Origin of the sequence: Polaribacter marinus (assembly GCF_022662535.1) — a bacterium.
In the GTDB taxonomy this organism is placed as follows: domain Bacteria; phylum Bacteroidota; class Bacteroidia; order Flavobacteriales; family Flavobacteriaceae; genus Polaribacter; species Polaribacter marinus.
The window spans coordinates 288,357-346,027 of record NZ_JAKQYM010000001.1 but is presented as its reverse complement, the minus strand read 5'-3'; the positions used below and the strand labels follow the sequence as shown (position 1 = coordinate 346,027).

At 29.5% G+C, this 57,671-nt stretch carries 52 protein-coding genes and 1 other RNA gene (2 of these 53 cut by a window edge); 18 read left to right on the top strand and 35 right to left on the bottom strand.

Annotation, left to right across the window (positions count from 1 at the left end; genetic code table 11):
- The 9 genes from MC378_RS01560 to aqpZ form a co-directional block, all read right to left on the bottom strand.
- Positions 1–396 carry the 5' portion of an SCO family protein gene (locus MC378_RS01560; protein WP_242176954.1) on the bottom strand. Its footprint begins 222 nt before the window's first position, so the window shows 396 of its 618 coding nt (coding positions 1–396); it begins with the start codon at positions 394–396; its stop codon lies off the left edge, out of view.
- Positions 397–424: 28 nt separating this feature from the next.
- Positions 425–1,036, bottom strand: a complete 612-nt coding sequence (locus tag MC378_RS01555; protein ID WP_242176953.1) for a toxin-antitoxin system YwqK family antitoxin — start codon at positions 1,034–1,036, stop codon at positions 425–427.
- The gene (locus MC378_RS01550) at positions 1,023–1,787 is read right to left on the bottom strand and encodes a YHYH protein (RefSeq protein ID WP_242176952.1); all 765 of its coding nucleotides are present in this window, start codon (positions 1,785–1,787) and stop codon (positions 1,023–1,025) included. Before MC378_RS01550 ends, MC378_RS01555 begins: the two co-directional genes overlap by 14 nt.
- A 273-nt stretch (positions 1,788–2,060) precedes the next feature.
- Positions 2,061–3,329 carry a CotH kinase family protein gene (locus tag MC378_RS01545; protein WP_242176951.1) on the bottom strand — a complete coding sequence of 423 codons (1,269 nt, stop codon included), beginning with the start codon at positions 3,327–3,329 and terminating at the stop codon, positions 2,061–2,063.
- A gap of 31 nt (positions 3,330–3,360) precedes the next feature.
- Complete coding sequence (locus tag MC378_RS01540; RefSeq protein ID WP_242176950.1) at positions 3,361–3,654, bottom strand: EF-hand domain-containing protein; 294 nt, start codon at positions 3,652–3,654, stop codon at positions 3,361–3,363.
- A gap of 128 nt (positions 3,655–3,782) precedes the next feature.
- Complete coding sequence (locus MC378_RS01535) at positions 3,783–4,268, bottom strand: hypothetical protein (protein ID WP_242176949.1); 486 nt, start codon at positions 4,266–4,268, stop codon at positions 3,783–3,785.
- A 5-nt stretch (positions 4,269–4,273) separates the two neighbouring features.
- Positions 4,274–4,588: a hypothetical protein gene (locus tag MC378_RS01530; RefSeq protein WP_242176948.1), complete on the bottom strand. Its 315-nt coding sequence runs from the start codon at positions 4,586–4,588 to the stop codon at positions 4,274–4,276.
- 63 nt (positions 4,589–4,651) lie between these two features.
- Entirely contained in the window at positions 4,652–5,230 is a 579-nt protein-coding gene (locus MC378_RS01525) for an RNA polymerase sigma factor (RefSeq protein ID WP_242176947.1), read from the bottom strand.
- 86 nt (positions 5,231–5,316) lie between these two features.
- Positions 5,317–6,003, bottom strand: a complete 687-nt coding sequence (gene aqpZ / locus MC378_RS01520; protein WP_242176946.1) for an aquaporin Z — start codon at positions 6,001–6,003, stop codon at positions 5,317–5,319.
- Between the two features lie 143 nt (positions 6,004–6,146).
- On the opposite strand from aqpZ, the gene MC378_RS01515 reads away from it, so the two are divergent.
- From MC378_RS01515 to MC378_RS01500, 4 genes are read left to right on the top strand one after another with little or no spacing between them, the layout of a single operon-like run.
- Complete coding sequence (locus MC378_RS01515) at positions 6,147–6,350, top strand: membrane or secreted protein (RefSeq protein ID WP_242176945.1); 204 nt, start codon at positions 6,147–6,149, stop codon at positions 6,348–6,350.
- A 16-nt stretch (positions 6,351–6,366) separates the two neighbouring features.
- Positions 6,367–7,470 carry a glycosyltransferase gene (locus MC378_RS01510; RefSeq protein ID WP_242176944.1) on the top strand — a complete coding sequence of 368 codons (1,104 nt, stop codon included), beginning with the start codon at positions 6,367–6,369 and terminating at the stop codon, positions 7,468–7,470.
- On the top strand, positions 7,443–8,024 hold the full coding sequence (locus MC378_RS01505; protein WP_242176943.1) for an RNA polymerase sigma factor: 582 nt from the start codon (positions 7,443–7,445) through the stop codon (positions 8,022–8,024). Before MC378_RS01510 ends, MC378_RS01505 begins: the two co-directional genes overlap by 28 nt.
- A 2-nt stretch (positions 8,025–8,026) precedes the next feature.
- Positions 8,027–9,247 carry an Nramp family divalent metal transporter gene (locus MC378_RS01500; RefSeq protein WP_242176942.1) on the top strand — a complete coding sequence of 407 codons (1,221 nt, stop codon included), beginning with the start codon at positions 8,027–8,029 and terminating at the stop codon, positions 9,245–9,247.
- Here MC378_RS01500 and MC378_RS01495 read toward each other — a convergent pair.
- Positions 9,242–10,381 (bottom strand): lactonase family protein, encoded by a 1,140-nt coding sequence (locus MC378_RS01495; RefSeq protein ID WP_242176941.1) that lies wholly within the window; start codon positions 10,379–10,381, stop codon positions 9,242–9,244. The genes MC378_RS01500 and MC378_RS01495 overlap by 6 nt on opposite strands.
- A gap of 102 nt (positions 10,382–10,483) precedes the next feature.
- Between MC378_RS01495 and lipA the strand changes: the two genes are divergently transcribed.
- Positions 10,484–11,353, top strand: a complete 870-nt coding sequence (lipA, locus tag MC378_RS01490; protein ID WP_242176940.1) for a lipoyl synthase — start codon at positions 10,484–10,486, stop codon at positions 11,351–11,353.
- A gap of 294 nt (positions 11,354–11,647) precedes the next feature.
- Here the strand turns inward: lipA and MC378_RS01485 are convergent, their stop codons facing one another.
- From MC378_RS01485 to MC378_RS01470, 4 genes are all read right to left on the bottom strand, one after another.
- A complete protein-coding gene (locus MC378_RS01485) occupies positions 11,648–12,931 on the bottom strand; it encodes a dipeptidase (RefSeq protein ID WP_242176939.1) in 1,284 nt (427 codons plus the stop codon).
- A 101-nt stretch (positions 12,932–13,032) separates the two neighbouring features.
- A complete protein-coding gene (locus MC378_RS01480) occupies positions 13,033–14,391 on the bottom strand; it encodes a pyridoxal-phosphate dependent enzyme (RefSeq protein ID WP_242176938.1) in 1,359 nt (452 codons plus the stop codon).
- Between the two features lie 275 nt (positions 14,392–14,666).
- The gene (locus MC378_RS01475; protein ID WP_242176937.1) at positions 14,667–15,902 is read right to left on the bottom strand and encodes an ABC transporter permease; all 1,236 of its coding nucleotides are present in this window, start codon (positions 15,900–15,902) and stop codon (positions 14,667–14,669) included.
- Between the two features lie 76 nt (positions 15,903–15,978).
- Complete coding sequence (locus tag MC378_RS01470) at positions 15,979–16,503, bottom strand: YkgJ family cysteine cluster protein (RefSeq protein WP_242176936.1); 525 nt, start codon at positions 16,501–16,503, stop codon at positions 15,979–15,981.
- A gap of 88 nt (positions 16,504–16,591) precedes the next feature.
- Between MC378_RS01470 and argS the strand changes: the two genes are divergently transcribed.
- The 4 genes from argS to MC378_RS01450 all read left to right on the top strand — a co-directional run bounded on the left by argS (position 16,592) and on the right by MC378_RS01450 (position 21,105).
- Complete coding sequence (gene argS / locus MC378_RS01465) at positions 16,592–18,367, top strand: arginine--tRNA ligase (protein ID WP_242176935.1); 1,776 nt, start codon at positions 16,592–16,594, stop codon at positions 18,365–18,367.
- A gap of 87 nt (positions 18,368–18,454) precedes the next feature.
- Complete coding sequence (gene lpdA, locus MC378_RS01460; protein ID WP_242176934.1) at positions 18,455–19,843, top strand: dihydrolipoyl dehydrogenase; 1,389 nt, start codon at positions 18,455–18,457, stop codon at positions 19,841–19,843.
- 134 nt (positions 19,844–19,977) lie between these two features.
- Positions 19,978–20,352, top strand: coding sequence for a LysM peptidoglycan-binding domain-containing protein (locus tag MC378_RS01455; protein ID WP_242176933.1), 375 nt, complete (start codon positions 19,978–19,980; stop codon positions 20,350–20,352).
- A 150-nt stretch (positions 20,353–20,502) separates the two neighbouring features.
- Positions 20,503–21,105 carry a hypothetical protein gene (locus MC378_RS01450; RefSeq protein WP_242176932.1) on the top strand — a complete coding sequence of 201 codons (603 nt, stop codon included), beginning with the start codon at positions 20,503–20,505 and terminating at the stop codon, positions 21,103–21,105.
- Here the strand turns inward: MC378_RS01450 and rlmF are convergent.
- From rlmF to bshC, 3 genes are all read right to left on the bottom strand, one after another.
- Positions 21,102–21,956 (bottom strand): 23S rRNA (adenine(1618)-N(6))-methyltransferase RlmF, encoded by an 855-nt coding sequence (rlmF, locus tag MC378_RS01445; RefSeq protein WP_242176931.1) that lies wholly within the window; start codon positions 21,954–21,956, stop codon positions 21,102–21,104. The genes MC378_RS01450 and rlmF overlap by 4 nt on opposite strands.
- Positions 21,957–22,242: 286 nt before the next feature.
- Positions 22,243–23,790, bottom strand: coding sequence for a LuxR C-terminal-related transcriptional regulator (locus MC378_RS01440; protein WP_242176930.1), 1,548 nt, complete (start codon positions 23,788–23,790; stop codon positions 22,243–22,245).
- Between the two features lie 33 nt (positions 23,791–23,823).
- Positions 23,824–25,416 (bottom strand): bacillithiol biosynthesis cysteine-adding enzyme BshC, encoded by a 1,593-nt coding sequence (gene bshC / locus MC378_RS01435; RefSeq protein WP_242176929.1) that lies wholly within the window; start codon positions 25,414–25,416, stop codon positions 23,824–23,826.
- A gap of 196 nt (positions 25,417–25,612) precedes the next feature.
- Here bshC and MC378_RS01430 point away from each other — a divergent pair, with 196 nt between their 5' ends.
- Positions 25,613–28,090: a M14 family metallopeptidase gene (locus MC378_RS01430; RefSeq protein ID WP_242176928.1), complete on the top strand. Its 2,478-nt coding sequence runs from the start codon at positions 25,613–25,615 to the stop codon at positions 28,088–28,090.
- 61 nt (positions 28,091–28,151) lie between these two features.
- Here MC378_RS01430 and MC378_RS01425 read toward each other — a convergent pair whose 3' ends face one another.
- Both MC378_RS01425 and MC378_RS01420 read right to left on the bottom strand, forming a co-directional pair.
- Entirely contained in the window at positions 28,152–28,313 is a 162-nt protein-coding gene (locus MC378_RS01425; protein ID WP_242176927.1) for a hypothetical protein, read from the bottom strand.
- A gap of 18 nt (positions 28,314–28,331) precedes the next feature.
- Positions 28,332–32,372 (bottom strand): T9SS type A sorting domain-containing protein, encoded by a 4,041-nt coding sequence (locus MC378_RS01420; RefSeq protein WP_242176926.1) that lies wholly within the window; start codon positions 32,370–32,372, stop codon positions 28,332–28,334.
- Between the two features lie 185 nt (positions 32,373–32,557).
- On the opposite strand from MC378_RS01420, the gene MC378_RS01415 reads away from it, so the two are divergent.
- Entirely contained in the window at positions 32,558–34,150 is a 1,593-nt protein-coding gene (locus MC378_RS01415) for a helix-turn-helix transcriptional regulator (RefSeq protein ID WP_242176925.1), read from the top strand.
- Positions 34,151–34,333: 183 nt separating this feature from the next.
- On the opposite strand, the gene rimO is transcribed toward MC378_RS01415, so the two are convergent.
- Positions 34,334–35,686 carry a 30S ribosomal protein S12 methylthiotransferase RimO gene (gene rimO, locus MC378_RS01410; protein WP_242176924.1) on the bottom strand — a complete coding sequence of 451 codons (1,353 nt, stop codon included), beginning with the start codon at positions 35,684–35,686 and terminating at the stop codon, positions 34,334–34,336.
- Positions 35,687–35,913: 227 nt separating this feature from the next.
- Between rimO and MC378_RS01405 the strand changes: the two genes are divergently transcribed.
- The gene (locus MC378_RS01405) at positions 35,914–37,005 is read left to right on the top strand and encodes a serine hydrolase domain-containing protein (protein ID WP_242176923.1); all 1,092 of its coding nucleotides are present in this window, start codon (positions 35,914–35,916) and stop codon (positions 37,003–37,005) included.
- Between the two features lie 145 nt (positions 37,006–37,150).
- On the top strand, positions 37,151–39,160 hold the full coding sequence (locus tag MC378_RS01400; RefSeq protein WP_242176922.1) for a YHYH protein: 2,010 nt from the start codon (positions 37,151–37,153) through the stop codon (positions 39,158–39,160).
- A gap of 114 nt (positions 39,161–39,274) precedes the next feature.
- Here MC378_RS01400 and ftsY read toward each other — a convergent pair whose 3' ends face one another.
- From ftsY to MC378_RS01360, 8 genes are all read right to left on the bottom strand, one after another.
- Positions 39,275–40,228, bottom strand: coding sequence for a signal recognition particle-docking protein FtsY (gene ftsY, locus MC378_RS01395; protein ID WP_242176921.1), 954 nt, complete (start codon positions 40,226–40,228; stop codon positions 39,275–39,277).
- A 243-nt stretch (positions 40,229–40,471) separates the two neighbouring features.
- Positions 40,472–40,624: a DUF4295 domain-containing protein gene (locus tag MC378_RS01390; RefSeq protein ID WP_242176920.1), complete on the bottom strand. Its 153-nt coding sequence runs from the start codon at positions 40,622–40,624 to the stop codon at positions 40,472–40,474.
- Between the two features lie 52 nt (positions 40,625–40,676).
- On the bottom strand, positions 40,677–40,859 hold the full coding sequence (gene rpmG, locus MC378_RS01385; RefSeq protein ID WP_026775116.1) for a 50S ribosomal protein L33: 183 nt from the start codon (positions 40,857–40,859) through the stop codon (positions 40,677–40,679).
- A 27-nt stretch (positions 40,860–40,886) separates the two neighbouring features.
- Positions 40,887–41,126 carry a 50S ribosomal protein L28 gene (gene rpmB, locus MC378_RS01380; protein ID WP_242176919.1) on the bottom strand — a complete coding sequence of 80 codons (240 nt, stop codon included), beginning with the start codon at positions 41,124–41,126 and terminating at the stop codon, positions 40,887–40,889.
- A gap of 87 nt (positions 41,127–41,213) precedes the next feature.
- Positions 41,214–42,455 (bottom strand): competence/damage-inducible protein A, encoded by a 1,242-nt coding sequence (locus MC378_RS01375; protein ID WP_242176918.1) that lies wholly within the window; start codon positions 42,453–42,455, stop codon positions 41,214–41,216.
- Positions 42,456–42,557: 102 nt separating this feature from the next.
- On the bottom strand, positions 42,558–43,166 hold the full coding sequence (locus MC378_RS01370; protein ID WP_242176917.1) for a fumarylacetoacetate hydrolase family protein: 609 nt from the start codon (positions 43,164–43,166) through the stop codon (positions 42,558–42,560).
- A gap of 72 nt (positions 43,167–43,238) precedes the next feature.
- The gene (gene purU / locus MC378_RS01365; protein WP_242176916.1) at positions 43,239–44,108 is read right to left on the bottom strand and encodes a formyltetrahydrofolate deformylase; all 870 of its coding nucleotides are present in this window, start codon (positions 44,106–44,108) and stop codon (positions 43,239–43,241) included.
- A gap of 126 nt (positions 44,109–44,234) precedes the next feature.
- Positions 44,235–45,074, bottom strand: a complete 840-nt coding sequence (locus MC378_RS01360; RefSeq protein ID WP_242176915.1) for a 1,4-dihydroxy-2-naphthoyl-CoA synthase — start codon at positions 45,072–45,074, stop codon at positions 44,235–44,237.
- Between the two features lie 69 nt (positions 45,075–45,143).
- On the opposite strand from MC378_RS01360, the gene MC378_RS01355 reads away from it, so the two are divergent.
- Complete coding sequence (locus MC378_RS01355) at positions 45,144–46,301, top strand: alpha/beta hydrolase-fold protein (protein WP_242176914.1); 1,158 nt, start codon at positions 45,144–45,146, stop codon at positions 46,299–46,301.
- 69 nt (positions 46,302–46,370) lie between these two features.
- On the opposite strand, the gene MC378_RS01350 is transcribed toward MC378_RS01355, so the two are convergent.
- The 5 genes from MC378_RS01350 to ffs all read right to left on the bottom strand — a co-directional run bounded on the left by MC378_RS01350 (position 46,371) and on the right by ffs (position 50,520).
- Complete coding sequence (locus MC378_RS01350; RefSeq protein WP_242176913.1) at positions 46,371–46,862, bottom strand: S1 RNA-binding domain-containing protein; 492 nt, start codon at positions 46,860–46,862, stop codon at positions 46,371–46,373.
- On the bottom strand, positions 46,862–48,538 hold the full coding sequence (menD, locus tag MC378_RS01345) for a 2-succinyl-5-enolpyruvyl-6-hydroxy-3-cyclohexene-1-carboxylic-acid synthase (RefSeq protein ID WP_242176912.1): 1,677 nt from the start codon (positions 48,536–48,538) through the stop codon (positions 46,862–46,864). Before menD ends, MC378_RS01350 begins: the two co-directional genes overlap by 1 nt.
- Positions 48,539–48,659: 121 nt before the next feature.
- A complete protein-coding gene (gene fsa / locus MC378_RS01340) occupies positions 48,660–49,313 on the bottom strand; it encodes a fructose-6-phosphate aldolase (protein WP_242176911.1) in 654 nt (217 codons plus the stop codon).
- Between the two features lie 218 nt (positions 49,314–49,531).
- Entirely contained in the window at positions 49,532–50,335 is an 804-nt protein-coding gene (locus tag MC378_RS01335; RefSeq protein ID WP_242176910.1) for an SDR family oxidoreductase, read from the bottom strand.
- A gap of 86 nt (positions 50,336–50,421) precedes the next feature.
- An RNA gene (ffs, locus tag MC378_RS01330) (signal recognition particle sRNA small type) lies at positions 50,422–50,520 on the bottom strand.
- A 177-nt stretch (positions 50,521–50,697) separates the two neighbouring features.
- On the opposite strand from ffs, the gene MC378_RS01325 reads away from it, so the two are divergent.
- From MC378_RS01325 to MC378_RS01310, 4 genes are all read left to right on the top strand, one after another.
- The gene (locus tag MC378_RS01325; RefSeq protein WP_242176909.1) at positions 50,698–51,219 is read left to right on the top strand and encodes a DUF4199 domain-containing protein; all 522 of its coding nucleotides are present in this window, start codon (positions 50,698–50,700) and stop codon (positions 51,217–51,219) included.
- Between the two features lie 77 nt (positions 51,220–51,296).
- Positions 51,297–52,253: a glycosyltransferase family 2 protein gene (locus tag MC378_RS01320; protein ID WP_242176908.1), complete on the top strand. Its 957-nt coding sequence runs from the start codon at positions 51,297–51,299 to the stop codon at positions 52,251–52,253.
- 46 nt (positions 52,254–52,299) lie between these two features.
- The gene (locus MC378_RS01315) at positions 52,300–54,015 is read left to right on the top strand and encodes a phospho-sugar mutase (protein WP_242176907.1); all 1,716 of its coding nucleotides are present in this window, start codon (positions 52,300–52,302) and stop codon (positions 54,013–54,015) included.
- Positions 54,015–55,844, top strand: a complete 1,830-nt coding sequence (locus MC378_RS01310; protein ID WP_242176906.1) for an ABC transporter ATP-binding protein — start codon at positions 54,015–54,017, stop codon at positions 55,842–55,844. Before MC378_RS01315 ends, MC378_RS01310 begins: the two co-directional genes overlap by 1 nt.
- Here MC378_RS01310 and MC378_RS01305 read toward each other — a convergent pair.
- Positions 55,836–57,257: a CCA tRNA nucleotidyltransferase gene (locus MC378_RS01305; RefSeq protein WP_242176905.1), complete on the bottom strand. Its 1,422-nt coding sequence runs from the start codon at positions 57,255–57,257 to the stop codon at positions 55,836–55,838. The genes MC378_RS01310 and MC378_RS01305 overlap by 9 nt on opposite strands.
- Positions 57,258–57,261: 4 nt before the next feature.
- Positions 57,262–57,671, bottom strand: the 3' portion of a protein-coding gene (locus tag MC378_RS01300; protein WP_242176904.1) for an L-threonylcarbamoyladenylate synthase. Its footprint extends 145 nt past the window's final position; 410 of the gene's 555 nt are visible here — the last part of the coding sequence; its start codon lies off the right edge, out of view — the gene reads right to left on this strand; it ends in the stop codon at positions 57,262–57,264.

Genomic DNA, 57,671 nt, shown 5'->3' with positions numbered 1-57,671 from the left:
ATGCCATTTTTTATCATCTATCTTTTTTTCTAAAGCATATTCTTTAAGTTTTACGACCGAATCTTTTTCTGGAGTCACAGAATGTGACAATAACAAAACGTCGTTATCATTTTTAAACTCTTCTTGAATTTTATACATATTGCTTGTCATCATCGGGCAAATACCTGGACAAGTTGTAAAAAAGAAATCAGCAACATAAATTTTATTCTCAAAGGTCTTCTGAGTTACTGTTTCCCCATTCTGATTTACAAGATTAAAATCTGGAATTCTATGAAAGCTAGTTAATTCTTTACTTGTAGGTGAAATCCATTTTGGTGTAAATGATGCTTCATTAAAATAAGGCAAAGCATCTACCCTGCTTGTTTCTTCTTTTTTTTGATTTGTTTTACAACACATCAAAAGAAAGATAAAAACATAAAAAATATTATTTACTTTCATATTGTACTTCTTCTTTATTTAATTTATAACATAGATTTGCTCGGTTCATTCCAAAAATTCTTCCATTTTTAGCTTCATAATTCACATAAATCTTACCATTTTCTAACCATGCTTGCTGCATTCCTTCTTCTTTCCCTTTGTTTAAATTTCTTTTCTTTGCTAATTGACCACTGGAGTACCATCGCTGTTGAACCCCATGTTTTACTCCATCTGTATAATTATATTCAGATGCAATTGCTCCACTTTTCCACCAAACTTTAACAATTCCATTTAACTTATTTTGTTGGTAATAAGATGTTTTTTGAAGAGTACCATCTTGAAACCATTTATTAGAAACTCCTTGTTTTTTTCCATTAAAAAAACCTGTTTTTTCTGCAATGCTTCCATCTGAAAAATAAACTACAGCAAAACCATTAAAAGGTTGTTTTTTATAAAACCATTGTCCTTTTTCAGGAATTAATTTAAGCTGATTTTTATCAACTAAAATGGTTTTAATTTTTTCTTCATTTATCACATTTAAATTAGCTTTAGTAGCTGCTTGTTTACAACTACTAAAACTAAAAAGAACAAGTATATAAAAAACCTTAATTAATTGCATTGGGTGTTCCTTTATATGGTCCTGCAAAAACAATATAACTCCCTGTCGTTGAATATAAATCATTAATAATATGATAATGATATTCTGCAGAATCTGTGTGCTGTGTAGTACTTGTATGTCCTCCAGAAGCATCTAAGTCCGTAGGGTAAGTTCCTGTTGAATTACATTTTCTTCCGTAGATAAAAAATCCATCAGAAATTATACCTACCAAATTTTCATCATCATTTGTCCAAGCTCTTGGTTCTAAATGATAATGATATTCTTGCGGTCCAATATGACCTCCTGTATAATCTAAACTTCCTGCTGCTTGATCTAAAGCTCCGTTTCCTTCTTGGTCATTAAAAATAGCTGCTCCACTTACAGCAATCCCAATAGCTCCTAAAGATGTGTTTGTAGTACTACTTGCCAAACTAGGATGTTGAGACACCGTTAAACTTGCAGCTGCATCATACCCCGGAATTAAACTTGGTGTCATTTCTGCTTCTGATGTTACGGTTGGTGCTACATATTTTGCATGTCCTGAACCCCAATATGGTGTTGTATGATTTGGGTTTCCTGTTGTTTCTATAACTACATTAGATCCCTGCAAATATATGTCTGTTTCTGCTGTGTCAAAATCTGCAAAAGCATTGTGTAAAGTCCCTGTTGTTTCTTCTAACTCTTCTTCAATATCTGATGATGAGCTACATGCTATTATTACAGTAAATAAAATAGCTAAAATGCTTAATGTTTTTATAAATTGATTTTTCATTTCTTTGTGTTTTTTGTTATTGTTTTTTATTTAGATGGCTTTATTAAAAAAAATCGCAATTTCTTACAAAGCATTTAAAATCAAACCACTTTAAATTTTGTTTTCACTTTGTTAATCTAAATAATCTTCTACAGCTACTTTTCTTGCCGCAACATGACTTTTTAATTGGCTTACTGCTGATTGAAATTCTGAACTATTATTTAAAAATGAATATCCCGGAATTTCTGATGTTGCATAAGATTCTATTAATGCCGCATAATTTGTATATAATGCTTATATTGTAGTTTCATTAAAAGCATCATCTATTACTTCTTGTACGTATGTATCATATTTTGCTTTGTATTCTTCATCCTGATATAAATAACCTATTATTGGCCATTGTGTGGCATTTAATCCCGAAAAATCTAAAGGTAAAGAACCTCCCATTTTCCCTGTTTGCAATGCTTCATTATTATCCCAAGGAATCCACGTTAATTTACTGGTATCCGGATTGTTATATAAAAAATAATTATGCGTCATTCTTCCGTATGTATCCCAATTTTGAACAACTGTATTTACTGCTAAATATTTTAAAAATACATCTGTATCAAAAACCGCCTCTAAGTTTGTTCTCCAAGTTGCAGGATCTGTAGTTCTTGTTGCATTATGTAGTATTGAATATAAATCAGACACATCAGAAAAGTCTGCTTCATCTTCATTGGTTTTCTTTACATACTCATCTTCATTATAAGTTCCACTTGCAAAAGAGGCTGCATCTCCATCGGGCTTGTATAAATTTCCATCATCATCAGAAAATTGAGTATCTATAACAGTATCATCAACTTCTTCAACTAATGTATATACCCCAAAATATTCGGGCCCATTTCCATGATCTACATATACTGTATAAAAAGCAGTATGTGAAGCTGCTAATCCAGCATTTCTAAAAACATCTGTAGCCACTTTTTCTCTTAACATCGATTTATCATCGTAATTATTTTTAAGACTTAATTTTTTAAATCCATAAAAACGTTGATTTTTTATTTGCGGATAATCATCTTCAAATTCATCAAAATCTAATTTAAAAGATAATTTTAAAATTCCTGCTTGCCAACTAGATTGTAAACTTGAATTTCCTTTAAAACGAATACCAACACGGTACCATTCTTTATTCTGATAAAACACTTCTGCAGGAACAAAAATTGGGTTTTCATCTACTTCTGTTGTTGCACCTCCTGTTCCAGGACCTCCTGGGCCTCCTGAAGTTCCGCCGAATGTTCCATAAAGGCTTTCCATATTGTTTAACATTGTTTGCCATCTTTCTGATGTTACAACAAGGTCTAATCTTTTTACGGTATTATCCTTGAATACCTCTTCAAAATTTGGATCCGCATCTTTACTATGAGTATCAACTGTCCAATCTGTGGCAGTAAATTCTGTATCATCAATAATTACATTTTGATCTTCTAATTCTTCTACAACATCGGCGATTTCATCGGTTGCGCAAGAATATAAAGTAAATACTATAAGTGTTGAAAATAGAATGGTTTTAAAATTCTTCATAAACTTCTATAATTAGTTCGTTTTTAATTTTTTAATTTCTAGGTCTTTCTCTTTTTTCGGGTTTAGGAGCATTTTTAATCTCTTTTTTAGAAATAAAACCATCGTTATTTGTATCTATTTTTTTAAAATCTTTTTTTAATGGACCTTTAGCTTCTTTTAAAGAAATTTTTCCATCTTTATCTGTATCTAAATCTTTAAGGATTTGTTTTATTGATGGTGGTCCTTCTGGTCTTTTTCCATTTCCTTCTTTTTGGGCAAATGATGATGTTGAAACGAATAAACCTAATGCTAGTACTGCTAAAATTTTGTTTGTTAATTTTTTCATTTTTTTATATGTTTTTGTTTATATAAATTTAGATGCTAGCATTTTTATAAACTTGCGCACGTTAACTTTACTTTAACAAAAAACCCTATTTCTTGATTGAAATAGGGTTTATAAAAACATGATAAATATTATCTAGGTGGAGGTGGCATCCCTTCGTTTCTTAGCCTAGGACCTCTTTCATTAACTGGAGGTCTTTCACTCCCTTTAAGAGCTTCATTAATGATATCATCAAATACTTTTACCTGTTTTTTTGTACATATTTTTCTTACCTTACTAAAGAATCTATACAGCTCTGTATCTTTTTTAGCCTGTAAAACGCTAATGGTACTTATAATTGAATCTGAATTAAAATTTTCTTTAGAAAAAGAATTAAATAAAACATCTTTATTTTTTCTAATTTGATTTTCAAAATTCATCATAAATTCTCTATGAGTTTTGTCTAACTCCCTAAATTGCTCTTTTTGATCATCATTAAATTGTAATCTCTCTATTAAAAAATTTCCTTCTTGACGATGTTGTGGTTTTTCATGAGGCTTAGTCAGCAACATAAAAATTAAAACTGCATTTAAAAAAATTAATAAGACTAATAAAATTGGAAGTAATTTTGATTTCATAACTTTTAATTTAAAATTGAACTACTGCTAGATTGTAAAGAGTATTCTTCCGCAAATATTTCTATATCTGAACTAACCGTTGTTTCTGATGAAGAAAATGCATAAAAAATGGCGCTAACATTTAGTAATAAAACAACACATAGTGTTACCAACTGTAATTGAGGAGTAAACCATGAAAAAACTACTTTCTTTACTTCTTTTTCTGCATTTAGTTTTTGCAAAACTTTATGCTTAAAAAAATGGTCTACCTCTACCTTCTCTATAGCATCTAATACCTTAAAGGTATTTTCTACTTTTTGATTTATTTTTTTATTCTCCATTTTTATTTCGTTTACAAAATAATTCCCTAAGTCTTTAGATGCCAATACTTTTAAAAACTTGCGTTAATTATTAGATTTATAAAAATTTTCTAATTTCTCTTGTAATTTTTTCTTTGCTCTAAACATTATAGACTCTACTGATGATAAACTTTTTCCTGTAATTTCTACAATTTCTTGATAACTCTTTCCATCGATTTTAGCCAAAGTAAAAATAACTCTTTGGCTTTCTGGCAAAGTGTTAATTGCTTTAAAAATTATTGCTGATTTTTCTTTATTCTCTAATAAAATTCCTGGGTGATTTACTTCTGTAAAATAATTTGTTTTGTCAAAAGGAATTTCATTTCCTAAGATAGTTTGCATAAAAGCAAATCTTTTTTTGGTGTTTTTTTTTCTAATAAATTCTAAACATTTATTGGTCGCAATTTTATAAATCCACGTAGATAATTTAGCATCTCCTTTAAACTTGTGTATTGACTTAAATACCTCTAAAAAAACTTCTTGTGCAACATCTTCTGCATCTTCTTTATTAGGAATAAAAGAAATACAGGTGGCAAACACTTTTTGTTGATAATCATCTAAAAGCTGACTAAAAGCACTTTGTTTGCCCAATTGTAATTCTATAATAAAATTTTCTTCGTTCAATGGATTTTTTTATCAAAAAGTAAACATACAAAAAAACCAGATAAACAATAAAGTTATCTGGTTTCTAATTAAGATTTGAAGCAAATTTATGCTTTATCAAACAATGCTTTATGTATTAAACCAGCAACTATTGCGCCTGCAATTGGAGCCGCACAAAACAACCAAGATTGTGTTAAATATTCTCCTCCTGCAAAAATTGCTTGACTCATAGAACGCGCAGGGTTTACAGAAGTATTAGTAATAGGAATGCTAATTAAGTGAATTAATGTTAAACCTAAACCAATAGCAATTGGCGCAAATCCTTTAGGAGCTCTTTCATTTGTACTTCCTAAAATAATCAATAAAAAGAACATTGTTAATAAAAATTCTGCCACAAAAGCAGACTGCATAGAATATTTATCGGGAGATAATTCTGCATAACCATTTGCAGCAAAACCGCCAATAGTTTCAAAACCTTCTTTACCTGAAACAATTAAATACAAAGCACTTGCAGCTAAAATAGCACCTATTAACTGCGATAAAATATAAGGCAATAATTCTTTTGCAGCAAACTTACCTCCTGCCCAAAGACCAAAAGAAACTGCAGGATTAAAATGTCCTCCAGAAATATGTCCAACAGCATATGCCATTGTTAAAACAGTTAAACCAAATGCAAGAGCTACTCCTACAAAACCAATTCCAAGTTCGGGAAAACCAGCAGCAAAAATTGCACTACCACATCCTCCAAAAACCAACCAGAAAGTTCCAAATAATTCAGCAAAATATTTTTTCATAATATAAAATTTATAATTAACAAAGTTTAGTTGATATCAGTATTACGACACTAATAAATAAAAAAAGTCACCCTATAAATATTTACTGTAGATTTTTTAATGAGAAAATAAGAATATGTATCTTTGCAATACAATTACTTTTTATGAAATTATTATTGCTTACTTTAGGTTTATTAGCACTTGCTATTGCAGGTATTACTATAAAAATTTGGGCTAAAAAAGATGGTAAATTTGCAGGAACTTGTGCAAGTCAAAACCCGATGTTAAATAAAACTGGAGAATCTTGTGGTTTTTGTGGAAAAACACCAGATCAATTTGACAATTGTTCGGAACCAGAACATAATTAATCTCTTTTTTAATTAAATGATTATACCTGTACTTTTCTACTTATTTGTAGCATTTACAGTTATTCAAATAATTTATTATTTAGCTTTCTCTACTTTTCTTTTAGACAATAAAAAAGAAAAAAAGAATTCTTCAGAAATTTCTATTTCTGTAATTATTTGTGCTAAAAATGAAGCAGAAAATTTACAAAAATTCCTTCCTTCAATTTTAGAGCAAGATTATGCTACTTACCAAGTTATTTTAATAAATGATGCTTCTTCAGATGAAACTTCTGAGGTTATGAAATTTTTTAAAGAAAAAAATTCTAATATTAAAATAATTGATGTAGAAAATATTGAAGCTTTTTGGGGAAACAAAAAATATGCCTTAACATTAGGCATTAAAGCAGCTAAATACGAACATTTATTATTTACAGATGCAGATTGTAAACCCGTTTCTAAAAATTGGATTCGTGAAATGTCTAAGAGTTTTACACATAAAAAAACTATTGTTCTAGGATATGGAAAGTATCAAAAAGAAAAAAAATTGGTCAACTTATTTATCCGTTTCGAAACCTTACTAACAGCAATACAATATTTTAGTTATGCAAAAATAGGCTCTCCTTACATGGGAGTAGGTCGTAATTTAGCCTATCATAGATCCGAGTTTTTTAATGTAAAAGGATTTATAAACCACATACAGGTTAGATCTGGTGATGACGATTTATTTATACAAGATGCATCCAATAAAGAAAACACAACATTTTGTACTTCAGAAGATAGTTTTACCATTTCTGAAGCTCCTAAGTCGTTTAAAGAGTGGTCTCGTCAAAAACGTAGACATATTTCTACAGCAAAACATTATAAAACCAAACATAAGTTCTTTTTAGGATTGTTCTTTATTTCTAAAGTATTTTTCTTTGTTTTGGCTCCCATACTTTTCTTTTTTTATCCTTGGAAAATTATTTTACCAATAGTACTTTCTTATTATTTAATTCAATTTATAGTCATTGGTTTTTCTGCTAGAAAACTAAAAGAATCACAAATTATTTATTTTTTGCCCTTTTTAGAAATTGGTTTATTGTTATTTCAATTTAGTATATTTATCAATAATTTATGGTCAAAACCCAATCATTGGAAATAAAGAATAAAAAACTAGAAATTAATATATCTAAAGCTAAAACTGGTAATCAATCTGCTTTTCGGTTTTTATTAGATACTTATTGGGCAGACGTTTTTAACTATCAATTAAAAAGAACCAAAAGTGAAAATGATGCAGAGGATATTACCATACAAACATTCTCTAAAGCATTCGATAAAATAAATACTTTTGATGAAAAATTTGTTTTTAAAACTTGGTTAATTACCATTTCTAAAAATGTTCATATTGATTTATTACGAAAAAAAAATATTTCTATTTCTATAGAAACTACTAAAGAACAAGAAGAAAAAGTATACCTAGTAATTGATGAAAGTCCCACTCCAGAAGACAAAATTATTAGAGAACAAAATTTAGCAAAATTGTTAAAAGATATAAAACAATTAAAACCTAAATATCAAGAAGTTATTCAGTTACGTTATTTTCAAGAATTATCTTACAAAGAAATTTCAGAACAAATTAAGGAACCAATGAACAACGTAAAAGTAAAACTTTTACGAGCAAGAAAGTTATTAGCAGAGATTATTAAGAAATCTTAAAAATGAAAAAATCATTCCTACAATCTTTAGGTCCAGGTTTATTATTTGCAGGAGCAGCAATTGGCGTTTCTCATTTAGTACAATCTACTAGAGCTGGTGCTGAATTTGGTTTTGGATTAATTTGGGCATTATTATTAGTGCATTTGTTTAAGTATCCCTTTTTTCAATTTGGCCCTCGTTATGCTGCTGCAACCGGTGAAACCTTATTAGACGGTTATAAAAAATTAGGGAAATGGGTTTTATTAAGCTATTACATTTTAAATTTTGCGACAATGTTTACCATACAAGCAGCCGTTACAATAGTTACCGCTGGATTGGCATCGCAACTTTTTGGGTTTACCAATGATTTGGTGCTATGGTCTACGATATTGATGTTTATTAGTCTCATTATTCTTGTCGTAGGAAAATACAAGTTGTTAGATAACTTAATGAAATACATAATTATTATCTTAACAATTAGTACAATAACAGCAGTATCTGTTGCCTTATTTAGTTCTAAAGAAGTATTTGATGTAATTCAAATTTTACCTTCAGGATCTGTAGAAATTACTTTTTTAATTGCTTTTTTAGGATGGATGCCTACCTCTTTAGATATTTCTATTTGGCATTCTATTTGGACTGTTGAAAAAAGTAAAAATACATTTGTAAAAATAAAACCAAAAGACGCAATCTTTGATTTTAACGTTGGCTATATTGGTACTTTAATTTTAGGAATTTGCTTTGTCCTTTTAGGAGCCTTAGTAATGTATAAATCTGGGGAAACTTTTTCAAGTAAAGGAAGTATTTTTGCTTCACAACTTATAAAATTATACACTAAAAATTTAGGCGAATTTTCTTATATTTTTATTGGAATTGCAGCTTTTACTACAATGTTTAGTACAACCATAACCACATTAGATGCTTCTCCTAGAGCTATGACAAAAACTACCAATTTATTGTTTAACAAAAAAACAAAATTTAATTATTGGTTTTGGATTATTTTCTTATTTATTGGCACCATTATCATCTTAAAGTACTTTATGAAAAACATGGGAATTCTAATAAAAACTGCAACTATTTTATCTTTTTTAACGGCACCTTTTTATGCCATTTTTAACTATATTTTAATTACAGGAAAACATACACCAAAAGAATATCAACCAAGCCTTCCTTTAAAAATATTAAGTATTGTTGGTATCTTGTTTTTAATAAGTTTTAGTATTTGGTTTTTAACGAGCCTATAAAAACTTTAAAAATACCGGAATAGAAATTTCAATTTCATGTTCTGTACTCTTTAATGTTCCCTTTTCCTTATCTCTTTTAAAAACTACAATATTGTTACTTTTTTGGTTTGCTACTACTAAAAATTTATTATCTTTTGATAGGGCAAAATTTCTCGGCCAATTTCCCCCCGTAGAAATATGATTGATTAAAGTTAGTTTCCCTTCATTAGTTACAGAGAACGTTGCTATAGAATTATGTCCTCGATTAGAAGCATATAAAAAGTTGCCATCTTTAGAAAGATGAATATCAGCAGAAAAACTCTTACCTATAAAATCTTTTGGTAAAGTGCTTATTTTTTGAATTCTATTAAAAACACCAGTTGCTTCGTTTATTTTAGAAACAATAATTGAATTTGAAAACTCATTAATAAGGTACGCTATTTTTTTTGTTGAATGAAAAACAAGATGTCTTGGCCCATCTCCACTATCTGTTTTTAATGCTGTTTTTTTATTCTCCAAAATACTATTGTGTATAGGATAACATAGAATTTCATCAATCCCTAAATCTACAGCATAGAGAAATTTGTTATTATAAAATGTGGTACAATGAGCATGCGGGTTTTCTTGATTAGGCAAAATTGTTCCCTTTCCTTCATGTTTTTTTGTTTGTATAGATGAATTAAAAACACCTTTATTACTAACATTATAAACAGATATATTTCCTGAAGAGTAATTCCCTACAGCCACTAAATTTTCATCCGAATTTAAAGATACATAACAAGGATGTTTCCCATTTGTAGGCAAAGTAGAAAGTTGAACTAACTCTGTTTTATCTTTATTCCATTTAAAACTTACAATAGTACCTGGATCATTCTCTTGAATCACATAAACAAATTCATTGTTTTTAGAAGTAGTTAAATAAGACGGATTTGATAATTCTGCAACAAGTACTTCCTTTTGGAATTCACCTGTGTTAGAGTTCATTTGCAATTTATAAACCCCTTTGCTTTTTTCTTTTGTATAAGTGCCTACTAAAATTTCCAAATCCTTTTTATTTTCATTAATTAAAACTTTATTTTTTGATTCTTTTTTACAACTTACAATGACTATAAACAATAGTAAAGTAATGATTTGTATCGTTTTAAAGCTCTTCATATTTTTATTTTATAAAACTCTAAAATACTAATTCATTTCTAAAAGGTTCTATTAAAATATTCTAAAGTTTTCTTTGTAAATTTGCAACTCAATTTTAAGTGAATGTCAGAAAATTCAGTAATACTTCCAGAAAGACCCAAAAAACCAAAATGGTTACGCGTAAAATTACCCGTTGGTAAGAAATACACGGAATTAAGAGGTTTAGTAGACAAGTATAAATTAAACACTATTTGTACAAGTGGAAGTTGCCCTAATATGGGGGAATGTTGGGGAGAAGGAACTGCAACGTTTATGATTCTAGGAAACATTTGCACACGTTCTTGTGGGTTTTGTGGTGTAAAAACAGGAAGACCAGAAACCGTAGAATGGGATGAACCCGAAAAAGTGGCTCGTTCTATTAAAATTATGAGTATTAAACACGCTGTAATTACTTCTGTAGATAGAGATGATTTAAAAGATGGAGGCTCTATAATTTGGGCAGAAACTGTTGATGCTATTCGTAGAGCAAACCCAACTACAACTTTAGAAACTTTAATTCCCGATTTTCAAGGAAACACAAAACAAATAGATAGAATTATAGAAGTACATCCAGAAGTTGTTTCTCACAATATGGAAACTGTGAGAAGATTAACTAGAGAGGTTAGAATTCAAGCAAAATACGATAGAAGCTTAGGTGTTTTAAAATACTTAAAAGAAAATGGAATGCGTACCAAAACTGGTTTAATGTTAGGTTTGGGTGAAACTGAAGAAGAGGTAATACAAACCATGAAAGATTTACGCGCAGTAAATTGCGATATTATTACTATTGGTCAGTATTTACAACCTTCTAAAAAACATTTACCTGTAAAAGAATTTATTACTCCAGATCAATTTAAGAAATACGAAACTTTAGGCTTAGAAATGGGGTTTATGTATGTAGAAAGTGGCGCTTTAGTTCGTTCTTCTTACAAAGCGCACAAACATGCAAAATAAACAGCTTTAGGGTGATAAGTTTTTAACTTTAAACAAGATTTATCAATAGTGAAAATCAATAAAAATTAACGATTCTTTAATTAGAATCGTTTTTTTGTTAAAAAAATATAAAAATCACATTCATTTAACATTTATATGAAGAATATTATACTTTGGCACAATACTTGTAAAAGTAAGATTGAAGACAACGTTGTAAACTGTTTTCATTGTGTAAATTATTTGAATTAGTTAGTTAAAAAAACCATCTCTATTGAGATGGTTTTTTCGTTTTATTCTAAAAAAATAGTTGAATCGTTATTCTTGAGATTGAATTTCTTTAGCAACTTTTTCAACTTCATCTAAAACACGTAATAAATTACCATTCCAAAGTTGGGCTATTTGTTTTTCTGTATAACCTCGTTTTACTAATTCTAAAGTAACGTTTAACGTTTCAGAAGCGTCATTCCAACCTTCTACACCTCCACCACCATCAAAATCTGAACTAATACCAACATGATCAATCCCCATTTTTTCTACTAAATAGTCTATGTGATCTACATAATCAGCAACATTTACTGGAGAAGTATTAGATGATTTCATTAATTTTTTTGCTTCTTTAGATAATCTTTTATAAGTAGCAATAAAATTTGTTTTTTTACTACTATTCATTTTTCTAATTTCTGCTCTAGAACTTAATTCTAATCTTTCTTTTTCTGCTAACTTTTTTATAATCTTATTTAGTTCTTCTTTATAAATTTTATCTTTTTCTGTGTTTACATAAGAACTAAAAGCAACCGTTTGCACAACTCCTCCATTTTTTTTCATCCATTCTAATTGCTCATCATCTAAATTTCTGCTATGATTACATAAAGCTCTTGCAGATGAATGTGATGCTATAATTGGCGCTTTAGATAATTCTATCATATCTTTCATAGATTTTTTTGAAGGATGAGAAACATCAATCATCATTCCCCATTTATTCATCTCTTTAATGACTTCTTTCCCTAAATCACTTACACCATTGTGCAACCAAATACTATCTTTTTCTCCTGTATTAGAATCACAAAACTGACTGTGACCATTATGAGAAAGACTCATATATCTTGCTCCTAAATCATAGAATTGTTTTACTCTAGAAATATCTGTTCCTAAAGGATAAGCATTTTCTACACCAATCATAGCTACTTTTTTTCCTGAAGCATAAATATCTCTGGCTTCTTTAGAAGTCACAGCCAACCCAATTCTATCTGGCGCAATTTCTTTTGTTAACTTATGAATAGCTTCAAACTTACTCATAGCATTTTTGTAAGCCTTCTTATAACCTTCTTCATTTAATTCTCCTTGCCCTGTATAAACAATAAAAAAAGCAACATCTAAACCGCCAGCTTCCATATTTGGTAGATTTACTTGATTCTCTAATTTTTGTGTATAATTGATAGAATCTGTAAAATTAGAAACGTTTATATCTACATGAGTATCAAGAGTCATAACACGTTTGTGAATTTCTTTAGCTTTGGCCAAATTGTCTTCCGGTTTTACTTCGGTTTTCTTACAAGAAGATACTACTAAAAGTAGCACTAAGATTTTTAGGTATTTCATTTTATAAAGTTTGATATTTTTATAAAGGTAGCAAAATTTGTAAAACTAAAAAACCACCTCAATTGAGATGGTTTCTATTATTGCATGTAAAAAAATTATTATTAAATAGCACTTATAATATCGTACTTTGTTATAATTTGATGGTTCCCATTTTCTAAATCAACCAAAACAGCTTGATTCTCTTTAGTTATCAATTTAGAAATATCTTCTAATTTTGCAGATTTTTTTACAACAGGATAAGGTTTTCCCATAATATCTTTAATGGGTTTATCTCCAATATTTTTATCTGCTATAAAATTATGCAATAACACAGATTCATCAATAGATCCTACAAAACCATTTACATCTTTTATAGGAATTTGCGATATTTTAAAATCACGCATTCTTTCAATGGCATGTGAAACTAATTCTTCTGTTTGTGCGGCAACCAAAGGGCTATCATTATGATTTTTAATTAAATCTTCTGCTGTTTTAATATCTTCTTCTAAAAAACCTCTATCACGCATCCAATCGTCATTAAACATTTTACCTACATATCTACTTCCATGATCATGAAATAATACAACAACAACATCTTCTTTTGTAAAATGCTCTTTTAATTGTAACATTCCTTTTACAGCAGATCCTGCAGAATTCCCAACAAAAATACCTTCTTCTTTGGCAATTTTTCTAGTATAAACGGCAGCATCTTTATCGGTTACTTTTGTAAATCCATCAATTAAAGAGAAATCTACATTTTTAGGTAAAATATCTTCTCCAATTCCTTCTGTGATATATGGATAAATTTCATTCTCATCAAAAATACCTGTTTCATGATATTTCTTAAATACAGAACCATAGGTATCTATTCCCCAAATTTTAATATTCGGATTTTGCTCTTTTAAGTATTTTGCAGTTCCAGAGATCGTTCCTCCGGTTCCTACACCAACTACAAAATGAGTAATTTTACCGTCTGTTTGTTCCCAAATCTCTGGCCCTGTTTGCTCATAATGTGTTAAAGCGTTACTTGGATTGTCATACTGATTTACATACCAAGAATTGGGTGTTTCTGCTCCCAAACGTTTAGAAACTGAATAATAAGATCTTGGATCTTCTGGCTCTACATTTGTTGGACACACAATTACTTCTGCACCTACAGCACGTAAAATATCCATTTTTTCTTTAGACTGTTTGTCTGATATTACAAAAATACACTTGTAGCCTTTTATAATTGCAGCTAAAGCCAATCCCATCCCTGTATTTCCAGATGTTCCCTCTATAATCGTTCCTCCAGGTTGTAAACGACCATCTGCTTCTGCATCTTCAATCATTTTTAAGGCCATTCTATCTTTTATAGAATTCCCAGGATTAAAGGTTTCTACCTTTGCCAACACTAGAGCATCAATTTCTTTTGTTACTGAATTTAACTGTACCAAAGGTGTATTACCAATAGTTTCTAATATATTTTTTGCGTATTTCATTTCTTCATTTTACAATTACAAAGGTAATTATTTTTTGGGCGTTACCTAAAAAGGTCGCGCTTTCATTACTCGCTTTTTTTTGTTTTCTAAAAAACAAACAAAAAAAGAGCTCAAACATGCCATTCAATCGCTAACGCAAAAATTCTAGGTGTTTTTTGTAATACTAATTGTTAGCAAAAAGTTGCGTTAGCGATTGTAGTGACATCCTTTTTGAGGAAGGAAAAAAGATACAACGAAAAGCGCGGCCTTTAGGTAACGCCCATATCTAAGAAAGATTAAGCAAACTTAATTGACTTTGAAGGATTGATTTTTGTGATGATATAAGAAGGGATTATTAGCATTAAAAAACACAAAATAAGCGTACCAACGTTTAAAGCTAAAATTGTACCAATAGAGATATAAACAGGCATTGTAGATACATAATACGTTTCTGGATCTAAGGTAATTACTTTAAAGAAATGTTGTATCCCAATAATAGATAACCCTATGATATTTCCCCATAAAAGTCCTTTTAAAATTAAATAAGCGGCATTGTATAAAAACACTTTTCTAATACTAGAATTTTGACTTCCTAAAGCTTTTAAAATACCAATCATTTGTACGCGTTCTAGAATTAAAACAAGTAAAGCAGTTATCATATTTATTCCTGCGATAAGAATCATAATTGCTATGATAAACCAAACATTATTATCAAAAAGATTTATCCATTCAAAAACGGTAGGATATCTATCAACAATAGTTTTACTATTTAAAGTTGCGCCAATATTACTGTAAATTTCTGCTCCCTTTTCTTCAATATTATCAAAATTATCTAGTAAAACTTCAAATCCACCAACTTCATTTTCTGTCCATTTATTTAATTTTTGAACTTCTCTAAGATCACCAATCATCATATTCTTATCAAACTCAGCAAAACCAGAATTATAAATTCCTACAATCGTATATTTTCTATTAGAAGGCCACTTGCTATTTTTGTTTTTTATAAAAGTAGCTAAAATGGTATCGTTCAATTTTAATTGTAAACGATTGACAATTGTTTGCGACAATAAAACTTCTTTTGTTCTTAATTGGTTAAAATTAGGGATTTTACCAGCCACCAAATATTCTTTAAAGAAAGTCCAATCGTAATCTGTAGATACTCCTTTAAAGATAATCCCTTCAAAATCTGTTTCTGTTCTTAAAAGGCCAGCCTTATTAGCAAAAATTTGTACATTTTTAATACCAGAAACAGAAGAAAACTCTGGATAAAAATCTTGATTTTTATTTATAGCTGTAATAGAAATATTTGAGTTATTATTTTCATAATTTGTAATTTGAACATGACCTTGAAAACCTGCCATTTTATCGCGAATTTTATACTGCAAACCAGCTCCAGTTGCCACAGCAATAAGCATAATAATGATTCCTAACGCAATTGCAGTAATAGCAATTTTTATAATAGGCGATGAAATACTATTCTTATACTTTTTACCCGCAATAATACGTTTTGCAATAAATAATTCGTAGTTCAAATTAAATGTAAGTTTTATACCTTTCAAAAATACATATTTATTCTTATTAAAGAATATCTAATGAAAGCTGTAGTAATTAACTTCTTTTCTTCTTAACGTTAGACTCTAAAGGTAAACGCTTTTTTAACGCTTCAACTATATTATATGTTGCCGGACAAATAGCTGTATTTTCTATTGTTAAATCAGTAATTCCTATAAACTTTCTTCTATTAGTATGTGGATATTCTGCACAAGCTTTAGGTCGAACGTTATAAATAAAACATGAATTATCAGATTCATCAAAAAAAGTACAAGGAGCTGTTTTTAATACCATAAAATCATCTTCATCTCTTTCTAAATATTGTTTTTGAAAATCAGCAACTTTCATTTTTAAATGTTTAGAAATACGTTCTGTATCTTTATCTGTAAAAATAGGACTCGTAGTTTTACAACAATTTCCACAGTCTAAACAATCTGTTTTTGCAAATTCTTCATCATGTAATTCTTGCATTACATAATCTAAATTTTTAGGAGTTCTTTTCTTCAATCTTGCAAAATACTTCTTACTATCTTTTTTAGCTTCTTCTGCTAATTTTGGGAGTTGTTCTAAGCGTTTTTCCATTGTACAAAAATACAATTATTCTTGACCAAAAATCATTCAAAAAAACAAATAAAAATATGTAATTTTGCATTTCAATTTTCAAGAGTACATGAACATTCAAAACATCATAGAAACCAAAGTAAAAGAAGGTTTTTTAGCTTTATACAATATAGAAATTCCATCTGTAGAATTTCAAGCAACTAGAAAAGAATTTGATGGAGATATTACAGTGGTAGTGTTTCCTATGTTGCGATACAAGAAAGGAAATCCTGTTCAAATAGGTGAAGATTTAGGAAGCTACATTGTAAAAAATATAGACGAAGTAACCAACTACAATGTAGTAAAAGGATTTTTAAATCTAGTTATTGATGACACTTTCTATACTAAATTCTTCAATGCAATCTATTCAAATTCAACTTATGGCTTTGTTTCGCCAAAGGCGGATGAAAAAGCAATGATGGTAGAATACTCATCACCAAACACCAACAAGCCTTTACATTTAGGACATGTACGTAATAATTTATTAGGCTATTCTGTTGCCGAAATTATTAAAGCAGCAGGAAAAAAAGTCTATAAAACACAGATTATTAACGACAGAGGAATTCATATCTGTAAATCGATGTTGGCTTGGGAAAAATTTGGAAACGGAGAAACTCCTCAATCTACTGGATTAAAAGGTGATAAATTGGTTGGGAATTATTATGTAAAATTCGACCAAGAATATAAAAAAGAAATCGCTCAATTAATTTCAGAAGGAAAAACAGAAGACGAGGCTAAAAAAGAAGCTCCTTTATTTATTGAAGCGCAACAAATGCTACTAAAATGGGAAGCTGGAGACGAAAAAGTTGTAGCTCTTTGGAAAGAGATGAACTCATGGGTTTATGCAGGTTTTGATGTTACTTACAAAAGTATGGGAGTAGATTTTGACACCTTATATTATGAAAGTAATACTTATTTATTAGGAAAAGATGTAGTTGCACAGGGCTTAGAAAAAGGCGTTTTCTACAAAAAAGAAGATGGCTCTGTTTGGTGCGATTTAACAGATGATGGCTTAGATGAAAAAATTGTGTTACGTTCAGACGGAACAGCTGTCTATATGACACAAGATATCGGTACAGCTATTCAGCGTGTAAAAGATTTCCCTGATGTTGGCGGAATGGTGTACACTGTTGGTAATGAACAAGATTACCATTTCCAAGTGTTATTTTTAATCTTAAAAAAATTAGGTTTCGATTGGGCAAAACAACTACATCACTTAAGTTATGGGATGGTAGATTTACCATCTGGAAAAATGAAATCTAGAGAAGGAACCGTTGTAGATGCTGATGATTTAATGGATGAAATGACCACAACTGCCAAAGAAATTTCTGAAGAATTAGGGAAATTAGATGGGTATTCTAATGATGAGAAAAACGAATTATACAAAACAATTGGCTTAGGCGCATTAAAATACTTTATCTTGAAAGTAGATCCTAAAAAAAGAATCTTATTCGACCCAAAGTCTTCTGTAGATTTTCAGGGAAACACGGGTCCTTTTATACAATACACATACGCAAGAATACAATCTATCATTAGAAAAGCAGATTTTGATTATTCAAAACCTGTTACCATAGACTTACATGATAAAGAAAAAGAATTGTTAAAACAATTAGAATTATATCCAGAAACGGTGCAACAAGCTGCTGCCAATTATTCGCCAGCAATAATTGCAAACTATACATATGATTTAGTAAAAGAATTTAATTCTTTTTATCAAAATGTATCTATTTTGGGTGAAGAAAATCAAGATAAAAAAGTTTTTAGAGTACAATTAGCAAAGAAAGTTGCAGACACCATAAAATCTGCATTTTCTTTACTAGGAATTCAAGTTCCTGAAAGAATGTAAAATAACATTGATGTGATTAAAAAAAATTTATGGAGAATGATTAAATTTGCATTAACAACATCAACAAACAGATAAACAAACAACAAGATGAAATACGACATCATTATCATAGGAAGTGGTCCTGGAGGATATGTAACAGGAATTAGAGCTTCACAATTAGGCTTTAAAGTTGCCATTGTAGAAAAAGAAAACTTAGGTGGAATTTGCTTAAACTGGGGATGCATCCCAACAAAAGCATTGTTAAAATCTGCACAGGTTTACGATTATTTAAAACATGTAGACCAATATGGCTTAAAAGCCGAAGCAATTGATAAAGATTTTGAAGCTGTAATTAAAAGAAGTCGTGGTGTTGCAAATGGAATGAGTAAAGGTGTTGCCTTTTTAATGAAGAAAAATAAAATCGATATTATTGATGGTTTTGGAAAAATAAAAACGGGTAAAAAAGTAGATGTTACTGCTGCCGATGGTACGGTAACAGAATATAGTGCAGACAATATTATTATTGCAACTGGTGCACGTTCTAGAGAGTTACCTAATTTACCACAAGATGGTAAAAAAGTAGTTGGTTATAGACAAGCTATGAACTTACCAAGCCAACCAAAATCTATGATTATTGTGGGTTCTGGTGCAATTGGTGTTGAATTTGCTCATTTTTACAACTCAATGGGAACAGAAGTTACTATTGTAGAATTTATGCCAAATGTAGTTCCTGTAGAAGATATTGATGTTTCTAAACAATTTGAACGTTCAATTAAAAAAGCAGGAATAAAAGTAATGACAAATTCTTCTGTTGAGTCAGTTGATACTTCTGGTGAAGGTGTGGTTGCAACTGTAAAAACAAAAAAAGGAGAAGAAACTTTAACAGCTGATATTTTATTATCTGCAGTTGGAATTAAATCTAACATTGAAAACATTGGTTTAGAAGATGTTGGAATTATTGTTGACAGAGATAAAATATTGGTAAACGATTTTTACCAAACTAACATACCTGGTTATTATGCTATTGGTGATGTGGTTCCTGGACAAGCTTTGGCACACGTTGCTTCTGCAGAAGGAATTACTTGTGTTGAAAAATTAGCTGGTTTACATACAGAACCTATAGATTACGGTAATGTACCTGGTTGTACCTATGCTACTCCAGAAATTGCATCTGTTGGTTTAACAGAAGCAAAAGCAAAAGAAGCGGGTTACGAATTAAAGGTTGGTAAATTTCCTTTTTCTGCATCTGGTAAAGCAAAAGCAGCAGGAACTCCTGATGGTTTTGTAAAAGTAATTTTTGATGCTAAATATGGAGAATGGCTAGGTTGTCATATGATTGGTGCTGGTGTTACAGACATGATTGCTGAAGCCGTTTTAGGACGTAAATTAGAAACTACTGGTCATGAAGTTTTAAAAACAATTCACCCTCACCCAACAATGAGTGAAGCTGTTATGGAAGCCGTTGCAGATGCTTATGACGAAGTAATACACTTATAGAAAACTTTTTTTGTTATTTGTGAGTACTTTACAAAGAATTTCATCTATAGAAACAATACATTAATCGAAAATCGAAGTGAATCACTTCGGTTTTTTTGTACATTTAAATACTAAAATAGTATAAAAATATAAATATGAAAACGAAATATCAAAGTGTATTAAACTTAGGACAAGAATTAAATATTCAAAATGGTGATGTAAAAGAAGAAAATGGTAAACTACATATACTTGGAACAGCAAAGAATCAATACGAAAAAAACCTTCTTTGGGATGAAATAAAAAAAAATGGAGGAGAAACCCCTACAGATATTATAGCTGACATTAAAGTTGCCGATACTAGTGTTTATGCAAATCATACCGTTAAAAGTGGAGAAACTTTAGGGAAAATAGCTAAAAAATATTACGGAAATGCAATGAAATATACAGCTATTTTTAAAGCAAATACAAATATTTTAAAAAACCCAGATGTGATACATCCTGGTCAAGAATTAGTGATTCCTAATTTATAAGAAATATTAAAAAAGAGTTTAAAAACCGAAGCACTTTGCTTCGGTTTTTTTTTTATAAAAAAGCATCTTTATCAAACTCAATTCTTTTTAGTTTTTGATTGATTATTTAATAACAGAAATCATTACTTTTATCGTTAGATAAATTTCTAAATGATTACTAACCAAAAACTTTTTTTTACAGAAATTGTAAAATCACTTATAAAACTAATAATAGCAGGTATTTTTATTGGTTATTTAAAAAAATACGATGCTGTAATTGCAGGTATTTTACTTCTTAAAATATTTCATAATATTTACAAAGAAATTATAAAACCCAAAACTAGTAAAAATTGGTTGTTACTAATAGGAATGCTATTAACCGGTTTTGGTGGAATTGTTGGTGAAACTTGGGGAGTAACAAATGGATATTGGGAATACCACGAAGTTACACGAGAACTCCCCCTTTGGCTACCTTTTGCTTGGATGCTTGCTTTTCATTATTTGTATAAATTAGAACGCAACTTAATACCTTTTTTAAAATCTAAAACCACAAAAAATAAAATTTTGTTAGCTATCTTATTAGCAATAGTTTTACCTGCATTTGGTGAAGTTATTACAATATATTTAGGTGTTTGGACTTATTATTGGCCCTACCAAATTTTAGGTGTCCCTCTATATGCTTTCATTTGTTTAGTTTTTGTACATATGTTAGTTTACACAATTTTACATTTTATTTGTAAAAAATTTAAAATTGAAGATATTGTTTATAATTAAAACCTCCACGCAACAATTCTTGTAACTTTATTTCCTTGACTCATTGGAATTACTTTAAATTCTTTTGCTCCGAGTTTTTTTGATGATTTCTCTAAACTTTCAACATTTTCCTTTTTAGAAACTAGACTTGTAAACCATTTACTTTTCTCTTTAAACAAAGAACTCTCGTACAAATAATTATGAAGAAATGCTTTTTCTCCTCCAACATACCACAATTCATTATTATTTCCAGAAAAATTTCTAACAGCGTTATTTCCTAAATTTCTAGTTTTTCTTCTATTAGCACCTTGTGCTTCTTCTGCAGATTTGTAAAAAGGTGGATTACACATTGTTGCTGAAAAAGAATCTCCTTCTTCTAAAATTCCTTTTAAAATATGGTTTTCATCAAATTGTTGACGTAATACAATTTTTGATTCTAATCCATTATCATCTATAATATCTTGTGCGGTATCTAGAGAATCTAAGTCAATATCTGTTGCTACAAAATTCCAATCATATACTGCAACTCCTAACAACGGGTAAATACAGGTTGCCCCAGTACCAATATCAAGGATTTTTATATTTTCTTTTAATGAAAGTAAATCTGCTAAATGATGAATATAATCTAAACGTCCAGGAATTGGCGGACATAAATTTTCATCAGGAAAACCCCAAACAGTAATTTTTTCAAAAGAAAACAATAATGCTTTATTCAGTTCTTTTACTGCTTTTGGGTCAAAAAAATCAATGGTTGTAACTCCATATTTATTTTCTGAAACATATTCTTTTAAAAGTGGATTTTGTTTAATTAATGTATCAAAATCATATCCTTTTTTAAATTTATTTTTGGGATGTAAACCTTTATCTTTCATCTATTCAATCTTAATTCTTGTTTATTTTAAAGTGAAATTCACTTTTAAAAATTACTTCAATTATTTTTAACTCAAAAAAAACACTTCACATACAAAAAAAACATAAAACACTAAAAATCAATAATATAAAATAATAATCCATTATAAAAAGTGTAGCTACCTATACTACATAACTACTACATATGCGAAAAAAAGCAATATGATTCCTTAAATTTGAGTGTATATTAATTTCCCCCAATTTTCTATATAAATGCCATTTTAGAATATCTTTAAAATGGCATTTATTTTACAACTTACTTAAGAATTCTTGTAAAGTTTCGTTCTCAATTTTTAATTTTTTCTTAATTCTATACCTCGTAGTTTCTACACTTCTTGGTGATAAATTTAAAATATTTGCAACTTCTTTACTTTTTAAATTTACAGCTATATACGCACAATGTTTTTGTTCTGTTACTGTTAAAGTTGGTAATCTCTCTAACAATTTATCGAAAAATTCTGGTCTATTCTTTTTAAACTGAATTTTAAAGTCTATCCAAAAATCCTCTTCAGAAATAATTTGCTGTAAAGACCTATTTACAGAATGCATTTTTACACTTTTAATATTTTCTTTTTGCTCTATAAGTTTATTTATATTTTTTATAACATTATTAACAGCATCTTTATAATTAGAAATTTTTAAGGTTTTTGTTAATAATGTTTGCTCATTAAATTTTAATAGAGACGCTATCTCTTCATTTTTAGCTATTAATCCATTATTTGTTTCTTCTAATGCATCAAAATTACTCAGAAGTTTTGTATTTAATTCTTTTTTTTCACTTAAAGTCTTTTTCAGTTTATTAGAAAATTGATGACTTTTAAATATAAAAAAGAAACTAATCAATAAAAATAGAATACTTCCAATTATAATTATTTTATGGTTAAAAATAACTTTATTATTAGTGTTAAATAGTTCTTTCTCTAGAGAAGACTCCGTATTTAAAAAAATACTGTTTTTCTCTTTTTCTATTTGATTTTTTAAAACAAGTAATGAATCTGAAGATTTCATAAATTGATAAGCCAAATCAAAATTATTTTGTTTTTTATTTAATTCCGCATAAATTATATATATTGCCCTGTATGACTTTAAAATGTCGTCTGGAACATTTCTCTTTCTAGATTTCTCTGTAAGATCGATTGCATTTGATAAATGAATCTTTGCTAAATTATATTCTTCTAAATTTGTATAAGCTTGCGCTAAAAAAGTGTGAAAATATTTTAATCTTGATAATTTTGAATTGCTTTTTTCAATGGCAGCAATTCCTTTTTCTGCATTTATTAAAACGTCATTCCAATCTTTTTTATTAGCATGTACCTGACAAAGACTAAAATAAGTATCTACTACAAATTGTTTGTCATTATTTTTTTCACCATAAAAAATGGCTTTATTATAATAGTTTATTGCTGATCTGTAATCTTTCTTTCCACGAAAGAAAATACCTAAAAGGTTATTAAGAGCAGTTTTTACAACATATTTATCGCATTTTTCTGCTATAATAATTCCTTGTTTTGTGTTTTCTAAAAGGTTATCTGTTTCACTTAAAGTATAATTTCTTATTGCCTTTAAATGATATACTTTACTTAAAACACATGAATCTTTGATAATAATATTGTTTCTATCGATAAAAAATAAAACAGGAATTAAAGTCTCCGTTTTATCATATATTTCTGAATCTAAAAATGCTTCGTCAATTTTTTCTTCTAAGTTACCTATCGTTATCTCATTAATGCTATTCTTATGAGAACAATTAAAAAAAATTAAAATAATAAGAAATAAATAAGCCCCTTTAATATTCAACTTTAAAAATTTAGAATAATACAAAAGCCTAATTTACAAAGTTATTATCGTAAACTCTAACAACATTGGTTTTAAAGTAGATTTTAAAACATCAATAAAAGAATCTCCATACTCTAAATAATATTCAGAAAAATTACGCTGTCTTTCTTCTAAACTTTGATTTGGTAATAATTGATTTTGCAATTCTGTAATTCTATCAACTAAATCTTTTTGCCTTCTTTTTTCTGCTTTTAACAAACGTTTTTCAAGATTCTCTAATCCATTAATTTGTTTTTTTTCTTGTGCATTTACTGCGTTTATAAAAGAAACATCTGTTTTTTTGGCAACTTCTTTTAACTCTAAAAAATATTGTTCTAAATAACTTCTTTTTTCTTTAAAATTGACTTTAATTTCTGAATTCTCGATTACCTTTTTAGATAATAATTCAAATTGATTTAAAAATACTTCTTCTAAAGAAATTTCTAAATTTGTAAGTTTTCTTTCTTGTTTTTCTGAAATAACTTGTACAGAGTTTCGCAATAGTAAAATAGGAAATGGAATCTTTACTTTTTCAAAATATGCTTTTAATTCTAACCAATATGCAATTTCTCCACCTCCTCCAAGATAACAAAGGTTGGGTAAAATTACTTCTTGATACAATGGTCTCATAATTACATTTGGAGAAAAAGCTAACGGGTTTTTATCTACTTCTTGTAAAATTTCTTCTTTAGAAAAAGTAATACCTGTATTATTTACTTTGTATATTCCACCTTCAAAAATTATTCGTTCACGAAAATTTTCACCTAAATAAAATAAGTTTATTTCTCTAGGGTTAACTTGAATTTTGTATGCTTTTTCTAATTCTGTAATTGTTTTAGAAACTTCTTTAAAAGAAGTCTTATGTTCTAACTCATCTTTAACAATTGGGATAAATATTTTTTTTAAATCAACATCATCTCCATCTAGAATTACCAATCCATATTTCCCAAACAATTCATTAGCAATATACCTTGTAGCATCTGCTAAATTGTTGTGATGTAAATATCCTTTAAAAAATAATTCTTTTAATTCATTCGCATTTTTAGAATTTCCTAATTGATTCGAAAAAACTTCAAAAACATCTTGTAAACCTTCCGTAGAAAATCTACCTACAGCTCCCCCGTCTTCTCTATTCCATTTTACTTTTTTTCCTTTAAAATTAAAATAATTGATTTCATCAAAATCATGATCTTCTGTCGCCATCCAATAAATAGGCACAAAATTTTGTTCCGGAAATTTAGAAGTTAACTCTTCGCATAAATTAATGGTAGAAATTATTTTATATAAAAAATACAGTGGTCCTGTAAATAAATTTAATTGATGCCCTGTTGTTACCGTAAATGTTTGCTGTTGTTTAAGTAAATTTATATTCGCTAAAGTTTCTTCTGAAATATTGACAGCTTTATATTGCTTTTTTAAAGCACTTACCAAAGTTAATCTAGTTTGTAAGCCAAACGATTGCTGTTTTTCTTCAATCTGGTTATGAAACCCTGTTAAATCGGGGAAATTATTATAAAATGGTTGTATAGATTCTTTTTGCTCTAAATAATCAATCATTGTTTTAGAGAAAAATCCGGTTTTTTGAAATGGTATATGTGTTACTTTCATATTGCACCGTTTTGGCAACAATCAGAGTCTAATATAGAATTCATGTAGCTTAATTAATTTTTGATAAAAATACGAATAATTTACCCTTAGTCGTAAAGCTAAATTCAATCTAACAAACTTTTAACACGATAAAGATTCAAACTACTGAAAAACAAAAAAATATATTCTTACTTTTGGTTTTCAAACTCTATTTTACATGAAAATTAAATCCTTTTTTATAGTTGTATTATTAATAGCAACTAATATTTTCTCTCAAGAAATAAAATCTCCTTCAGAATTTTTAGGTTATGAAATTGGTTCTCGTTTTACAAGACATCATAAAGTTATTGATTATTTTAAATATATAAGCAAAAACTTATCGAATGTAAACTTAGAAAAATATGGAGAAACCTATGAGCATAGACCTTTATATCTTTCTTATATTTCTTCTAAAGAAAATATAGATCATCTAGAAAACATTAGAAAATCTAATCTTTCTCAAGCGGGAATTAGTAGTGGTAATTCTGACAACAAAATTGCTATTGTTTGGCTAAGTTATAACGTACATGGAAACGAAGCTTCTAGTACAGAAGCCTCTATGTTAACATTATATGAGTTAGTTACAAAGAAGAAATCATGGTTAAAAAACACTATTGTTATTATAGACCCTTGTGTAAATCCAGATGGAAGAGACAGATATGTCAATTGGTATAACCAAGTAAAAAGCACACCTTATAATGTAATTCAAGAAGCAAAAGAGCATTCAGAGCCTTGGCCATCTGGAAGACCAAACCATTATTTATTTGACTTAAATAGAGATTGGGCTTGGGCAACTCAGGTAGAATCTCAACAAAGAATAAAAATGTATAATAAATGGATGCCGCATGTTCATGTAGATTTTCACGAACAAGGTATTAATAGTCCATATTATTTTGCGCCTGCTGCAGAACCTTTTCATGAAATTATTTCTGATTGGCAGCTCGATTTTCAAACTCAAATAGGGAAAAATCATGCTAAATATTTTGACAAAGAAGGTTGGTTGTACTTTACAAAAGAAAGTTTTGATTTGTTATATCCAAGTTATGGAGATACATATCCAACTTTTATGGGAGCAATAGGAATGACATACGAGCAAGCAGGTCATGGACGTGCTGGTTTAGGAATTAAAACTGATGAAGGTGAAGTTTTAACTTTAAAAGACAGAGCAATTCATCACCTTACAACAGGTTTGTCAACCATAGAAATTTCATTTAAAAATGCCAAAAAGTTAAATAGTGAGTTTAAAAAATATTTTAATAACAGCTCTTTAACCTATAAAAGTTATGTCTTAAAAAACAGCAATGAAGACAAGGTAAATAGTTTAAAACAATTGCTAAAAACCCACGAAATTAGATTTGAAGAAGGAAAAAAAGGGACAGTAAAAGGTTTTCTGTACAGTACACAAAAAGAAGGAAAATTAGCCATTACAAAAAGTGATTTGATAATTCATACTGATCAACCAAAAGGAAAAATGGTTAAAGCTCTTTTTGAACCAAATGCAAAATTAACAGATTCTTTAACTTACGACATCACAGCTTGGTCATTACCTTATGCTTATGGCTTAGAAGCAATTGCCTCTAAAACTAAAGTTAACTCTTCTAAGAACAATATAATCAATACTACTAAGAATAGTATTGATAAAAATGCATACGCTTACCTTTCTAAATGGAACAGTTTAGTTGATGCTACTTTTTTAGGAGATTTGTTACAACACAATATTACACCAAGGTTTACAGAAAAACCTTTTTCTATTGGCGGAGAATCTTATGATAGAGGAACACTTATCATTTTAAGAAATGATAATAAAAATCCACATTTTGATGATAAATTGATTGATCTTGCCAACAAACATAAAAGAAATTTAACCTCAGTTTCTTCTGGTTTTGTAAGTGCTGGATTAGATTTTGGTTCCTCATCTGTAAAACCAATCAACAAACAAAATATCGCTGTTTTATCTGGTAAAGGAACTTCTTCTTTAAGTTTTGGGGAAATTTGGCATTTCTTTGAAACCCAATTACACTATCCAATAACCAATATTAACTCAGAAAATTTTAACTATTTAGATTTTTCAAAATTCGACGTAATTATTTTACCAAATGGATATTATGGTAGCGTACTTACAAAAACTACTTTAGATAAAATAAAAAAATGGACGCGTTCTGGAGGTACTTTAATTACCATTGGAAATGCTTTAAATAGTTTTGCCAATAAAGACGGATTTTCTTTAAAAAAGAAAAAATCAAATACGACAACAAAAGATGTCAATCTAACTCCTTATGCCAATAAAGAACGAAAAAATGTTGCAAATTTAATTACAGGAAGTATTTTTAAAAGTACCTTAGACAATACTCATCCATTAGCTTTTGGTTACGGTAAAGAATACTTTTCTTTAAAACTAAGTGGAACCTCGTACAACTTTTTAAAAGAAGGATTCAATGTTGGTTATTTTGATAGTAAAACTAAAAATGTGTCTGGTTATGCAGGAAGTAAAGCTGTAAAAAATGTACCAGAATCTTTGTTATTTGGAGAACAAAAAACAGGAAGAGGAAGTATTATTTATATGGTAGACAATCCTTTATTTAGGTCTTTTTGGGAAAACGGAAAACTGTTTGTAGCAAATGCAGTTTTCTTATTAAATTCTGATAAGCTAAAATAACTTCTAATATTGATAAATAAAAAAACTCGATAACATTTCTATTATCGAGTTTTTTTATTGGTTAAAACCCTGTCCCTGGGTTTTCTGGACTAGCAGCTTGTGCTTTTTGCGGACTTAATATTAAATAAGTTCCTAAAGCTGTTAGAGCAGCATACTTTCCGTATCTCCCTATCTCTTTTAAAGCTTCTTTTCTATCGATATTCTTTTTGTCTTTAATGCTCATAAAATGATTATTAGGGTCTTAGTTTATAATTATTTTTTTGGTAGCAGATTTATTTTCTGAAGTAACTTTTACCAGATAAACACCTTTTGAAAAACGAGTTAAATCAACAGGGCTAAACTTTTCTACATTTTGTTTTTGATTGAATAAGATTTTACCATTGATATCAAATAAATCAATCTTTAGAACACCAGAATTAACACCTTTTATTTGTAAGAAATTATTCTGATTGTAAATTTGTATTTTAGTTACATCTGTATCATTTACACTTAATGCTTCTCTAGAAAAATGAATAAAGAAACGTCCAAAACCACTAGCATCACTACTTAATGTTAACGTGTGGTTTTCTGTTTCACTCAATTCATAAAAACTATTTGTTTCTTTATCTTCTAAAAAGACTTTTAAACCATCAGTTAGATTACTATTAAACGAAGAAAAGGTAATTACTTCATTCTCTTTTCCGTTAAGGTTTAAAGAAATAACTTGGTTTTCAAAATTATCTCTTGGAATAGACTGAATTGTGTAAAATTTATCAGAAGAATTATCTAACAATTTTGTTGTTAAATCGAAATCTGAATGACCAAAATTAACAATGTCTTGTCCTTCATCAAATCCTACTGTTGCATTTTCAGAGAAAATAACATCAGCATTTACTTTTAAATTTCCTTTAGCAACATATAATTTTATGTAAGGTGTAGTATTTGAATCTCTATTAAAAGTATTTTCATCTACTGTAAAAGAAGCTTTAGCACCTCTATTAGCGCTATTAAAAGCAAGCATTTCATCAGTTCCTGAAGCTTTCATTTTTATAAAAAATCCTTGTCCTGGAGTTAGTACTTTAGATGTGGCAGAAACTAAATTTGTGTATGCTACATATTTACTTTGGTTGTCTTGCCAAACACGTACAGAACCATCTGCTAGTTTAGCATCATTTTCTAGTATAAAGTTTCCAGAGCTTACTTTATTAGCAGGGTAATATGCTGTAAAAGGATTACCAACAGCAACCCATTTATCATGTGCTGCATCTACATTAAGAGAACTTGTTTGTAGTGTTCCTGTAAAAGAAACTGGCCCATCTTCATCTCTAGATATTGTATACCCAATACCTTTTTCAAATTCTACTGCAGCACCAACATTTTCATCGAAATATTCCCATTTTGTATTTACAGGATTTGCATCATTATATTTACCAATTGCATATTTTTTTGGTGTAGCTCCATTGTTTCTTATTATATTATCTACGTTTTCAGCAAAAACTTTAACCGTTTGGCCAATAACTGGAGATGATATCAAGTTCCATTTTTCTGCTGTTGGAACACCAGATAAAATACCACCTCTTACGTAAGTTACTTTACCTGTACTAGTTCCTTTTACTATTAATGCACCACTATCGTCTGTATCTGAATATATGTTTGTAACACTATTTGCGGAAGTAGAATCAAAATTCTCTTCAATTGTTAAATCAGCATTTTTTTCAATATATAAAAGACCAGTATCTGCAATTTCTATAGACTTTGCAACCGCACCATTAGAATCTAAAGTTACTTCTTCGGCTGCTTTTATAAAAACATCATCTGTTATAGTAGGTAAAGTACTACCTTCCCAACTAGAAGCATCTGACCAATATACTTTTGCTGGATCAGTGTTATCAAAATATTTTTGATCATCATACACCCACATTCCTCTACCAAAAGTACCTACATAAACGTTTCCATTGTTTTTACTAACTTTAATATCTGTAACAATTACGTTTGGTAAACCTGTTCCTAATTTTGTCCAATTTGTTGATGCTGGTATTGTTGTATCATCTGTATAATACAATCCTAATTCTGTTGCTACATATATAGTCTCTTTGCTTTTATTTGGATCTAAAATTATTTTTTTCATGATAATATTATCCATATTACCACTAATATTAGTCCAAGTATTTCCATTATTTACACTTTTATATATTTTTTCTGTATCTGTATAAGCAGATGCTGTTGCATACACTACATTTGTATTTGGCACGGCATATACACTGTTAATCGTGGTACCTGCTGGACTTGCTATGGTTGTCCAATTTACACCATCATCTATACTTCTCCTTAGAGTAGATGCACTTGCAATTTGTCCAATTGCGAAGATTCTAATCGAACCATTTAAAGAAACATCTAAAAAAGAAGTATGTGTTAAGCCAGAACTCAGTGCAACAAAACTATCAGGAGTTCCTGGATTATCCTCAAGATCAGTATTACCACCTTTATTTCCAGTTCTTTTCACATCTCCATGACCTACATAAACTATATTAGCATCTGTTGGATGCAAAGCTAATGGAGAAATAAATGCTGCGTTTGTTTTGTCTTCAAGAAGAATTTTGGTAGCGGAAGCATAACCACCTGCATACCCATCATCAGTTCTACTTAATTGACCATTTGTACCTCCTAAATATCTAATAGTAGGATCATCAATATCTATTCCTGTTCCTGTTCCATCTCCAGCTACTGCAGCAACCCATTTTTGAGTTCCATCTTTTAATATTTTAGAAAAACCATCATTATCTTGGTTTGCCATCATATAATCATCTCCATTTAAACCTTGTGTAATAGCAATATTGTAAATTTGTGTGATAATTAATCCACTAGATTTGTCTGGAAAATCTGCTGCTGTTGTTGGTGAAAAAGATCCCATTCTAAGACCTGCATCATTTCCGTTAATAATTTCAGTATTACTCGTAAATAAAAAAAAGTGATGATCTGCATGAACGTGAATTTGACCTGCAGGTGGTGGAAAATCATACGCATTTAATACAGAAGTAAAAGAACCTCCATTATTTGCAGATTTCCAACCTTGTACACCACCAACCATTATGTGATTTGCATTTGTTGGGGAAATAGCAATACATTGTATATACCCTTCTTGAGAATTAAAACCTGCTATGGTTGTAGAAGAAATTAAATCTCCTGAAGCGTCAGTAAAAGCAAAACGATATTTTACAAAAACACCATTTTGTTTTATTCCATAAAAATGAAGATTATCTGCAGGTGTAGCAGCAAGTCTTAAAATTTCTTGACTTCCTCCTCCAGGAAAAGCAGGATGAACTTTAAAGTTAACTCCAGCATTTGTAGAATAATATAAGCCACCAAATAAATCTGAAACTACTACTTTATTCCCGTCATTAGGATCAAAAACTATTGATTGAAATTTAGCACTATAGGTAAAACCTCCATAGTCAACTGTCATATTACTCCAATCAACTCCGCTATTTGTAGATCTTCTTATTTGATCATTTGTAAGTGCGAATATTGTTGATGAATTTATGGTTCCATCTAGATTTCGTCCAAATGCAATGTCTCTGATATATTCATTATCAGATAAAGAAAAAGAAAGATTATTTAATAATGTCCATGTTTCACCAGCATCTGTAGATTTGAATAAACCAATAGAACTAATGTAAGAACTATCTCTATCTCCAGTAGCCATGTACAAAATATTTGCATTGTCTGGATCTAATAATATATCTGTAACACCCAAACCTGCAAGATGATCAGTTTTTGGAGCCCAACTTGTTCCACCATCTAAAGTTTTCCATAAACCACCAGAAGTAGAACCTACGTACATTATATCAGAATTTGTTGGATGTACAACAACAACATCTACTCTACCAGGACCTGGGTAATCGTCATTACCATTTGCATCTACAATTGCAGTTGGGCCTATTTGTACCCAAGGTTTGGTCGTAGAAGAGGATCTAGCTTGTGTGTTAGAGTTTTTTTCTAATACATTTAAATAATCTTTTTTATTAACTTGGTTTTTAGGAAAAGTTCCATCTGGGTTTACTCTATCTTTCCAAATCCAAGCCCAACGTTCAAAAAGTTTATATGCTTTATGTTCCATTTTAGAAACTTTCCCTCTAGATTGTAATTTTTTATCTGAAAATTGTTTTCTAGTTTTCTTTACAATTTCAAAGAAATTACTATTCTCTTTTAATGCTTCTGTTTTGTAATCTAATTTCTGTCCGTTTATTTGGAAACAAAAAAGTACAATTAAGCAAAAGCTAGTTTTTTGTATTATTTTTTTCATTTTATTCAATTAATTAATTGTAATACAAATATGAATCAAAAAGCAGTCTGAGAAATATAAAGTGACTACTCACAAACTACTCACATAGAAAAAATACATGAAAAGTCTCAATAATTAAATACTGTTTATTAAAAAACCTTCGCTATTTTTGGAATTAATAAAAATAATTCTATAATTCTATATTTTTGAAATCAAAAAAACTTTCTCTTTTTCTTTTATTGAATGCTGTATTTTTAAGCATCACTCTACATGCACAAAAACCAGGTTCTAATAAATATTTAAGATATATTGACTCTGCGGATGTTAAATTTTATGATTTCCCAAGTATTGCTAATCAATTTTTAGACTCAATTCCAAAACCTTTAGAAAATAATATTAAGGGGCATATTGCAGAATACTATAATTATAAAGCAGCTATAAGTAGCTTTTTAAATAATGATGCAGAAGTGTATCATTATAATATACTTTCTCTAAAATATGCAGAAAAAGAGAAAAATTATGAAATGGCTGGTGCTGCAAGTATCGAATTATTTTACAACTTTTTTAATACAGACAAAGATTCAATCGCATATATTTATTTAGAAAAAGCAGAAAAATTTTACACATTAGACAAGAATAAAGAAGGTCTCATAGATGTAATGCAAATGAGAGCTTTTGCAGAGTTTAATCGTGAAAACTACAAAAAAAGTAACGCCCTTCTTATACCTAAATTAGACTATTATAAATCTATTAAAGAAGACTCTTTTTATTATATGTATGCTTTATTTATGCTAACCTCTAATTATATTCATTTAAATGATGATCTAAATCGTAAAAAATATTTTAAAGAGTTTAAAAAATTAGAAAGTGATACCACAATTTCTTCTTCTCTTTACAAAACACATAAAGTTACGCTAAACATTTGTATGCAGCATTTACATTTAGGTAGAGAAGAATTAGATTCAACATTTCATTATTTAAAAAAAGTTGATGCAATGCGTAGTTCTATGAATAATTCTGATAAAGAAACTCATTTTAAGAACTACATAACTTATCATGAAAAAAATAATAATAACGAGGCAAAAAATAATTATATAGATTCTTTAAAACATTATAATGAAGGTCTGATTGAAAAAAATAGAGACGCAAGCTTTAATATTAATGAATCTCTCTTTGAAACTGCCCAGAATTTAAAAACTGAAACTAAAAAAAAGCACCTTAATCGAAATTGGTTAATATTTTTTATTACGTTATTAGTTGGCCTAGTTGTTTTTATAATTTTTAAATACAACAAGATTAGAGAAAAATTTGAAGAATTTTCCAAAAGAAAAAAAGAGTATTCGTTTCTTCAAAATAATCACGAAAAACTAAAAGTAAAGGTTAAGGGATTAGAAAATTATATCGCTGAAATAAAAAAAGAAGTTAAAAGTATTTCTTCCATTACAACCATAAATGAGCAAAAGAATAGAATTCAAGAACTTCATAAAGAAATTCATCATAATTCATCTGTATTATTAGCAAAAGGAGAAAATCATTTAGACTTAATAAATGAACTTAATGTAGAGTTTTTTAACCAAATGTCTATAAAACACCCAGAACTAAACTCATCAGAAATAATAATATGCTACTATTTATTTATGGATTTTAAAAGTAAAGAAATTGCAGCTTTTGTAAACAAATCTGTAAGGTCTATAGAAAGTAAGAGATATAGAATTGCGAATAAATTGAACATAAAAGAGAAAGATTACAATCTTTCAGAATACTTAAAAGAAACTTTTAAGTATACTTTACCTTCTTAAAAGTAGATTTATATTTGGGCGTTTTAACGGGCTTTTCATTATATCTTTTTGCGAAAATACAAAAAGGATGTCATTGCAATCCCTAACGCAAATTGTTAGTTTATAATACATAATCAAAGTTTTAATAACACTTAAGGAAATTGTAAAACAAAAAAAAACCACTCAAATGAGCGGTTTTTAAAATTATTTTCTTTTCTGATTTAAAGGAACTGGTTTTTCTTGTTTTTTAACTGGCGTTCCATACAAATCGTAATCTCCAGCTTCGTGAATTTTAACATCTATAAACTCACCAATTTTTATATAATGCTCTTTTGCGTCTACAATAACATCATTATCTACATCAGGTGAATCCGATTCTGTTCTTCCATAGAAATATTCTCCATCTTTTCTATCGAACAAACATCTGAATGTTTTTCCAATTTTTTCTTGATTCAACTCCCAAGAAATTTGAGATTGAATTTCCATAATTTCGTTTACTCTCTTAAACTTTACTTCTGCTGGTACATCATCTTCTAAAACATAGGCACCTGTATTTTCTTCATGAGAATATTCAAAAGCACCTAAACGCTCAAAACGCATTTCTTCTACCCAATCTTTTAATTCTTGAAACATTTCTTCCGTTTCTCCAGGATAACCAACAATTAAAGTAGTTCTAATTGCCATTTTTGGTACAGCTTCTCTAAACTTGTGAATTAACGCAGTCGTTTTTTCGTGTGTTGTTCCACGTTTCATCGACTTTAATAACTCTGTATTAATGTGTTGTAAAGGAATATCTAAATAATTACACACTTTTGGTTCGCGTTTCATTACTTCTAAAACATCCATAGGAAAACCTGTAGGAAATGCATAATGCATACGAATCCATTCAATTCCTTCAACTTTTGCCAAAGCTTCAAGTAATTGAGCTAAAGCTCTTTTTTTATAAATATCTAATCCGTAATACGTTAAATCTTGAGCAATTAACATTACTTCTTTAATTCCTTTTGCTGCTAATTTTGTTACTTCTGTAACAATATCTTCAATAGGAGTCGAAATGTGTTTTCCTCTCATTAAAGGAATTGCACAAAATGAACAAGGTCTATCACAACCTTCTGCAATTTTTAAATATGCATAATGTTTTGGCGTTGTAGTTAAACGTTCTCCAATTAACTCGTGCTTATAATCTGCTTCTAATGCTTGTAAAAGATTTGGTAAATCGTGTGTTCCAAAATATTGATCTACATTTTTAATTTCTGCCTCTAAATCTGGTTTATAACGTTCACTCAAACAACCAGAAACAAAAACTTTATCAATTTCACCAGCCTCTTTTCTTTTTGCATAATGTAAAATCGTATCAATAGATTCTTCTTTGGCTTTCCCTATAAATCCACAGGTATTAATTACAACAATATTTCCATCATCTTCTGGATCTTCATGAACAACATTTTTTCCGTTGGCTTTTAACTGTCCCATTAACACTTCACTATCGTAAACGTTTTTAGAACATCCTAAAGTAACAACGTTAATCTTATTTTTTTTGATGGTTTTTGTACGCATTGTATTCTGATTTTAGCGGGTGCAAAAATAGTGCTTTTAAAATGAATTCTATTGATACTTTTAGGCATTTACCTATATTTGGTTAATTACTTCAAGCTATACCAAATTAAATTTTCTAAAAGCATCTCTTCCTTAAAACAACTAAATTATATTTCTTAATTTGCATTCAAATATAAGATTTTAAACCTTTTAAGAAATTACAAGTCTAAATAAAAAAGTTAATTAGGATGAAACTAAAATCTACTTTTATAAAAATACTTTTTGCTTTTTGTACAATTTGTTCTTGCTCTAGTGATGGAGGAGAAAATAATCAAATTATTATTACACCTCAACCTACAGAAGAATTGTATTTCCCTCCTCTAAACACTACTGTTTGGGAAACAAAATCTATTTCAGAATTAGACTGGAAAGAAGACCAACTTCAACCTTTATTAGATTTTTTAGAAGAAAAAAACACCAAAAGTTTTATAATTCTTTACAATGGAAAAATTGTGATTGAACAATATTTTAATAATCACACTATCAATTCTAATTGGTATTGGGCTAGTGCTGGTAAAACTTTAACTTCTACTGTTGTTGGCATTGCACAAGACAACGGTTCTATAAATATAAACAATAAAGTTTCTGATTATTTAGGTGTAGGTTGGACAAATGCTACTTTAGAAAAAGAAAATTTAATTTCATGCAAAAACTTATTATCTATGAGTTCTGGCTTAGACGACACACTTGGTGATGATGTTTCTCCTTCAAATTTACAATATCTTGTAGATGCAGGTTCCCGTTGGGCCTATCATAATGTATATGTAAAATTACAAGATGTTGTTGCTAATGCTACAAATACTTCTTGGAAAGATTATTTTAATAGGAATTTAAGAGACAAAATAGGAATGACAGGTAGTTGGATACACGTAAATGATTTAAATGTATATTGGAGTAATACTAGAAGTATGGCACGTTTTGGTTTGCTAATTTCCGCAAATGGTAAATGGAATGAAACACAAATTGTCTCTGAGAATTTTCTTCTTGAAGCTACAAGTACCAGTCAAAATATAAACAAAGCATATGGTTATCTATGGTGGCTAAATGGAAAATCGACATACCATCTACCTCAAACTCAATATGAATTTAATGGAGAGTTAATTCCTAATGCTCCATCAGACCTGATTGCTGCCTTGGGAAAAAATGATCAAAAAATATATATTGTACCTAGTAAAAAACTAGTAATTATTAGAATGGGAGAATCTGCAGATAACTCTAATTTTGCATTGTCTAATTTTGATAATGAGTTATGGGGAAAGATTAATGCCCTCATCAATTAAAACATTCTCTTATAAAAAACATCTAAAAATTAATAAATTTAAAATAGTATATACTATCTAAATCAAATGCAATAATATATTACTTTTTCCTATCTTAAATTAAACTTTTAGAAAATTCTAGTGTCAAAGAAACAAAATATATAAAATGAAAAGACACTTTGCATTAGTAATACTTTTTTTAGGAACACAGTTATTCGCCCAAGAAAACAATGAGCATTTAACTGCAACAATAATCGGGTCTGGTTCACCAAAATTTAACACTGAACGTTCGGGTCCGTCTGTTTTAATAAAATACAAAAACACAGAAATCTTAGTAGACATGGGGAATGGCACACAAGCTAATCTCAATAAAAAAAACACTAAAATTAAAGACATTGACGGTTTTCTTTTTACTCACCATCATTTAGACCATAACGAAGAATTTACTCCTATTTTTATTCAATCACTTCTTGGAGGAAATAAAACAACTATAGCAGGACCAAAACAAACAACCTCTATAATTGACAACACCCTTAAAATTTATGAAGAGGACATCAATTATAGACTTTCAAAGTCTGGGAGAAGCTTAAGTAATGTTAAATCCAATTTCAACGTTAAAAATCTATCCGGTAACAATACATTCTTTATAGGAGAGATCAAAATCACCTATACCCCAGTAAACCATACTATTGCTGCACTTGCATTTCGTTTTGATGTAGGCAATGAATCCATCGTGATTTCTGGAGATTTAACATATTCCGAGTCTTTACCTATATTAGCTAAAAATGCAGATTATTTAATCATGGATTCTGGTGGCGCGATTGCTATAGGCTCAAAAAGAAATACATCTAAAAAGAAGAACAACAAAAAAAACAAACAAAAGGCACACGTAAATTTAACAGAAAGCTCATTAATGGCTAAAGAAGCTAATGCTAAAAACTTAGTATTAACACATTTTAACTTTACAAATATTGATGAAGAAGCTACAACTGCCGCAATACGCAAAAATTATATTGGCAACGTTTTGTATGCCAAAGATTTAATGGTGTTGCCTATCGAAGAAAAAGTGCATAGTCATAACGGTATATCACACTCTCATAATAATGAGCATCTCACAGAAATTAAAAATATTGTAAAGAAAAAACTTTCGCTTCAAAATAAAGTATCTATAATCTTAGATAAAAAAAATGATATTCGTATTATCAAGTCCAATGCTATTCCTAATCATACAGTTGGTCAATTTCCTACAAAAGGAAATCCTAATACAATTTCAGAACAAAATAAAGTATATACAATCGATTTAACAGCTGAATTAGCAAACAACAAAACCTTTGTATACGATTTAGGTATTGATAGAGGAAAACCTAGTTATGTATTTGGTGTTGCCATTAATGGAGTGAAATTTGAACCTTCAGCAAATGAATATTTTAGAAACACCAAAACCAATCAGCCTAATTATGAATGGACACTTGAACCTTTAAGTGATGAAGTCAATTTAGGCGAAGATTATAACAACGCACATGTGCAACCCAATGGAGAATACCATTACCACGGAACACCAACAGGTTTGGTTACTAATTTTGATAAAAGTAAAATGACTTTGGTTGGTTGGGCAGCAGATGGATTCCCTATGTATTATAAAATGGGGTATAAAAACCCAATGGACTCCAATAGTGAAGTAGTTAAATTAAAGTCTAGTTATGTATTAAAACAAGGAGAACGACCTGGAAATGGCATTACTGCTCCCAATGGAACGTATTCTGGCAAATATGTTCGTGATTTTGAATTTCAAAATAATTTTGGCGATTTAGATGAGTGTAATGGAAGAACTGGTGTAACACCAGAATTTCCAAACGGAACTTATTATTATATTGTTTCTGATGAATTTCCTTCTGCTAGTAGATGTTTTATGGGAACACCTAGTAATGATTTTAAAATTGGAGGAAAGAAAAATCAAAAACAACAAAAATTAAACAAGTCACAACAGAAACAACAAAGACCAAAAGAAAATACACCACCCAATTTTACAAATATGCTTGAAAAAATGGATACAAACAAAGATGGAAAAATCTCAAAGACTGAAGCCAAAGGAAAACTAAAAGAAAAATTTGAAAAAAGAGACAGTAACAATGACGGCTATATCACTGTTAATGAAATGACCAAAAGAAGTAACTAACTGCTTTCAAATGAATTTTTAACATCTCTTTTTATTAGAAATAAAAACTCCTTTTACAAATTGTAGAAGGAGTTTTATTTATTTATTTATTTTTTTATTTATTTTTTTGTGATACTACTTAAAAAAAGAATCTACAAATTCATGTTTGTTAAAAACTTGTAAATCATCTATACCTTCTCCTACACCAATATATTTTACAGGTATTTGAAATTGATCTGAGATACCAATTACAACACCACCTTTTGCGGTACCATCTAATTTAGTTACTGCTAAAGATGTAACTTCTGTTGCTAATGTAAATTGTTTTGCTTGTTCAAAAGCATTTTGACCAGTAGAACCATCTAAAACCAATAAAACATCATGAGGTGCATCTGCTACCACTTTTTGCATTACACGTTTTATCTTAGTTAACTCATTCATTAAATTCACTTTATTGTGCAAACGGCCTGCAGTATCAATAATAACAACATCAGCATCTTGAGTAACAGCAGATTTTAAAGTATCAAAAGCTACAGAAGCTGGATCAGACCCCATTTCTTGACGAACAATTGGTACATCTGTTCTATCTGCCCATACTTGTAATTGATCTATTGCAGCAGCTCTAAAAGTATCAGCTGCCCCTAAAACTACTTTTAATCCTTGTTTTTTAAATTGTGCTGCAAGCTTACCAATTGTTGTAGTTTTACCAACACCATTTACACCAACAACCATTAAAACGTATGGTTTTTTATTTTCCGGAATTGTAAATTCTGTTTCGTTACCAATATTTGTTTCAGATAAAAGTCCTGCAATTTCATCTCGAAGAATTCTGTTTAACTCGTCTGTACCTACATATTTATCTTTGGCTACTCTTTTTTCAATTCTATCAATAATTTTAAGAGTCGTATCTACACCTACGTCAGAAGCTACTAGAATTTCTTCTAAGTTATCCAACACATCATCATCTACTTTAGATTTACCTGCAACTGCTTTAGACAGTTTACCAAAGAAACTTTCTTTCGACTTCTCTAATCCTTTATCTAATGTTTCTTTTTTTTCTTTTGAAAATATTTTTTTAAAAAAACTCATGTGCTGTTTTTATAATCTAAATGTGATACCTTAAAAAGTATGCCATTTGTTGAGGTTTGGTCAAATTGTCATTAAATTTACCTGCATTAGCGATTGCAACGACATCCTTTTTTGAAAAACAAAAAAAAGAGATAGTGTAAAGCGCTAGCTTTGGATAACGCTCAAAAATACGGAAAATCTAATTCATAAAAAAAGCTACTCTCTAAATTAGAGAATAGCTTTAAATTTTTTATGTAGTAAAACTTACTTTTTTGCTAAAAAGTCGTTTACTTTAGAAGGATCCATAATTGCTTCTACAAAAGTATAAGCTCCTGATTTTGGAGATTTTACCATTTTGATAGCTTTACTTAATCTTTTTGATCCTGTTTGTAACGATGCTACTGATTTCTTTGCCATTGTCTAAATGTTTTAAATCTATATGCTCTGTTCTGAGTTCTAGATATTTTAATTACTTAATTTCTTTGTGAACAGTCATTTTCTTTAAGATAGGATTGAATTTTTTAATTTCCATTCTATCTGGAGTGTTCTTTTTGTTTTTTGTTGTAATATATCTAGAAGTACCTCTTTCTCCTGAAGCTTTATGCTCTGTACATTCTAAAATTACTTGAACTCTGTTTCCTTTTTTTGCCATCTGTATAAAATTTTAAATTGCTTAAGCTTATTTAGTTAAAAATCCGTTAGCTCTCGCTTCTTTTATAACTGCAGAAATTCCTTTCTTGTTAATATTTTTTAATGCAGAAGCAGATATTTTTAATGTAATCCATTTATCTTCTTCTGGAATGTAAAAACGCTTTGTCATTAGATTAGCGTCAAACTTTCTTTTAGTTCTATTTAAAGCGTGAGAAACGTTATTCCCAACCATTGCTTTCTTACCTGTTAATTCACAAACTCTAGACATCTTTTCGACAGTTTTTTAGTGTTATCTCTAAACGAGGTGCAAATCTACAAATAATTACAATATTGAGCAAAACAATTTCATAAATTTTTAAAGAATTTCTTTTTGTAATATTTCTAACGATTTACTTACGGTTCTATTAATTACTTTTTCTCTGGGTTGTCCAAAGTTAAATTCTTCTACAACTACCTTATTATCTGTTACTAAGGCGATAAAAACAACCCCTACACTTTTATCATTATGATCTGTTGTGGGCCCTGCATTTCCTGTAACAGCAATTGAATAATTTGTTTGAAGCCTTTCTTTAGCACCTTTTGCCATTTCTATGGCCACTTCTTTACTTACTACTGAGTAATTTTCGATTGTATTTTTAGAAACTCCTAATAAATTGATTTTTGTTTCTGCAGAATAGGTTACAAAACTACCTTTATAATATGCAGATGATCCTGCTACAGAAACTAAGCTAGCCGCAATTTTTCCTCCAGTTAAACTTTCTGCTGTACAAATAGTTTGCTTTTTTTCTCTTAACAACTCACCTACTCTTTTTTCTAAAGAAGCATCATCATCTATACCGGTAATAATTTCTGGTATTAATTGATAAATAGCTTCGATCTTTTCATTCAGCTCTCTTTCAAGAATTTCTTTGTTTGCCCCTTTGGCAGATAAACGCAAACGCACTCTACCAAAAGAAGGCAAATAAGCTAACTTTATATATGGTGGTAAATTGTTTTCAAAATCTTCAATTCTCTCAGCAATAGTACTTTCTCCTTGTCCATAAGTCATAATTGTTTTATGCATAATGAAAGGCAACTTAAATTGCTGCTGGATTCTTGGTAAAACTTCATTGATAATTAACCCTTTCATTTCATAAGGAACTCCTGGAAGTGACACAAAGACAGTCTCATTTTCATAAAACCACATTCCTGGTGCGGTACCAAAATTATTTTTTAATAAAGTAGCTTTTGATGGTAATTGTGCTTGATATCTCTGAATTTCTTTAAATGGATGGTTTACCTTTTGAAACAGCTCTTTAATATGTGCAATCACTTCTGGATACTCTATGAATTTATCATCATTAAAAAACTTTGCAATTGTTTTTTTAGTGATGTCATCTTTTGTAGGTCCTAAACCTCCTGTTAAAATAACAATATCTACTCTTTCTTGTGCTTCTTTTAAAGCATTTAAAATATGTTGCTCGTCATCTTGAATAGAAGTTATCTGATACACAGAAACTCCGATTTTATTTAATTCCTGACCAATAAATTGCGAATTTGTATCTACAATTTGTCCGATGAGAATTTCATCTCCAATAGTTATAATTTCTGCTTTCATTGTCTGTTTTTAAACGCAAAGGTTGCAGAGTTTTTTGCAAAAATCTCAAAGAATTATTTCTTTGCGAACGTTGCTTATTCTTTGTGTACCTTGCGGTTTAACCTATTTTACTCTAATATTAAAGGCTTCTTTACCTTCAATTACTCCTTTTAAGTTATCGTTTTCTACAACCTTACCAACTCCAGCAGGTGTTCCTGTAAAAATGATATCTCCTTTTTTTAACGTGAAGTATTGAGAAACATAAGCAATTAATTCATCGGTTTTCCATAACATTGCATTGGTATTTCCATCCTGAACAATTTCATCATTTTTATATAATTGAAATTTTAAATTCTCTAATTCGAATTCTTCCTTCGGATAAAACTCTCCTACAACGGCACTTCCATCAAAAGCTTTTGCTTTTTCCCATGGCAAGCCTTTTTCTTTGCAATTTGCTTGTACATCTCTTGCTGTAAAATCGATTCCTAAACCAACTTCATCATAATATTTATGTGCAAATTTGGCATCAATATGTTTACCAACTTTATTAATCTTCACCAAAACCTCTACTTCATAATGAACATCATCAGAAAAAGGTGGAATAAAAAACGGGTTTTTTCTTGGTAAAATAGCAGAATCTGGCTTTAAAAAAACAACAGGATTTTCTGGTCTTTCGTTTGCTAATTCTTCGATGTGTTTTGCGTAATTGCGCCCAATACAAATTATTTTCATAATCAATTACTAATTTTAAATTGTCAATTACTAATTATTAAAATTCGCAATTGATAATTCGTAATTAAAATATTATTCTCCTGCTTCTGGAAAAACAATTGCTCTATTTCCTGAAACAATTATTTGATGATTTAAGTGATTTTTTACAGCTCTTGCTAAAACCAATTTTTCTATATCTGCACCAATTCTTTTTAAGGTAGTTGGTGTACTTTCGTGCGTTACAGGCTTTACATCTTGCTCAATAATAGGCCCCTCATCTAAATCTACCGTTGCATAATGTGCCGTTGCCCCTATTAACTTCACGCCTCTTTCATACGCTTTTCTATAAGGATTTGCTCCTTGAAAAGCGGGTAAAAAAGAATGATGAATATTAATGATTTTCTCTGGATAATGATTAATAAAATCTGCAGATAAAATTTGCATATATCTTGCCATAATTACCAAATCAATAGCATTAGAATCTAACAAATCTTTGACTTGAGCTTCTTGTTCTAATTTGGTTTCTTTTGTAACCGGTAAATAATAAAAAGGAATATTAAACATTTCTGCAATGTATCTTAACTTATCATGATTACTAATAATCATTTTTACATTACAATCTAATCGTCCTTCTTTAGAACGCTCTAACAAATCATATAAATTATGACTTGTATGTGAAACCATAATAGCTACATTTTGTTTTTTATCTCCATAATTAACAGACCAATCTATATGTAAAGGTGCTGCCAATTCTAAAAAACTTTTCTCTAAGGCTTCTTTAGAAATATTTGTTCCATCAGCATTTAATCGAATTCTCATAAAATATTTATTTTCTATGGAATTTACATATTGCTGAGAACTTAAAATATTAAACCCTTTGTCATAAAAGAAACTAGTAATTTTTGCTACCAATCCTTTTTGATCTGGACATTTTATTAAAAAAGATACTACTTGTGATTTCATTCTTTACTATTAAAAAAATTGAATGATATAAAAATTAAAATGTTCTCGATACAAATTTATTCATTCTTCATAAATTCACCCGAACTAACAACTGATAACTGATAACTGACAACTGACAACTGAAGTCTATGGTATCCATTTTTTAGGGAAGTTTGGTTTTCTTTTTTCAAGAAAAGCATCTCTTCCTTCTTTTGCTTCATCTGTCATATAAGCAAGTCTTGTTGCTTCACCTGCAAAAACTTGCTGACCAACCATTCCATCATCTGTTAAATTCATTGCAAATTTCAACATTTTTATAGAAGTAGGGCTTTTTTCTAGAATTTCTTGCGCCCATTCAAAAGCAGTAGATTCTAATTCTTCATGAGGAATTACGGCATTAACCATTCCCATTTCATAAGCTTCTTGTGCAGAGTAATTTCTTCCTAAAAAGAAAATTTCTCTTGCTCGTTTTTGACCTACCATTTTTGCTAAATAAGCAGAACCATATCCTCCATCAAAAGAAGTTACATCTGCATCTGTTTGTTTAAAAATTGCGTGTTCTTTAGAAGCTAAGGTTAAATCGCAAACCACATGTAAACTGTGTCCGCCACCAACTGCCCAACCCGGAACCACCGCAATTACTGCTTTTGGCATAAATCGAATTAAACGTTGTACTTCTAAAATATTTAACCTGTGATATCCATCATCTCCAACATACCCTTGATGTCCACGCGCTTTTTGATCTCCTCCAGAACAAAAAGAATACACTCCATCTTTTGTACTTGGTCCTTCCGCAGAAAGTAATACCACTCCTATTGATGTATCTTCACCTGCATCATAAAAAGCATCATACAATTCTTTTGTTGTTTTAGGTCTGAAAGCATTTCTAACATTAGGTCTATTGAATGCAATTCTAGCAACTCCATTGCATTTTTTATAGGTAATATCTTCGTATTCTTTAACAATTTTCCACTCAGGTTGTATCATAATTTTGTATTTTAGACGTTCTTATAACAGAACAAAAATAATTGTTTACAAAAATAAACATTCTATATGATGATTAAGAAATCAGTTACATTAATATTTATTCTTTTTTATTTCTGCGGATTTTCACAAAAAGTAATCGACAAAGACATTGAATCAGAAATATTAGAAACCACAAGAAATTTAAAAATCTATCTTCCTAAAGGTTACGAAAAAGACAGCCTTAAAAACTATCCTTTGTCAATCGTTTTTAATAGTGAGTTTTTATTTGATGCTTATGTTGGAAATTCTGTTCTTTTTGCTGCAAAAGACAAAGCTCCTAAACAAATTGTGGTAGGAATTACCATGGATAAAACTCAAAAAAAAGACACTTATTTTGATATTGAATCAGGAAATTTAACAGAAGATAATATCGCTTTTTATGAGTTTGTTAGAGATGAAGTAATCTTTTATGTAGAAAGTAATTATAGGACTTCTCCTTTTATTACTTTAGTTGGAACAGGAACTTCTGCTAAAATAATTAGCCACTTTTTAAAAGAACCAAAACCATTTATCAATTCATATATCTGTATTAACCCTACTTTTTCGGATTATGTAGGTAATCAGTTTCAAAGTTTTAATCTTCCAAAATTTAAGAAAGAAGACAATACTTTTTATTTATACATAAATAACGCTACTTCATTTTCTTTAAAAAAACAAGCCAGAATTGGCGAACTCCAAAAAGGATTGGCAACAATTGAAATGAAAAATTTTAATATAATTAACGATACTATTCAAACATCTAGTAGTGTTTCTGCTATAAGTGAAGCTATCCCAAGAGCCTTAACCAAAGTTTTTGAAATTTACTCTGCAATTTCTAAAGAAGAATTTGATAAAAACGTAAAAGATTTGTCTCCTAATGATGCAATTGCTTATTTAGAAAATAAATACATCGAAATTCAATTTCTTTTTGGAAGTGATTTAGGAATCAGAGAACGAGACATTTACGCCGTAGAGAAAATAGTTTTAGAAAAAGAAAATGGTGATAAACTTAGAGAATTTGGAAAAATGATTCAAAAAATATACCCAACCTCACCTCTTGGAGATTATTATATTGGTAAATATTACGAAACAGGGAAAAAATATAGTAAAGCTTTAAAATATTATAAAATTAGCTATGGAAAAATGGATCCAGCAGATCCTAATGCAGATGCTTTTTATGAAAATATTTTAAGATTAGGTGGAAGATAAAAAGTTTACAGTTTTCAGTAGTAGTCTTCAGTCAGTTTTTCACTGCTAACTGCTACTGAAAACTATTCACTAAACAAGCTCTATTCTGTCTTCTTTAATAAGTATTAGTTTTTGTCTGTATAGATTTCCAACTGCCTTCTTAAAAGCCTTTTTACTCATTTTCATATGAAAACGAATAGAATCTGGAGAGCTTTTATCTGTTAACAATAAAAAACCCTCTCTACTATTTTTTAGTTTTGTCAATACTTTCTCTACATCAGAATCAATTACATTTCTAAAACCTTGCGGTCTCAAAGAAACATCAATTTTTCCGTCTTCACGAATTTGTTTGATGTAACCTGTAACTTCCATATTCTCTTCTAATTCCTGAAAAACTTCACTTCTAAAAAGCAAACCATCAAATTCTTCATTAATTAAAACGGTGTAACCTAAACCCGTTTCGGTTTCAATTACTAAGTTTACTTTATCTCCCTCTTTCAAGTACATCTCTACCTCTTCCGAGTTATTTTCGTCATCTTGCAAGTTCTCTTCTTCGTCGTATAAATCTTCTTGTGAATCCATTATTGTATGTATTTAAAATATGCTTTTAAAATTAAATCATTTTCTTCACTTGGCGTAAAGATTTCTAATATTTTTGGTTTTTCTGATTTTTCATAAAAACCGTTTAACTGTGATGTTACTGTTTCTGTTGTGTCTGCTTTTAAATATTCGAAAGCATACATTTTACATAAATGCTCTGCCGTTAAAGTATGTGGTGTCTCAAAATATTTTGAAGCGTTGGTAGTTCCTGGTCCTGGAATAATTTTAAAAATTCCTCCTCCTGAATTATTGATTAAAATAATTCTAAAATTGGTTGGAATATTTGCATTCCAAAGTGCATTACTGTCATAAAAAAAACTAATATCACCCGTTATAAAAACAGTTTGATTTTTGTATGCAAAAGCAGCTCCAATTGCTGTAGAAGTACTTCCGTCTATTCCACTTGTACCTCTATTACAAAATACATTATTACTTTTATCTATAGAAAATAATTGTGCGTATCTAATAATAGAACTATTACTAATTTGCAGTTGACTTTTAGCAGGAACACTTTTGATAATCTGTTCAAAAACCTTAAAATCTGAATGTGCTACTTTTGATAAATATTCTTGATGTTTTACACGTTTATCATCGCGAATTTGCAACCATTTCTGCTGATAATTACTTTCTTTGGCTGCAATTGACATCTTAAAATTAGAGAAAAAATCTACAGGTTTAATTTGTATAAATTCTGCTAAACAAAAAAAAGTGTTCATTGCTTTTTTCTCATCAATATTCCAATGATGCTTTGGCGGATATTTCCTTAAAAACTGTTTGATTTTCTTAGAAACAATCATGCCTCCAAAAGTAATTAACACTTCTGGTTGTAAATCTTTAAACTGATTTTCATCCAAAGAAAAAATCAATTGATCTATAGAATTTATCGAATTTTCTTGATGTAAATTTGATGTAGTTTCCGTTAAAATTAAAACAGATACATCACCTGCATATACATCCATTAATTTATGTAAAGCTGCATCGGGGTAATTTACTCCAACAAGAATCATTTTTTTTGTGGATGTATTCCAAATTGAAGCTAAGTTTTTATAATCTACAAATTGCTTAGTTTTACTCGAAATGACGTTTGGGAACTGAAACCTTTTTAACTCAGAAACCGTTTCATACAAAGGCTCATCAAACGGAACGTTTATATGTACGGGGCCTTTTTGCAAAGTTGCAATTTGCAAAGCTTCACTTAATAGTTTTAAATTTTGAGTTTTGAGTTTTGAATTCTCGACTGCGCTCGTACTGACATCTTCTAAATTGGCAGAAAATAAAATATGATTTTCAAACACATTTTCTTGACGAATAGTTTGTCCATCACCAATATCTATTAAATGTTTAGGTCTGTCTGCCGAAATTACTACTAACGGAATATTGCTATAAAAAGCTTCTGCAATTGCTGGATAATAATTTAACAATGCAGAACCTGATGTACACACAATGCCAACTGGTTTTTGTGTTTGTTGTGCAATTCCTAAAGCAAAAAAAGCAGCACAACGCTCATCTACAACACTTAATGTTTCAATTTCTGGATGATTAGAGAAACCAACCGTTAAAGGCGCATTTCTAGATCCTGGAGAAACAACAACGGTATCAATTTTAAATTGATGACATGCTGATATTACAATTTGTGCGAGTTCTTTTTTAGGATACATTAATATAAGTTACAAAGTGGCAAAGTTACAAAGTCAAAAATTATTAAAGACAAAAAAGTCAGAAAGTAAAAAATAACTTTTCTACTTTCTGACTATATTATATAAAAACCAACTGCGTTGGTTAGTTTCCTTTTTGGTAATCTGCTAAAAACTTAGCCAAACCACTATCTGTTAAAGGGTGTTTTAACAATCCTTCAATAGCACTTAAAGGTCCAGTCATAACATCTGCACCTAACTTTGCACAATTAATAATATGCATTGTATGACGCACAGAAGCTGCTAAAATTTCAGTTTCAAAACCATAATTATCATAAATTAAACGAATTTCTTCAATTAAGTTCATTCCGTCTGTAGAAATATCGTCTAAACGACCAATAAATGGCGATACATAGGTTGCTCCTGCTTTAGCAGCTAATAAAGCTTGTCCTGCAGAAAACACTAATGTAACGTTTGTTTTAATTCCTTTAGAAGAAAAATATTTACACGCCTTTACACCGTCTTTTATCATTGGTAATTTTACCACAATTTGCGGATTTAAAGCAGCCAAAGCTTCTCCTTCTTTAACCATTCCGTCAAAATCTGTAGCAATTACTTCTGCAGAAACATCACCATCAACCAACTCACAAATTGCTTTGTAGTGATTAATAATGTTTACTTCTCCAGTTATTCCTTCTTTAGCCATTAAAGATGGATTTGTAGTAACTCCGTCTAAAATCCCTAACGCTTGTGCTTCTTTAATTTGCTCTAAATTTGCAGTATCAATAAAAAATTTCATTTATATATATTTAGTTGTAATTGTTCTTAATAATTATCATCTCCATTACACTCAATGGGTTTAGGGCGTTCGAGCGGGCTTTACGCACTCGCTTTTTTTGTCAAAAACAAAAAAGAGTTCAAACAATTGCTTCAATCCCTAACGCAAAGATAGTTACTTGTTTATAAAATTAAGAAATGAAATAAAACTATTTTTCATCATTTATAAACAGTAAAAACTTATAACTTATAATGATTCATTAACATTTTTTCATAAACTCTATCTGGCATAATTCGTTTTAAAACAATAGAAAATTTTTCTAAAAACCCACCAACTTTATAATGCATTTTAGGATTTTTAGTTTCTATTATTTTGTGCACAGCTTTTGCCATTTCTATCGGGTTCATTCCGCCACTTACATGCGTATCCATCAAATTTAAATTTAATTGATAATTCTCTTTGTAAGCAGAATCATCAAAAACAGGGGTATGATATCTTCCTGCAGCAATATTGGTTGCAAAATCTCCCGGAGCAACACAAGAAACTTTAATTCCAAATGGTTTTACCTCCATACTTGTTGCTTCTGATATGGTTTCCAAAGCTCCTTTTGTAGCAGAATACAAACCTCTAAAAGGTAAGCCCATATATCCCGCAATAGAAGTTACATTTATAATTGTACCCGATTTTTGCTTACGCATTTGTGGTAAAGCAGCTTTCATTACATCAATAGCACCAAAAAGATTTGTATTAAAAACAGCACGCATTTCATCAGTTGGTGTGTCTTCAATAGGACCAGTAATTCCCATTCCTGCATTATTAATTAAAATATCAAGTCTACCTTCTTCTTTAATAATTTGATCAATAGCAGCGTTTATTGTATCTATTTTTAACACATCTAAAGCAATCAATTTAAAAGAGAAATTTTCGATGTTTTTAGGATTTCTACTTGTTCCGTACACTTTGTATCCTTTTTCAGACAAAAAAGTAGCAATAGATTTTCCTATTCCAGAAGAAGCTCCTGTAATTAATACAACTTTAGACATAAATTAGTTATAAGATTTAAAAGTTGTAAAGTTAAAAAGTTAAAATGAAAGATGCCGATTTTCAGAACGAAACTTTAGTGCATAAAAAAAGGCAAGCTACCTACATCACACTGCTACAACCTAATACCTTTGCTGCGTTCCCGCCCTGGAGGATTCAAAGGGAGCTAGTTGTGTAGGACTTGCCACTGCAAATTTACAATAGATTTTTAATTTATCAATTAAAAAAAACTTAATTTTTTTGTAACATTTATAAAACTTTGATTACTAATTAATTGTTTGAATAGTTTATTAACTTTTTAAAAAAATGAAACTATCTAAATGAAATCAATATATTTGTATCACTAACTAAATTAAAAACACAAATGGAAAATCAAGTAAATAGTAAAAGTTTTATTGTAAACAACGGAATAATATTAGGAGTAGCAAGTGTTGTTTTATCTCTTGTAATGTTTGCAACAGGTAATCACTTAGATCCACATTGGTCTACATCATTAGTTTCAGCAGCTTTATTTATTGGATTAATTATTTTTGGTACTAAAAAATTTAAAGAAGCTAACGGTGGTTTTATGTCTTGGGGACAAGGTGTTAAAATTGGTGTTGGAATTGCTGTTTTAGCAGGACTAATCGTTGTTATTTACAACTACATCTTCATGAATTTTATTGAACCTGATTTTATGAGTCAATTAATGGAAATTCAAAATCAAAAATATTTAGACCAAGGAATGACTGAAGAACAAATTGAAGCTGCTAATCAAATGGGGAAATCATTTCAATCTCCAGGAATTATGGCTGCAATTGGTATCATTAGTTATGCTATTGGAGGTTTTATCGTATCAGCAATTTCTTCTGCAATCATGAAAAAAACTGAAGAAGAAAACTATTAAAAAAATCTAAAAGTTTTGTAATGAAGAAAGTTTCAGTTAAAAAACTTTGTAACTTTACAGCTTATAAAAAATACTAAATGGATATTTCGGTAGTAATACCACTTCTTAACGAAGAAGAATCTTTACAAGAATTACACGATTGGATTGCAAAAGTTATGCAATCCAATCGTTATTTATATGAAATTATTTTTATTGATGATGGTAGTACGGATACTTCTTGGAGCGTTATAGAAAAGTTATCAGAAAACAATACCGAAGTTAAAGGGATTCGGTTTCAAAAAAACTATGGTAAATCTCAGGCTCTTGATGCGGGTTTTGAATTAGCAAAAGGAAATGTTGTTATTACCATGGACGCAGATTTACAAGACAATCCTGATGAAATACCAGAATTATACAATCTTATTATTAACGAAAATTTCGATTTAATTTCTGGTTGGAAAAAGAAACGATATGACAATGTTATTACAAAAAACATTCCCTCTAAATTATTTAATGCTGCTGCAAGAAAAACTTCAGGTTTACAATTACATGATTTTAATTGTGGCTTAAAAGCTTACAAAAACGAAGTAATTAAAACCGTTAAAGTTAGCGGAGAAATGCACCGGTACATTCCTGTTTTAGCCAAAAACGAAGGTTTTAATAAAATTGGAGAAAAAATTGTGCAACATCAAGCTAGAAAATACGGTGTTACAAAATTTGGAATGGAACGTTTTGTAAACGGTTTTTTAGACTTAATTACCATTTCATTTTTATCTAAATTTGGCAAAAGACCCATGCACTTTTTTGGTCTATGGGGAACTTTAATGTTTTTATTCGGAACAACATCTGCATTTTACATTGGCGCCTACAAACTTTACAATGTTTTTAAAGGCATCAAAACAATTTTGGTTACAGACAATCCTTGGTTTTATATTGCATTAACATCAATGATTTTAGGAACTATATTATTTTTAGCTGGTTTTATAGGTGAACTCATCATAAAATCAAACAATAAAGAAAAACACTATACCATCAAAGAAAAACTCAATTACTAAATAGTATATTTGCATTACAATTTAGTAATTTAAATCTTCAATCGAAATGAGCGAAATTTTAGACAAAGCAAAACAGTGGCTTTCTAGTACTTTTGACGCTGACACACAAAAAGAAATTCAACAATTAATAAACAGTAATTCTTCTGATTTAGCAGACAGATTCTATAAAAATATGGAATTTGGTACAGGTGGGATGCGTGGAATTATGGGAGCTGGAACTAATAGAATTAATAAATATACCTTAGGTAGAGCAACTCAAGGTTTATCTAATTACCTTTTAGAAAACGTAAAAAAAGAACAACTAAAAGTTGTAATAGCCTTTGATTGTAGACATAATAGTAAAAAATTTGCTAAAATTGTAGCAGATGTTTTTTCTGCAAATAATATCAAAGTATTTTTATTTGAAGATTTACGCCCTACACCAGAATTATCTTTTGCTGTTCGCCATTTAGATTGTGATGCAGGAATTGTTTTAACAGCTTCTCACAATCCTCCAGAATACAATGGCTACAAAGTGTATTGGGCAGATGGAGGCCAAATTGTTCCACCTCAAGATAGTGGGATTATTAATGAAGTTAATCGTTTAGATTTCTCTGAAATCAACTTCAATGCAAATGAAAATCTAATTGAAAAAATTGGAAAAGAAGTAGATACCGTTTTTATTAATGGAGCTGTTGAAAATGGTAAATTGGCAACAGATATTGAAAGAAATAATTTAAAAATTGTTTTTACATCTTTACATGGAACATCTATAATGTCTGTTCCAGATGCTTTGCAAAAAGCAGGATATACAGATGTACACCTTGTTGAAGAACAACGAAAACCTAATGGCGATTTCCCTACAGTAAAATCACCGAATCCAGAAGAGCCGGAAGCTCTAAAAATGGCTACCGATTTAGCAAATAAAATAAGTGCTGATATTGTAATTGGTACAGATCCAGATTGTGATAGATTAGGAGTTGCTGTTAGAGATAGCAACGGAAATATGAAGTTATTAAATGGTAACCAAACTATGGTTGTTATGACTGAATTTTTACTAAAAAAATGGAAAAATGAAGGAAAGATTAACGGAAATCAGTTTGTGGGTTCTACCATTGTTTCTTCAGAATTAGTAAATGATGTTGCAAGAAGTTACAATGTAGAAACAAAAGTAGGCTTAACTGGTTTTAAATGGATTGCAAAAATGATTCGTGATCATGAAACTATGGACTTTATTGGTGGAGGAGAAGAAAGTTTTGGTTATATGGTGGGAGATTTTGTTAGAGATAAAGATGCTGTAACAGCAACGCTTTTAGCCTGCGAAGTAGCCGCATACGCAAAACAAAACGGAAGTTCTTTCTACGAAGAATTACTAAACATTTATATTAGAAATAATTTCTATAAAGAGCATTTAATTGCTATTGTTAAAAAAGGAATGAATGGCGCTACGCAAATCAAAGAGATGTTGAGTGAAATGCGTAACAATCCATTATCTGAAATTGATGGAGAAAAAGTAGAATCGCTTTCTGATTATAAAGCATCAACTAGAACAAATTTAATTACTGGTAAAGTAACCAACATCGATTTACCTAAATCTAATGTTTTAATTTATCAAACAGAAAGTGGAACAAGAATTGCTGCAAGACCAAGTGGGACAGAACCAAAAATTAAATTTTATTTTAGTGTAAATTCTCCTTTAGATGCTAAAGAAAATGCCACAAAAGTTGAAGCAAAATTAGACGCAAAGATTCAACGAATTATTAAAGAAATGAAATTAAGTTAATGGGGTATTTTAAAGACATTTTAAAATATGAGAAAAAATACAGAAAATTTACAGTTCTAAATCTTCTATTTAACATACTTTACGCAATTTTTAATGTACTATCTGTTTTAGCCTTTATACCTGTTTTAGGAATTCTTTTTAGTACAGACAAAAAAGTTACAAGTACACCAACTTATAAAGGAATTACAAGTATAGGTTCTTACTTAAAAGATAGTTTTTATCATTTTATATCTAATAAAATAGAGACAGAAGGTAATATTAAAACACTGATATTTATTTGTTTATTAGCTATTACGTTATTTTTTCTAAAAAACTTATTTAGATATTTAGCTTCTTATGTAATTACTTTTTTAAGAACAGGAATTGTAAAAGATTTACGAGATAAATTATATGACAAGATTGTTGAATTACCAATTTCCTATTTTTCAGAAAAAAGAAAAGGAGATATTATTGCTCGCATGACTTCGGATGTACAAGAAGTACAAAATTCCATTTTAACTTCTATAGAAACAATTGTTAGAGAACCTTTAACAGTTATTATTGCTATTTCTATAATGCTTTTTATGAGTATAAAGCTAACGCTGTTTGTTTTTGTTTTACTTCCTGTTTCAGGTTTTATAATTTCATCAATTAGCAAAAAATTAAAAGCAAAATCTGTTAAAGCTCAAAAAGAAAATGGAAATTTATTATCTTTTATAGAAGAAACATTAACAGGCTTAAGGATTATAAAAGGTTTTAATGCAGAAAATGTAATCGCAAAAAAATTCTATAATTCTACACACCAATTTAAACAATTAATGACCAGTGTAATTCACCGACAAACATTGGCATCTCCAATGAGTGAATTTTTAGGTTCGGCTACCATCATTGCTATTCTTTGGTATGGAGGAACAGAAGTTTTATCAAACACAAGTTCTTTACAACCTGATGAATTCTTGGGTTATATTGTTTTATTCTATACCGTTTTAAATCCTATTAAATTAATTACAACAACCTTTTACAACATTCAAAAAGGAGAAGCTTCTGCAGAAAGAATTATGACGGTATTAAATACTGAAAACAGTATTAAAGACAAAGAAGACGCAATTGTAAAAGATAATTTTTTAAATAAAATTGAATTTAAAAACATTTCCTTTAAATATAAAGATGAGTATGTTTTAAACGATTTCTCTTTGACAATTAATAAAGGTGAAACTGTTGCTTTGGTTGGACAATCAGGTAGTGGTAAATCTACATTAGCAAATTTAATTACTCGTTTTTATGATGTTAATAAAGGTGAAATTCTAATTGACAACAACAACATTAAAAACGTAACTAAAAAATCTTTACGAGACTTAATGGGAATCGTATCTCAAGATTCTATTTTATTTAACGATAGTATTGCTGATAATATAAAACTAGGAGTTCAAAATGCAAGTGATGCAACAATTTTAGAAGCTGCTAAAATTGCGAATGCCGATGAATTTATTCAAAATTTACCAGAAAAATACGATACAAACATTGGTGACAGTGGAAACACACTTTCTGGTGGACAAAAGCAAAGATTATCTATTGCTAGAGCCGTTTTAAAGAACCCGCCAATTATGATTTTAGATGAAGCTACTTCGGCTTTAGACACAGAGTCTGAACAATTGGTTCAAACTGCATTAGAGAAAATGATGCAAAACAGAACTTCTTTAGTTATTGCGCATAGATTATCTACCATTCAAAAAGCAGATAAAATTGTAGTTATGAAAAAAGGTAAAATTGTAGAACAAGGAAAACACGATGAGTTACTTACTAAAAAAGGGGAGTATTTTAAGTTAGTTACAATGCAAAGTTTAAGCTAATTTTAAACCTAAATCTTTTCCTTTTTCAATCATAAATTGATAAGAGGCCTCGTGTTCATTAGGTATTTTACCATCCAAAATAGCTTCTTTTATTGCTTCTTTTATTTGACCTATTTCTTTACAAGGTTTTAATTTAAAAGCTTTCATAATTTCCTCACCAGTAACTGGAGGTTGAAAATTCCGTACTTTATCTCTCTCTTCTACTTCTTTAATCTTAACTCTTACTAACTCAAAATTCTTGTGATAGCGATTAAATTTCTTTGGATTCTTAGTTGTAATATCTGCTTCACAAAGTGTCATTAAGGAATTGATATCATCTCCAGCATCAAAAACCAAACGTCTCACTGCAGAATCTGTAACATCGCTTGCTAGAACGATTGGTCGAGAACTTAACATTACCATCTTTTGAACAAATTTCATTTTGTTATTTAATGGCATTTTTAGTCTTTTAAATAATTTGTAAACCATTTTAGAACCCACAAATTCATGTGCATGAAAAGTCCACCCAACTTTTTTACTGAACTTTTTGGTTGGTGCTTTACCAATATCATGTAATAAAGCGGCCCAACGCAACCAAACATCATTTGTATTTTCCGAAATATTATCTACTACTTCTAAGGTATGGTAAAAATTATCTTTATGCTTTTGACCTTCTACTTCTTCTACTCCTTTTAACGCAATTAATTCGGGTAAAATTTGAGGTAATAGTTTGGTTTTTTCTAACAATAAAAAACCAGTAGACGGTTTTGTTGATGAAAGTATTTTATTTAATTCATCAATAATTCTTTCTCTTGTAATAATTTTTAATCGATCTGAGTTCTTTGTAATTGCTGATAAAGAAACTTCTTCAATTTTAAAATTTAATTGAGTAGCAAAACGAATTGCACGCATCATCCTTAAAGGATCATCAGAATAGGTTATATCTGGGTCTAAAGGTGTTTTAATAATCTTATGATCTAGATCTTCTACACCGTTAAATGGATCTAAAAGTTCTCCAAAATTCTTTTTATTTAAACTTAATGCCAATGCATTAATTGTAAAATCTCTTCTATTTTGATCATCTTGAAGGGTTCCTATAGAAACTTCAGGATTTCTACTTTCTTCTGTATAGGACTCTTTTCTTGCACCTACAAACTCAATTTCCACATCTTGATAACGCAACATTGCTGTTCCGTAATTTTTAAAAACTTGTACTTTAGGTTTGTTTGGTAACAGGTCTGCTACTTTTTGTGCCAACTCAATACCATTTCCTACAGCTACAACATCAATATCTTTTGCATTCCCTCTATCTAAGAAAAAATCTCTCACAAACCCACCTATTACATAACTGTCTATTTGTAACTCTTGAGATGCTTTTGATATAACATTAAAAATTTCTGATGAAATTGCTTCTTTGAAGAATTGCTTTTGCATGAATCTACGCTCTTAAAACTTGAATATTATTTCCATCAACTTTTAAAATAGTTGATGATTTTGTATTCACTTTATTTTTGTGCAAATCTACTATATAATCTACACCTTCTAAAATTGGTTGACTAATTTCTTTAAATGATTTTGGTGTAATAGCTCCACTAACATTTGCAGAAGTAGAAATAATAGGTCTCCCAAACCTCTTTATTAGTTTTCTACAAAAATCATCTTGAACTATTCTTATTGCAATTGTATTATCTTTTGCAAATGTATTTATTGCAAATCCTTTAGGGTTTTTATATATGATAGTCGTTGGTTTTTTTGTTTTCTTTAAAATATCTAACACTTTATCAGACACAAAAACATGTTTTTTTAGCATTGTTAAAGAACTAACTAGAACAATTAAACTCTTGCTTT

What these genes read in the sequence shown, in the direction of transcription:
- MC378_RS01305 (WP_242176905.1), bottom strand. Translation starts at nt 57,257, where the DNA reads ATGCAAAAGCAATTCTTCAAAGAAGCAATTTCATCAGAAATTTTTAAT.
- aqpZ (WP_242176946.1), bottom strand. Translation starts at nt 6,003, where the DNA reads ATGAAAAAATATTTTGCTGAATTATTTGGAACTTTCTGGTTGGTTTTT.
- MC378_RS01500 (WP_242176942.1), top strand. Translation starts at nt 8,027, where the DNA reads ATGAAAAAATCATTCCTACAATCTTTAGGTCCAGGTTTATTATTTGCA.
- MC378_RS01505 (WP_242176943.1), top strand. Translation starts at nt 7,443, where the DNA reads ATGGTCAAAACCCAATCATTGGAAATAAAGAATAAAAAACTAGAAATT.
- MC378_RS01450 (WP_242176932.1), top strand. Translation starts at nt 20,503, where the DNA reads ATGATTACTAACCAAAAACTTTTTTTTACAGAAATTGTAAAATCACTT.
- fsa (WP_242176911.1), bottom strand. Translation starts at nt 49,313, where the DNA reads ATGAAATTTTTTATTGATACTGCAAATTTAGAGCAAATTAAAGAAGCA.
- MC378_RS01535 (WP_242176949.1), bottom strand. Translation starts at nt 4,268, where the DNA reads ATGAAATCAAAATTACTTCCAATTTTATTAGTCTTATTAATTTTTTTA.
- MC378_RS01550 (WP_242176952.1), bottom strand. Translation starts at nt 1,787, where the DNA reads ATGAAAAATCAATTTATAAAAACATTAAGCATTTTAGCTATTTTATTT.
- MC378_RS01310 (WP_242176906.1), top strand. Translation starts at nt 54,015, where the DNA reads ATGGGGTATTTTAAAGACATTTTAAAATATGAGAAAAAATACAGAAAA.
- MC378_RS01350 (WP_242176913.1), bottom strand. Translation starts at nt 46,862, where the DNA reads ATGGATTCACAAGAAGATTTATACGACGAAGAAGAGAACTTGCAAGAT.
- MC378_RS01400 (WP_242176922.1), top strand. Translation starts at nt 37,151, where the DNA reads ATGAAAAGACACTTTGCATTAGTAATACTTTTTTTAGGAACACAGTTA.
- MC378_RS01495 (WP_242176941.1), bottom strand. Translation starts at nt 10,381, where the DNA reads ATGAAGAGCTTTAAAACGATACAAATCATTACTTTACTATTGTTTATA.
- MC378_RS01455 (WP_242176933.1), top strand. Translation starts at nt 19,978, where the DNA reads ATGAAAACGAAATATCAAAGTGTATTAAACTTAGGACAAGAATTAAAT.
- rpmG (WP_026775116.1), bottom strand. Translation starts at nt 40,859, where the DNA reads ATGGCAAAAAAAGGAAACAGAGTTCAAGTAATTTTAGAATGTACAGAG.
- lpdA (WP_242176934.1), top strand. Translation starts at nt 18,455, where the DNA reads ATGAAATACGACATCATTATCATAGGAAGTGGTCCTGGAGGATATGTA.
- MC378_RS01315 (WP_242176907.1), top strand. Translation starts at nt 52,300, where the DNA reads ATGAGCGAAATTTTAGACAAAGCAAAACAGTGGCTTTCTAGTACTTTT.
- MC378_RS01390 (WP_242176920.1), bottom strand. Translation starts at nt 40,624, where the DNA reads ATGGCAAAGAAATCAGTAGCATCGTTACAAACAGGATCAAAAAGATTA.
- MC378_RS01480 (WP_242176938.1), bottom strand. Translation starts at nt 14,391, where the DNA reads ATGAAATACGCAAAAAATATATTAGAAACTATTGGTAATACACCTTTG.
- MC378_RS01510 (WP_242176944.1), top strand. Translation starts at nt 6,367, where the DNA reads ATGATTATACCTGTACTTTTCTACTTATTTGTAGCATTTACAGTTATT.
- bshC (WP_242176929.1), bottom strand. Translation starts at nt 25,416, where the DNA reads ATGAAAGTAACACATATACCATTTCAAAAAACCGGATTTTTCTCTAAA.
- MC378_RS01425 (WP_242176927.1), bottom strand. Translation starts at nt 28,313, where the DNA reads ATGAGCATTAAAGACAAAAAGAATATCGATAGAAAAGAAGCTTTAAAA.
- menD (WP_242176912.1), bottom strand. Translation starts at nt 48,538, where the DNA reads ATGTATCCTAAAAAAGAACTCGCACAAATTGTAATATCAGCATGTCAT.
- MC378_RS01530 (WP_242176948.1), bottom strand. Translation starts at nt 4,588, where the DNA reads ATGGAGAATAAAAAAATAAATCAAAAAGTAGAAAATACCTTTAAGGTA.
- MC378_RS01540 (WP_242176950.1), bottom strand. Translation starts at nt 3,654, where the DNA reads ATGAAAAAATTAACAAACAAAATTTTAGCAGTACTAGCATTAGGTTTA.
- MC378_RS01485 (WP_242176939.1), bottom strand. Translation starts at nt 12,931, where the DNA reads ATGAAATACCTAAAAATCTTAGTGCTACTTTTAGTAGTATCTTCTTGT.
- MC378_RS01325 (WP_242176909.1), top strand. Translation starts at nt 50,698, where the DNA reads ATGGAAAATCAAGTAAATAGTAAAAGTTTTATTGTAAACAACGGAATA.
- argS (WP_242176935.1), top strand. Translation starts at nt 16,592, where the DNA reads ATGAACATTCAAAACATCATAGAAACCAAAGTAAAAGAAGGTTTTTTA.
- purU (WP_242176916.1), bottom strand. Translation starts at nt 44,108, where the DNA reads ATGAAATCACAAGTAGTATCTTTTTTAATAAAATGTCCAGATCAAAAA.
- MC378_RS01545 (WP_242176951.1), bottom strand. Translation starts at nt 3,329, where the DNA reads ATGAAGAATTTTAAAACCATTCTATTTTCAACACTTATAGTATTTACT.
- MC378_RS01375 (WP_242176918.1), bottom strand. Translation starts at nt 42,455, where the DNA reads ATGAAAGCAGAAATTATAACTATTGGAGATGAAATTCTCATCGGACAA.
- MC378_RS01420 (WP_242176926.1), bottom strand. Translation starts at nt 32,372, where the DNA reads ATGAAAAAAATAATACAAAAAACTAGCTTTTGCTTAATTGTACTTTTT.
- MC378_RS01405 (WP_242176923.1), top strand. Translation starts at nt 35,914, where the DNA reads ATGAAACTAAAATCTACTTTTATAAAAATACTTTTTGCTTTTTGTACA.
- MC378_RS01515 (WP_242176945.1), top strand. Translation starts at nt 6,147, where the DNA reads ATGAAATTATTATTGCTTACTTTAGGTTTATTAGCACTTGCTATTGCA.
- ftsY (WP_242176921.1), bottom strand. Translation starts at nt 40,228, where the DNA reads ATGAGTTTTTTTAAAAAAATATTTTCAAAAGAAAAAAAAGAAACATTA.
- MC378_RS01320 (WP_242176908.1), top strand. Translation starts at nt 51,297, where the DNA reads ATGGATATTTCGGTAGTAATACCACTTCTTAACGAAGAAGAATCTTTA.
- rimO (WP_242176924.1), bottom strand. Translation starts at nt 35,686, where the DNA reads ATGCGTACAAAAACCATCAAAAAAAATAAGATTAACGTTGTTACTTTA.
- rlmF (WP_242176931.1), bottom strand. Translation starts at nt 21,956, where the DNA reads ATGAAAGATAAAGGTTTACATCCCAAAAATAAATTTAAAAAAGGATAT.
- MC378_RS01430 (WP_242176928.1), top strand. Translation starts at nt 25,613, where the DNA reads ATGAAAATTAAATCCTTTTTTATAGTTGTATTATTAATAGCAACTAAT.
- MC378_RS01370 (WP_242176917.1), bottom strand. Translation starts at nt 43,166, where the DNA reads ATGAAAATAATTTGTATTGGGCGCAATTACGCAAAACACATCGAAGAA.
- rpmB (WP_242176919.1), bottom strand. Translation starts at nt 41,126, where the DNA reads ATGTCTAGAGTTTGTGAATTAACAGGTAAGAAAGCAATGGTTGGGAAT.
- MC378_RS01355 (WP_242176914.1), top strand. Translation starts at nt 45,144, where the DNA reads ATGATTAAGAAATCAGTTACATTAATATTTATTCTTTTTTATTTCTGC.
- MC378_RS01470 (WP_242176936.1), bottom strand. Translation starts at nt 16,503, where the DNA reads ATGGAAAAACGCTTAGAACAACTCCCAAAATTAGCAGAAGAAGCTAAA.
- lipA (WP_242176940.1), top strand. Translation starts at nt 10,484, where the DNA reads ATGTCAGAAAATTCAGTAATACTTCCAGAAAGACCCAAAAAACCAAAA.
- MC378_RS01360 (WP_242176915.1), bottom strand. Translation starts at nt 45,074, where the DNA reads ATGATACAACCTGAGTGGAAAATTGTTAAAGAATACGAAGATATTACC.
- MC378_RS01555 (WP_242176953.1), bottom strand. Translation starts at nt 1,036, where the DNA reads ATGCAATTAATTAAGGTTTTTTATATACTTGTTCTTTTTAGTTTTAGT.
- MC378_RS01335 (WP_242176910.1), bottom strand. Translation starts at nt 50,335, where the DNA reads ATGTCTAAAGTTGTATTAATTACAGGAGCTTCTTCTGGAATAGGAAAA.